Here is a 57,671-nt window from a genome sequence, read left to right on the forward strand (position 1 = left end):
AGGTGCAGCGCCATGCGGCCTGCCAGGGGTACCTGCGCGGCGACCTGGCCCTGCTTCATTCGGATCGGCTCCAATGGCCGGCGGAATCGGTGGCGATTCCCGAAATCGATGTGGACGCCCTGGTCAAGGCCGATGGCCCCACCCGACTGAGCGAGGTGCGGCCCTTCGTCCACGCCGTGGCCACCAGCCTGCTGGCTTGCGCGCCGGACAGCTTCGCCCCTACGACGCCGCTGCTGCACCAGGGCCTGGATTCCCTCACGGCGATCCACCTGCAACATCGGCTGCAATCCGATCTTCGTCTGCGGTTGCCGTTGGCGATGCTGCTCGGCGGGGCCTCGGCCGAAGCGCTGGCCGAGCACTGCGTTCGGGAGCTCGGTGCGCTCGCTCCTGTGGACGATCGACCCGAAGCCACCGACCAGCCCTCCCGCTTTCCGCTCACCGACAACCAGCGCGCGCTCTGGTTCCTCACCAAACTCGCGCCCCACAACAGGGCCTACCACCTGTGCTACGCCTTTTCGCTCACGGCCGAATACGACCTTGGCGCGTTGCGCGCCACCTTCCAGGCTCTGGCGGCGCGCCACCCCAGCTTGCGGACCCGAGTCACGGAAATCGATGACGCGCCCTGGGCGGAAGTTGTCCCTTGTGACGCGTTTGACGTGACCCTCGTGCCGGCGGGTCACCTGGGTGATGACTCGCTGCAAGCTGCAGTCGCGGAGGCCGCCCGGCGACCTTTCGATTTGACCGAGGAACTCCCGTTCCGCGTCACGCTCTTTACTTGTGCACAGCCCCACGACGTGTTGCTGGTGGGGTTCCATCACCTGGCCGCGGATTTCCAGTCCATGAGCGTGTTGCTCAAAGAGTTGCCCTTGATTTATGCCGCCAAGCGCCAGGGCCGTCGGTTACCCCAATCCCTGGAGACGGCCCACTACGCCGATTTCGTGGCGCATCGCCAAACCTGGCTGGCGAGCCCCGCGCACGGTGACACCCTCGAATTCTGGAGTCGACGCCTCGCCGGTGAGGTGCCGGTGCTCAAGCTGCCGGAGGATCGGCCGCGTCCCAGCCGAACCGGGCTGGTGGGCCGCGCCCAGACGTTTACGTTGACTCCGGCGCTGACCGCGCGGCTGCGTGCGCTCGCCCAGGCGCGGGAAACGACCATGAACACCACCCTCATGGCCGCCTTCCAGGCGCTGCTCCACCTCTATTCCGGCGAGTCGTCGATCTGGATCGGCACGCCCTGCGCCGATCGGCCGGAGCCGCGTTTTTTCGATTTGGTGGGCTACTGCGTCAATACCTTGGTCCTGCGCGCCCATTTCGGGCCGAACACGAGTTTTGGCGATCTGCTGGACGAAGCCCGCGTGGAGTTGCAATCGGCCCTGGCCCATCGCGACCTTCCCTTTCCGCGGTTGGTGGAGCATTTGGGTCAATCGCGCCACGCCGGCCGCTCGCCGCTGTTCCAGGCGCTCTTCCTCCTGCACAAGGCCGATCACCTGGGGCCTTTGGCGCCGGCGCTCTTCGGTCGGGCCGGCGAGGAGGCGGTACTCGGCGATCTGCGGCTGGCACCCCTGCCGCTGGATTTAGGGGGCGCGCAGTTCGATGTGTCGCTGATCATGGTCGACGACGGCGTCAGCCTCAGTGGGCAGTGGATCACCAACAGCGAAATCTACTCGGAAACGACGGCCGACCGCTTGCGCAACAGTTTCCTGCGCTTTTTGGAAGTGGTGCTCGACCAGCTCGACCGACCCCTGGCCGCATTGAATCTTGCCGAGCTGGAACCGCCCCCATCTGCGCCGGTCCGCTTCCTTCCAACGAGCGCCTGTCGGCGTTTCGAGGAACAGGTCGCGCGCACGCCCGACGCGGTGGCGATTACCTCGGGTGAGGAGTCGCGTACCTACGACGAGGTCAACCGCGCGGCCAATCGACTGGCGCGTTCGTTGCGCGCCGCGGGGGTGGGCCCCGAAGTGCCGGTCGGCCTGTTTTTCCCGCGGGGGATCGACCTCTGTATCGGCCTGATCGCGATTTGGAAAGCCGGCGGTGCCTATGTGCCGCTCGATCCGGCCTACCCGCGGGAACGCCTTGCCTACACATGGAATCACGCGCGATTGTCGATCATCCTCGCCCACGGCAGCCTGGCCGATGCCTTGGCCGACTTCCCGGGCTCCGCGCTCTATGCCGACGCGATGACCTGGGAGCCGGACGATACCGACCTCGGCCTGCCCTGCGACGGCGACCGGCTCGCCCACATCATCTATACCTCGGGCTCGACCGGGAACCCCAAGGGGGTGGCGATCCGCCAGGGCGCCGTGTCGCAATTGTTGGATTGGACCCATGCCACCTTTTCGCCGGCGGACTTGGCGGGGGTCTTGGCCTCCACCTCGATCTGCTTCGATCTGTCGGTCTTCGAACTGTTCGCGCCGCTGACGTGCGGTGGCCAGGTGATCGTGGTGCCCAACGCGCTGGCTCTGGACCAGGCGCCGGCCCGCGATCGCGTCACCACGATCAATACGGTGCCGTCGGCCATGGGCGTGCTCACCCAACTGGATGCGATCCCGTCCACCACGCGCGTGGTCAACCTGGCCGGTGAAGCCCTGCACGCTTCCCTGGTGCGCGAGGTCCACCAGCAATGGCACGGCGACGAGACGGCTCGCGTGTTCAACCTTTACGGGCCTTCCGAAGACACCACCTACTCCACCTGGAGCCTGATCGAACCAGATGGCACCACCCCGGATATCGGGGTACCCCTGCCCGGCACCCAGGCGCTGATCCTCAACGAGCACCTGAATCCGGTACCGCCGGGAGCGGTCGGCGAGCTGTACTTGGCGGGAAGCGGACTCGCGCGCGGCTATTACCGCCAGCCGGGTCTGACTGCCGCGCGTTTTCTGCCCAATCCCGCGCCGTGCGTCCCGGGCGAACTCATGTACCGCACCGGAGACCTGGTGCGCCTGCTGCCCGATGGCAAGCTGGCCTATCTGGGCCGGCGCGACCATCAGGTCAAATTGCGGGGTTTCCGCATCGAGCTGGGCGAGATCGAAATCGCACTGACGCGCAACCCGCAGGTGGATTTGGCCGCCGTGGTCGTTCAGGAACCACAATCCGGGAACCCTCGGTTGGTTGCGTTTGTCACTGTCCATGCGGAGGAAGCATCGGAGGGTGATGTCGCAACCCGCCTGCGGGATGAACTGAGTCGATCCCTGCCCGCCCATATGGTGCCGGCCCTGATTTCGGTGGTGTCCGAGATGCCGCTGACGCCCAACGGCAAGATCGATCGGCGCGCATTGCCGTCGCTCGACCCGGGGGAAGTGGGTGACCAGGGCAAGGTGGCGCCTCGCAACCCCTTGGAGCGGCACTTGGTGGAGATATGGCAAGCGTGTCTGGGTGTTTCCCGGCTCGGCATTCACGACAACTTCTTCGAATCGGGCGGTCACTCGCTTCTGGCGACGCGGGTCATGGCGCGGGTCAACCGAGAGCTGGCGATTCAGGCGACCGTGGCCGACCTGTTCCGCTTCCCCACGGTCGCCGCGTTCGCGGAGATCTTCACCCAGGCCGAACCGCCCCAAGCCGCACCCAAGGCGACCGTGCAACCCTTCGAGGGCCCGGCGGAGGCGGACCATCCCGTGACCTACCAGCAGCGCTACCTGTGGCTGTGGGAGCGGATGTCACGAGTGGGCACCACCTACAGCATGCCGTTCTGCCTGGAGATCGAGGGCCCTCTGGACGAGGCCGCGCTGACGTCGGCGCTTCGGGAGGTTCACGCCCGACACGACCTGTTGCGAACGGTCTTTTTCGAACGCGACGGCGAGCCGCGCCAGCGGGTGGATGCGGCGGCGAGCCTGTCCTGGGAAGTGCGCGATCTGCGCGAGCTGCCCCTGTCCGATCGCCGTGCCGCCGCCGAGCGAGCGGCCCTCGATTTCGCGGCCGTGCCCTTCGACCTCGAACGCGGCCCCCTGCTGCGGCTGCGCTTGTGCCGCATCGATGCGACGAATCATCTGTTGGTCGTCAATCTGCACCACCTGATCGCCGATGCCTGGTCGCTGAGCGTGTTGCTGGCAGAACTTCGCCGGCTCTATCCGCCGTACGCGGGTGGCGAGGCGGCGCCTTCGGTCAGGCCCTCGCTCCAATACAGCGACTATGCGCGCTGGCAAAGGGGCCGCACTTCCGAGTGGCAGGCTTCGGTGGCCTGGTGGGAAGCGCATCTGGCCGGCGTACCCGAGGTGTTGGAACTGCCTTCGGATCGGCCGCGTCCCGCCGAACGATCGAACCGGGGCGCGACGTTTTCGTTTGCCGTCGAGCCACCGCTGGCGCGCCGGATCCACGAACTGGGACGTGCTGCAGGTGCCACCGATTTCATGGTGCTCCAGGCGGCCTTCGCGGTGCTGCTGGCCCACTACAGCCGCCAGAGCGACGTGACCATCGGCTTTCCGGCCAGCCGACGCACCGCGCCCGAGCTGGAAGCGCTGATCGGGTTCTTTGTCAACACGCTGGTCCTGCGATTCGATCTGACCGACGCCCCTCGCTTTCGCGACCTCGTGGCGCGCACGCGAACCCGGGTGCTGGATGCCCTGGCCCATGGCGACGTGCCCTTCGGCCAGTTGGTGGAGCGGTTGGCGCCGGGACGCAACCTCAGCCATACGCCGCTCTTTCAGGTGATGTTCAGTTGGCATGACAAACCACTGGAAAAATTCGAGATGGATGCGCTGACCCTGACGCCGTCGGCCCTGGCGCGCGATACGGCCAAGTTCGACTTGCTTCTGGAGATGCGTGGCGACGCGGACGGTCTGGAAGGTGCCCTGGAGTACAGCACCGATCTGTTCGACGAGGCAACGGTCGCGCGCATGATGCACCATTTCGTGGTGCTGCTGGACCACCTGGTGCAGGAGCCCGACATCCCCGTCGATCGAGTTTCGCTGTTGACATCCCGTGAACGGGAGAAGTTGGCGCGCGGGTTGGCGAAGCCGTTGCCCGCGGCACCGTCCGCGTTGAACGCCGCCCAGTGGATTGCGGCCCAGGCGGCGCGTGACCCGGAGGCGCCGGCGCTGATCGTGGGAACGCGGTGCTGGTGTCGTCGCGAGCTGAACCAGGCCGTCAACCGCCTGGCGCATCGCCTGATCCGTCATGGCTTGGGACCCGAGAGCCGCGTGGCCGTGTTCCACGAACGCGATGAAGATCTGGTCATTGCGATGCTCGCCGTGCTGGCGGCGGGTGGCGCCTACGTGCCACTGGATCCCAATTACCCCGCGAACCGAATCGCCTTCTCACTGGAGGACGCCCAAGTCGACCTGGTGCTCAGCCAGCAAACGTTGCGGGACAGGCTCCCGCCTACCGACGCCGAGATCTGGTGCCTGGACGCCATGCGGGAGGAGCTATCCGATCAGCCGACCCATCCGCCCGCACGATGGGCCGACGGTGAAGCCTTGTCGCATCTGATCTACACGTCCGGGTCTACCGGGCGGCCCAAGGCCGTGGCGATTCGCAATGCGGCGGTGACGGCCCTGCTGAGCTGGATGGGCGAGGCCTACGACGAGGACGAGTTGCGGGTCGTGCTGGCCTCCACCTCGATTTGCTTCGATCTTTCCGTGTTCGAGCTGTTCGGGACCTTGGCTCACGGCGGCACCGTGGTGCTCGCCGAAAACGCGTTGCACCTGCCCGAACTGCCCGCCCGCGATCGCATCACCCTGATCAACACGGTGCCGTCGGCCATGCGCGAGCTGACGCGGTTGGCGGCGATCCCGGCTTCGGTCGTGACCGTCAATCTCGCCGGTGAACCGCTGAGCCGGTCGTTGGTGGATGCCATTTTCGCGGGATCGTCGGTCGGCCGCGTCCTGAACCTCTACGGTCCCAGCGAGGACACCACCTACTCCACCTGGTGCGCGGTGCCCTATCCAGCGGAGGCCTCGCCCACCATCGGCTCGCCGTTGCCCGGCACCCGAGCCCTGGTGCTCGATCGCCACATGAACCTGGTGCCCGTCGGCGTGCCCGGCGAGCTCTATCTCGGCGGTGCGGGTCTTTCGCGCGGCTATCTGGGCCGGCCGGCAGCCACCGCCGGGAGCTTCCTGCCCGATCCGTTCACCAGCCAGCCCGGGGCGCGCCTCTACCGCACCGGTGACCTGGTTCGGAGGTTGCCGAGCGGTGAGTTCGCCTTTCTTGGTCGGGCCGATCACCAGGTCAAGATTCGCGGGTTCCGCATCGAACCGAGTGAGGTTCAGGTGGTGCTCGACCGGCATGGTTCCGTTCGCGAGAGTCTGGTCCTGGTCAACAAGGACGACCCCGAGAACCCCCGGTTGGTGGCCTACGCGGTCGCCGAAGGGGATTCGTCCTCCGCGATGTCGGAACTCCAGTCCTACCTGAAGGCCGAATTGCCGGCGCACATGGTTCCCAGCGGATGGGTGATCCTGGATCGCTTCCCGCTCACGCCCAACGGAAAAATCGATCGATCGGCCCTGCCCAAGCCCCAATCCGCCGGGAGTGAGACTGTGGGGCGGGAACCCGCGACGCCCACCGAAGTGGCGCTGGCGCACATGTGGTGCGAGGTATTGCATCTCGAAACGATCGACGTGGACGCCGACTTCTTCGCGCTGGGCGGTCATTCGCTGCTGGCGACGCGCCTGGTGTCCCGCATTCGCGAGACGATGGGTCGCGAACTGGCCCTTCGGGTTCTGTTCCAGCACCCCACCATCGCGCGATTGGCCCGGGTCGTCGATGCCGCGGCGGCGTCCGCCCCCGTGGACGTGATCGTGCCGGTCCCGCGCGACGGCAGGCTCGGCCTCTCCCTGGCCGAAGAGCGCCTCTGGATTCTCGATCGCCTTTCGCCAGGAGATCCCACCTACAACATGGCCAGCGCGTTCCGCATGCGTGGCCCCCTCGATGTGGATCTGTTCCGCGACGCGATCGAGGCCACGGTCGCCCGGCACGAAACCCTGCGGACCAGCTATCACCAGGATGGCTCGGGCAAGCCTTATCGCCGCATCCATCCCGCCTTGACGATTCCCTTGACGCGGACCTTCGTGGACACTGTGGATGAAGGGCTCTTGCAAACCGAGCTGGCGGCCCTCGCCGCCGAGACTTTCGCCTCGTTCGACCTGGAGAAGGCGCCGCTGGTGCGCGTTCACCTGGTGCGCTTGGCGGAGGAGCACCACGTCCTGTTCTTCTGCATGCACCACATCGTCGGTGACGGCTGGTCCATCAGCGTGTTCATGCGCGAGGTCGGCGAGCACTACCGTGCAGCCTCCCGCAACCAGCGACCCGACCTGCCCGAATTGGCGGTGCAGTACGTGGATTATGCCCAATGGCAGCGCGACGTGCTCGGCGGCCCCCGGTCCGACGAACGCGAGGCCTTCTGGCGCAACCGGCTCGAGGGCGCGCCGCTGGAGCTTCCATTGCCGACGGACTACCGGCGACGGGAATTCGACAAGCACCGCGCGGCCAGGGTCACTTGGTCGTTGGACGAGGCGGAAACCGGTCGGGTCCACGACTTCGCCCAGCGCATCGGCGCCACGCCCTTCATGATCCTGTTGGGCGTCTACGGCGTCCTGCTCAGCCGCCTCAGCGGTCAGGACACGGTATTGGTAGGGACGCCGGTGGCGGGTCGCGGCCGGGCCGAGATCGAGCCGCTGATCGGGTTCTTCGTCAACTCGTGCGTGCTCCGCCTGGACGTGGATCGCACCCGGAGCTTCCTGGCACTGATGGAGCGCGTACGCACGGAAACGTTGGCGGCCTTCGAGCACAGCGACCTCACCTTCGAGCGACTCATCGAGCTGATCCAGCCCGATCGGGACCCGACGCGCACGCCCATCTTCCAGGCGTTCCTCAATGTGCTGGAGGCGCCGATGGCGGTGGACGGCATTCCCGGCATCGCCATCGAGGAGCTACCGGACTTCGTGCCGACCTACGCCAATTTCGACCTGACGCTCTACGTGCGCGAGCGGGAAGGGCGCATGACCTTCAAGCTGGTGTACAACAGCGGGTTGTTCGGCACCGATCGCATGGAGATCTTCGCCGAGCAGTTTCGTCGGTGGCTGGTCGACTCGGTCCGTCAGCCGGAGTGTCTCGTCGGCGACCTCCGAACGATCACCCCGTCGAGCGCGCTTCGTTTGCCGAATCCCGGTGACCCGATCGCCAAGTCGTGGCCCGGGCCGATCCACGAGCGCTTGACGCACATGGTGCGGAACCTGGGCGATGCGCCCCTGATCCGAGATCATCGTGGCGCCATCGGATATACCGTCTTCGAGGCGCGGTGCAACCAGTTGGCCCACCTGCTGCACGCCAGGGGCGTGGCGAAGGGTCGGGGCGTGGCGATCTACGCCTACCGCTCAGCGGCCTTGCCCTGGGCGATTCTGGCCACCTTCAAGAGCGGCGGACATTACTTCATCCTGGACCCGGCCTACCCCGAACCGCGCCTGCGCGAAATCGTGACGGCGGTCCGACCCGATTTCGTGCTTCATCTCGAGGAGGCGGGCCCCATGCCGGCTTCCCTGGCCGAGGACCTACGCGCGGTGCCCCGGCTCACCCTGCGGGATCCTCGCGAACCCGAGGCGAACCTGGACGATCTGCCGAGCGTGCCACCGGCCGTCGAGATCGACGCCGAGGACACCGCGTTGATCGGGTTCACCTCGGGGTCGACGGGCAAGCCCAAGGGGATCCGCGCCCTCCACGGCTGCCTGACCCCGTTCCTGGACGCTCAGGCCGAAACCTACGGTTGGGGGCCGTCCGATCGCTTCAGCATGCTTTCGGCCCTCGCGCACGATCCGTTGCAGCGCGACCTGTTCACGCCCCTGTGGGTGGGCGCCCAAATCAGTATCCCGCACCCGGACCGAATGGGCGAGCCGGGTCAGCCGGTGTCGTGGATGGCCGAGGAAGGCGTCACCGTGGCGAACCTGACGCCGGCGATGGTGCGTTTGCTGGTGCAACAGGCCCGGCAGGTGCGATTGCCCGACCTGCGCCAGTGCTTCACCATCGGCGAGACCCTGACTCGCCAGACGGTGAGCTCCCTGCGCGAGGTAGCGCCGGACGTGCGGGTCGTCAACCTGTACGGGACCACCGAAACGTCGCGGGCTTTCGCCTACTACGAGGTTCCCGAGGCGGCGACCGATGAGCTGCCCGAGGAGATCCCGTTGGGATGCGGCCGCGAGGGCGCCCAGGTCCTGGTGTTGGATGCGGACCTGCGACCGGTCGGCGTGGGCGAAGTGGGCGAAATCTACGTTCGCAGCCCGTTCTTGACCGCCGGTTACCTGGACGACCCGGCCGCGACGGCGGAGCGCTTCCTGGTGAACCCTTTCGGTTCGGATGAAGCGGATCGCATGTATCGCACCGGGGATTGGGGTTCATACGACGCCGCCGGCCAGATCCACTTTCGCGGGCGTCGTGATGGCCAAATCCAGGTGCGCGGCTTCCGGGTGGAGCTGGCGGAGATCGAGGCCAAGATCGCCGCGTTCGGTGTGGCGCAAGCGGTCGTTCGGCCGCGCCGGTCGGCGCCGGATCAACTGGTCGCCTACCTGGTGGGCGTGGACGATCCGCAGGCCCTGCGGGCGCATCTGTCGGCGCGGCTGCCGGGCTTCATGGTACCGGCGGCCTTCGTGGCGTTGGCGGCATTGCCGCTGACTCCGGCCGGCAAGTTGGACGAGCGCGCCTTGCCGGAGCCCGAGATGGTGGCCCAGCGTGCGTACGTCGCGCCGCGCAACGAGGTGGAACACGAGGTGTGCGAGATTTGGCGCGAGGTGCTGGACGTGGACCGGGTCGGCATTCACGACGACTTCTTCGAGCTGGGCGGCCATTCGTTGATGGCCAGCCAGGTCACGGCGCGGATCGAGGGGGCGATGGGCGTGCAGATTTCGCTGGCGCAGTTGTTCCAGCGGCGCACGGTCGAGGCCTTGGCCGAGCAGGTGCAGCGTCTCGTCTGGGCGCGCGACTTGGCGGCGGTACCGGCGGGCTCCGAACCCGGGGAGGAGGAGCGGGACAGCTTCGAGTTCTAGTCCACGAACCGGTCCACGAAATCTGTCCACTAAAAACACGAAAAAACACGAACAGGATACGCCAGGCATTGCCTGCCCAGTGAAGCGATCGCTTATTCGATGGGTGTCAGGAGACTGATCTGTTGTTTCTCAGTAGGTTACCTCTGAAAACCAGGAGATTACTCCCGTGTTCGCAGGGGAGATTTTTCGTGGCTTTTCGTGGAACTCGTGGATAAAAACACGAAATGGAAACTTCCGGCCTCGTTCACAAAGCCTTCCGGATCGTTCTTGGTTACCGGGAAAGAACCGCCCACGAATCACACGGATGACACGGATATGCACCCGCTCGACCATCGCCTCCCAGGACCTCTTGGGGTTAACATCAATTACTCCAGATTTTTAGATGTGACTGTCCTCCTGGCTCCGTAACCGGGTGGATACTTTTTCGTGGCTTTTCGTGTATTTGGTGGACAAAAACACGAACAGGATACTCCCGACATGTCCTTCCCAGTGATCTGATCGCTTCTACGATGGGTTTCCGGAACACATCCTGTTGTTTATCAGTCTGTTAGCTCCCTGAACAAAAACATTGCCCAAAAGGCCGACGGGTTTGATTTCTTTGTGGCGACGCGTCACACGCGGCATTTGATGACTCGTCCACGAATACGAATGCAGTCATTCCGTCCGAGGCCTATTGCGATGTTTTTCCCGGTACCGAACACAAATTCAGATACTTCAAAATAACAAATCATTCTGCATAAACAATTGATATTTTTGATCTTAAGCTCGGTCTCTTGTCAGCACATCTGTCGTGTGCCAACCATGGGTCCTGTCTATTCGTGTGGATTCGTGTGATTCGTGGACGATTTTTTTTGGTGCGGCAAGGGGTCTGAAAGCCAGAGATCGGGCGGTTTCAAGAGTCGTTAACTAAAGTTTTAGTTGATATTTAACTAAGGTTTTAGTTAGAATCGTCCGGTGCTCGACCAGTAGATTTTCTTTGGATATAACTTGCTTCCTATCAGCGGATTGTCTCGTTTTATCGCGGTGCCCCGGATCCAGGCTGGTCGGTTGAATTCCGCCTGGTTTGGGCTACCGTCACCATTTTATTATTTGATTTCACGAGGAGTACCCCATGCCGATTTGCGATTCGAGCCAGGACCTGAAAGCGCCACGAGCCGTACGCGGAACGAGAGGCGCGCGATCCCAAATCACGAAGGGTCGGATCATCGGTGCATGGTTCCTTTTACTGTGGTCGCTGCCGATCGCCAGTTACGGTCAAAGCGTCGCCTTGTCCTTTGACGACGGCCTCGACCCGCGCACCCATGCCCATGCAACCGCTACCAATCATGCCATCTTGAAAGCGCTGGCCGAAGCCCAAGTTTCATCGATCTTCTTCGTCGCTGGAGGACGGGTGGACAGCCCGGAGGGCCTGGCGTTGGTTCGAACCTGGGGCGAGTCCGGCCACGCGGTGGCCAACCATACCTACGCTCACGCGAATTACGGCTCGAAGCGCACGACCCTCGCCGCGTTCATGGCCGATATCGAGCGCAACGAGCGGTTGTTGGAGCGGTACCCCGGTTGGACCAAGCGCTTTCGGTTTCCCTACCTGAAGGAGGGGGAGACCGCGGAAAAGCGGGACGGCCTGCGCGTTTGGCTGAAGGAACGTGGGTACCGATCGGGTGCGGTGAGCATCGATGCAAGCGACTGGTACTACGATCGACGCTACGTGGCCTGGCGCGACACGCATCCTGGCGGCGATCCGTCCGCTTACCGAGCAGCCTACCTGGAGCACCTGTGGCAACGGGCGAACTACTACGACGACCTGTCCCAACGACTGTTCGGCCGCAGTGTCCCGCACGTGCTGCTGCTCCACGTCAACCAGATCAACGCGGCCTTTCTCGGGGACGTGGTGGCCATGTTCCGTGCCAAGGGCTGGACGTTGATCGATGCGGCGCAAGCGTTTCAGGACCCGGTTTACGCCATGGAGCCCAAGGTGCTGCCGGCCGGAGAAAGCCTGCTGTGGTCGTTGGCCAAGCAGCGGGGCATGGCGGACCTGCGCTACCCCGCCGAAGACGGCCGATACGAAAAACCCCTGCTCGACAAGCTCGGACTGTGACCCTGATCCCGAGCACCGGCAGCTCGAAGACCGTGACACCATATTGGCTACCTTGGGACCGCCAACAACGGGGGGACGCGAAGGGCGAACCAAGCCCGAAACGCGATTGGATTTGCGCGTGACTGCTTGATAGGGAAGCCCTTGAAAGGAACAAGTCACGGATAGAATCCGTCCTTTTCTTGAAAAAAGCGTAAAATGGAAGAAGACCCTAACAACGTGCATTCGCCAAAATCCCCCGACCCCCCTGGGGGCGGGCCGGACGAAAGGGAGCCATCCCCTCGGGGCTGCCGTCCCTACTGGCGCATCATCATGACTTCCGTTCCCGTAGGAAGTGCGACCCTGCGTACCGTTTTGGTTGCGGGTCTGCGTGACCGACGATTCGATTTCCGAAGGTTCCACAGAAACCAAGCTCGTTTCTCGTTCTGAGAGGTAGAACTGTCCCGGTCCAACAAGGAGCCGATATGGCGGACGCGCCCAGGAATCGCAAGGAGTCCAGTCCCCAAAAAGAAAACCTCTTTGAGATGCCGACAGGGAAAGCGTCTGATAAGCGGGGAGACAAGGTTCGCAAGACCCCTTTGCTCGACGAAGATCGGAATCACCACGTTTTCGGTGATGATGTTCCTACCAAGGTGGGTTCCGGTTCCACCGAAAACGACCTGGACCCCGAAACGATTGGATCCTATCGAATTGTCGAGGAGCTGGGCCGCGGCGGCATGGGCACCGTTTACCTGGCGGAGCAAACCGGAACCGTCACAAGGAAAGTCGCCCTGAAAGTGGTGCATGCCAGCCTGCACCACTCAACGGCCCTGGCGCGCTTCGCGGCGGAACGTCAGGCCATGGCACGGCTGTCTCATCCGCATGTGGCGCAACTCTTTGAAGCGGGCACCACGGCACAGGGTTTCCCGTTTTTTGCGATGGAGTACATCGAAGGCGAAACCCTGGCTCGGTATTGTGAACGACGAAAACTCTCCGTGACGGATCGCCTTCGCTTATTCACCAACATCTGCGAAGGGGTCCAGCATGCGCACCAAAAAGGCGTGCTGCATCGCGATCTGAAGCCCTCCAACATCATGGTTGTGGAGCACGAAGGCCAGGTCGTCCCCAAGATCATCGATTTTGGCATCGCGAAGGCGATCGACCACCCGCTCGTCGACCACACGTTGACACGGGGTGGCATTCTTGGGACGCCGGCCTACATGAGCCCCGAAGCCCTTCAATCTCCGGAACTGGTCGATACGCGCAGTGATGTGTATTCTCTGGGCCTGGTGCTCTACGAATTGTTGGCGGGGATCGGTCCGAAACGCGAATTTGTAGGTCCGATTCCGAAACCGATGCATTCCGGGGAGATCAAAGGCCCCAGCACGCGGGTTTCCGATTTGGAGAACGCGTCGCTTGAGAAAATTGCCGGCGAACGCGGACTCAGTCCCAGTGCTTTCGTGAACACCCTCAAAGGTGACCTGGATTGGATCACCTTGACGGCCATCGATCCGGACCCGGACCGTCGCTACGGGTCGGCCGCGGAACTTGCCGCCGACATCGAACGATATCTATCGCACTATCCGATCCAGGCGAGACCGCCCCGGCTCACCTATCAACTGGCCAAATACCTATATCGCTATCGAGTCGGCGTTGTCGCGGGAACCGTCGCCTTGCTGGCGCTGATTGCCGGGGTGATCGGCACTTCCGCCGGCATGATCAAAGCGCAGCGCGCCGAATTGGAGGCTCGTCTTCAGGCACGACGCGCGAACAGCGAAGCCGAGGCCGCAACGCAGATCTCGGATTTTCTGACGGAATTATTCACGCTCTCGGACCCTTCGGAAGCCCGCACCGAAGAATTGACCGTGCGAGAACTCCTCGACCGGAGCGCGGCCAACATGGCCACCAAGCTCGGGGACCAACCGGTCATCAAGGCCAGACTGTTGCAGGCCATGGGCGAGGTCTATTCCAACCTGTCTCTCTACAAAGAGGCCGAGGGCCAGTTCGAACAGGCGGTCGCCCTGCGGGAGGCCGAATTCGGCGAACACCCTGATCTGGCGGCAAGTCTCATTTGGCTTGGATCGACGAACAACAGCTTGAACCGGCTCGACAAAGCCCAATCCTTGTTTGAGCGTTCCATGGCCATGGCCGAATCGCTCGAAGGACCCGAGAGTTTGTTGGTCGTGAATTCCCTGGTGGGGCTCGCCAGCATTGCCGTCAATCGGGGCCAATACCGCGAGGGCGAGAAAATCCATCGAAAGGCCCTCTCCATCTGCGAAAGGGCCGTGGGTGATGATCATTGGGAGACGGCGACCGTCATGAGAAGTCTCGCACTGAACTTGGAAGTTCTGGGACGGACCGAAGAGGCGCTCGCGTACCGGAAAAAATATCTCCTGATCGTGGAAAAGAGCAAAGGAAAAGATAGTTACCACAGTATTCGCGGACATTATACGGTCGGCTATAGCCTTTTAAGATTAAACCGTTTAGAGGAAGCGGAGCAGTATCTCCAGAAAGCGCTCCGTCTCGCCGAAACCCAACTGGAGCCGGGACACGGTTACATCTTGCGGGCCTTGTGGAATTTTGGCGATCTTCGCTATGTGCAAAAGCGGTATCGCGAAGCCGAGGAATTCTACGGTCAGGCATTGAGGTCGGTGGAGATCAGCCTGCCGAGAGGCCATCCGGAACAGATCGTCTTGCTCGGCAGACAGGGGCATGCCATCCTGAATCAAGGCAGGATCAAGGATGCCGAGAAACCGTTCGAAACGGCGCTTCAGCTCGCCAAGGAAGCGGACGATACCCTGACGCTCGTTTGGAGCCATTACGACTTAAGCGCCACCGGCCGAATGAAAGGCGATTTCGACCAGGCCGAGACGCACCTTGCGAAGGCCCGAGAATTATGGATCGCACAGGTTGGCCCCGAGGCGTTGGAGATCGGATTTGCCGATTTCTATCTGGCCAATATTCGCCGGGACCAGGGCCGATATCGGGAGGCCGAAGCGCTCTACTTGCAAAGCTTCGCCCTGTACGAAAAAAACAAGGCCAACCCAGACGATCTGGCCGAATTGGCTGGCGAGTACGCGGATTTGTTACGCATGATGGATCGGGACGAGGAGGCGGAATCGCTGCTTGCCCGGTATCCGAACCCTTAGATGATCCTCGAACGCACGTAGGCGAGACGAAAAAAACCGTTCACAGGGAAGGGCATACCGGGGTCTTCACTTGTCCACGAAAAACACGAAAAAACACGAAGACAACGCCAAGAAAAGCTTGGCGCAAACTGACTGGGTTCAAGTCCCAGTGGAGTAAGGGGTTAACCACCCGCTCCTACCGAGTGTTGCGCACGGGAAGGAGACCGGAAAGAAAGGAGGAAACCAGACAACGAAAGGCTCCCCTTGGGAAACCAGGCCCACGTAATTGTCAGCGGGGGGTACCGAGGTAAACAGCGGGGAGCAAGTCGAACAACTCGTGCGAAGTGTACACAGGGAACCATTTGGGCCAGAGGGAGGCCGTACCTCCTGAAGCCAAATCAGCCTCGATAACATTGTGAATCTCGTCGGTGAGCGTGTTTTGTGGCGCGAAACCAACACAAGCAGTCCGCGTTGGTGAGGGCTGTGAGGGGCGAGCGGGGTCAAAGGGCCTGGCACGAATGGGGAGTTGCGAACCAGGAACTTGGGAGGCCTCACCCCCCCTGGAATAGAAACAGGTAAGGCGGCACCAACCATACGGGAGGCCCGCTGATGGGGAATGGGGAGTCGGACGACCTCATAGTACTCGGAGAGCGGGAGAGCCGCTCACAGGGGGAAGGGGGTCGCGATCAGATGGAGCTTTCAAGGGACCACACCACTGAGAAGGAGGTCGGCCGTGAGTGTGTCAACAGCATTGGAAGGAATAGCGAACAAGGCGAAGCGGGACGGGTCGCACCGATTTGTGAATCTGTATCGGTTGCTGAACGAAGAATCGCTCCACATGGCTTGGAAGGAACTGAACAAAAGGGCGGCAGCGGGCATCGACAAGGTGACGGCTGCGGAGTACGGCCGAGATCTGGACAAGAACATCGAGGAGCTGGTGAAGCGGCTGAAAGAGAAACGCTACAGGGCGACGCCGATTCGAAGGCAGTACATCCCGAAGAGTAACGGGAAGATGCGGCCTTTGGGAATCCCGGTACTTGAGGACCGATTGGTGCAGCGTGCCACGGTGATGATTCTGGAAGCGATCTACGAGCAGGATTTCCTGGCGGTGAGCCATGGCTACCGGCCAGGAAAGAGTGCGAAAGGTTGTGTGAAAGAACTGCGGGACGAACTGCAATTCGGTGGGTACCGGTACGTGGTAGAGGCGGACATCAAGGGATTCTTCGATCATCTGGATCACGATCTGCTGATGAAGATGCTGGCTCATCGGATCAACGACAAGAGCCTGCTGCGGCTGATCAAGAAATGGATGATCGTGGGGGTGCTGGAGCCGGAAGGCATGACGATTCACCCCAAAACGGGAACCCCGCAAGGGGGAATCATCTCACCGATCCTGGCGAACGTCTACCTGCACTACGTGCTGGACTTGTGGGCGATGAAGCCGTTTGGGAATCACTGTCACGAGCGGGTGAAGTACGTGCGGTATGCGGACGACTTCGTATGCGCATTCGTGTCCAAAATGGATGCGGAACGGTTTTACGAAGAACTGCCGGTGAGACTGGCGAAGTTCAACCTGTCGTTAGCCGAAGACAAGACGAGGATTCTGAAGAGTGGTTGGTGCTGGGGAAAGATGGCGCAAGCCTTCGACTTCCTGGGATTTACCCTAAGGTGGGATAAGGACCGTAAGGGCCGTCCCTACTTGCGACGGAAGACCTCGCGAAAGAAGCTGGAGCAGGGAGCCCGAGAGATGAAAGAGTTCATCAAAGCTCATCGCTCGCTGAAGCTGCCGAAGCTGATCGAGAGAGTGAATACGAAGCTGAGAGGTCACTACGAGTATTTCGGGGTGATCGGGAACAGCCGAGGCATTCAGGAATTTGCGAGAATCGTCACGAGACTCTTGTTCAAGTGGCTGAATCGCAGAAGTCAGAAACGGAGCTTCAACTGGGAAACCTTCGAAGGGATGATCAAACGGCTGGGCCTATTGAGGCCGAGGATCACCGAAGAGAGGGACAATCAGCTCAAGCTACCATTCCTCCGTTGAGCCGAGTACGGAAGCGAATCTGATCGAAGAGCCCGGTGCGGTAGTTCCGCACGCCGGGATCTGTGCGGGGGCTGTCGGGCAACCGGCAGTCCTACCGCGACTAGACAGGACCCATGTGTGACACACGAGGGATGCTCTGAGAAGAGCCCGAGCTTGACATTCAAAATATCAATCGCTTGTGAAGATCCATTTGTCATTTTGAATCATGTGGGTTTGTGTTCGGTTCCGGGAAAAGCGCAATAGCCTCGAATGGAATGGCTGTATTCGTATTCGTGTGGATCCGTGTGATTCGTGGACAAGTCATCAACTGCCGCGTGTAACGCGTCCCCACAAAGGAACCAAACCCGTCGGCCTTTTGGGCAACGGGTCCGTTCTGGGAACTAACAGACTGATAGACAACAGAATGTGTTCCGGAAACCCATCGGAGACGCAATTACCTCACTAAGCAGGCCATGCTAGAAGTTTCCATTTCGTGTTTTTGTCCACTAAATCCACGAAAAAACACGAAAAACGCTTCCCCGGTACTCGCGTTCGCGGGCTGGCAGTTCGGTTGGTGGGAGCTGATGAACAACTCTTGGTTTCCAGGTGTCACATTCTGATAAGTAACAAAAGGAAACCTGTCGACCGACATGCTCGGGTGGGTCCATATTCGTGTCAATCGGTGTGATTCGTGGACCTGACTTCCCGCTTCCCGAGAACCACCCTTGATGACCTGGCGATCGGGGATGGAAGTTTCCACTTCGTGTTTTTGTCCACTAAATCCACGAAAAAACACGAAAAACGCTTCCCCGGCACTCGCGTTCGCGGCCTGGTAGTTCGGTTGATGGGAGCTGATGAACAACTCTTGGTTTACAGGTGTCACATTCTGATAAGTAACAAAAGGAAACCTGTCGACCGACATGCTCGGGTGGGTCCATATTCGTGTCAATCCGTGTGATTCGTGGACCCTGACTTCCCGGTTCCCGAGAACCACCCTTGATGACCTGGAGATCGAGGCTGGAAGTTTCCATTTCGTGTTTTTGTCCACGAAATACACGAAAAGCCTGGCCAGCGAACTCGGGAGTAACCCATCGAAGACGCGATCACCTCACTGGGCAGGCCATGCTGGAAGTTTCCATTTCGTGTTTTTTCGTGTTTTTAGTGGACAGTTTTGGGCCCCGTTCGCGGATCAATTGAGCTTGATCACGCCTCCGGACACCGTGACGTCGGGACCGCCGGTAATCTTCACCGAGCCGCCGGCCTTCAAGTTGAGATTGGCCGAGGCCTCGATACTGACTTCGGTCCCCTTGATACTGACTTTGCCCGCGCGGTTCAGGGTGATCTTGGAGGCCCCGCAACTGATCGAAATCTGCATGCCCGCCTTGATCTTGCGCATCAACCCGGTCTCTTCCGCATACATCAACCCGACGGCCGTGTTCATCGCGCCGCCGACCTGAATGCCGTAGACGCCGCCGACGGTGGTCGACTTCGCGCCGAGCACCGTCTCCACCGACGCCTTGCCGATCGTTTGCGACCGCGCGCCGCCGACCTGCTCGACCAGGTTGTCGCCCACCGATTTGCTGTTGTTGCTGCCGATGATGGTCGACTTGTTCGCCCCGACACTTTCGGCCACGTTGGCGCCCACCACCGATGTCTCGTTGGCGGCAATCGTGGACATCTGGTTGTTGCCCACCAGGTTCACGGCATTGTTGCCCGTCACGCGGTGGGTGTCTTTGGCGACCCGCGTAATCTGGTCGTTGCCCACCACCGTCGCCTGGTTGTTGGCCACGGCAATGCTCTGGATGTTGTTGACCACCACCGTCTGGTTGGCGGCCACCGCTTCCATGTGGTTGTTGCCGACCGATACCGAGCGGTTGTTGGCGACCGAGGTCGATTGATCGTTGCCGACCCCGTGGGTCTGGTTGCGGTTGATGTTACTGGTCTGGTCGTTGCCGATGCTGACCTGGCGATTGTTGCCGACCGACATCGTCTGGTTGCAGCCGACGCTGATGGACTGGCAGTGCCCCACCGAGGTGCTCTGGTCGTGGCCGATGTTGCGGGTCTGGTCGTTGACGACCAGGATGTTCATGTCCTTTTCCGAACGCACGTCGAACAGTTCCTTGCCATCCGTGTCGTCGAACATGATGTGGTGATCCTTGATCGTCTTGATGATGTTCTGGTACTTCTCGGCCGGTCCCAGTGGCGCCGGGTTCATGTCGTTGTAGGCCCTGCCCACCACGATCGGGTGATCGGGATTGCCCTGGAGGAACTCGACCAGGACCTCTTGACCCACGCGCGGAATGAACTGGATGCCGAAATCGCGACCCGCGTAGTTGTTGCTGACCCGCACCCACATGGACGAGTGATCGCTCCACGGCCCTTCGCGATCCCAGTGGAACTGCAATTTACAGCGACCCATTTGGTCCAGGTACACCTCGGCGCCTCCGGGCCCGGTGACCTTGGCGGTCTGGAGACCGTAGACCTTGGGCACCGGCGTCTGCGGTACTTGGCGGTAGGGAATGTCCGTGCTGACGGCTTTCCACTTGCAGTGGAAATGGCCCTGCTCGGCCTGGATGTGGATGTCCGAGAGCAGCCAGCTCTTGTTGACCTCGGGCAGGTAGTGGCCCTTCAGTTTGAAGCGATAGCCGCAGCCGAAGGAGCGACAGTTCGATTCACCGGCCAAATCCACCATTTGCGAGGCCAGCCCCTGGCTGAGGACCGCGGCCATTTGCGCGCCGCGGCCGCCATCTTCGTAGAGCGAGTTGTGGCAGTAGAGTTCCGTACCGCCAGGCGCGCCGGCTCCCTGGACGGAGGAACCCGCCATCAGTTGGGTGCCGGACGTGGTGTAATTGTAATCGTGGCAGGCGACCGCACCGGTGCCCAGGTTGAGGCCGTACTGCACCGCGAACAGCGCTTCCCGATCTTTTTCCTTGAGCTGGCGTTCCTCGTCGTAGACCGCCACTTCGTCGGGCTTGCAGGCCGGATGGGCCCCGATGTGGTCGGCGAACACGATTTGGCGCTCGAAGTGATCGTAAAAGTAATAGGCGCCCTCGGCTTCCAACAGACGGTGAATGAAGTTCAAATCGGATTCGTTGTACTGCAGGGTGTACTCGCGCTCGGCGAACGAACCCCTGGTTTTCCAGGTATGGCTCACGCCCATGCCGCCCATGACCTCGGACACGATGTCCATGACCGACTTCTTCTGGAAGACCTTCGAGCGGTGTGCCTTGCTCAGGAGGAAGATTCTCGGTCGAATCACCACCTGGTAGTAATATTCGCGATCGTGACCTTGCGTTTCCGGAATCAACAGAAACGCCGTGCGCAAATGTCGAAACTGGGCCACGATGCCGTTGAGGGGGCGATCCTGGGTCTGCCTGGGCCCGGCTTTCAGGACGATTCCCGCATCTCTGTTGATGAATTTGGCCGGATCGAGCCCATTCGGAGACTTGAACGTGACTACCAACGTCGAGGGTTCCATGAACCGCTCGTCGAGTTCGAATTTGACGACCTGGATGTCGGCTCCCGGCCCACTCCAGAAAATGTCGTCCGCGTTGTGCCGGTGATGGGGGGCGGCGGGTCCGGGTTGCGAAATACCCTCAAGATGACGCTCTTCCAACAAGTTACACCTCTCTCCAACAGATCGACTTATTGACGGGAACAAGGCGGCCGGGAACGACGGTGTGCCTTTGAACGATATGAATAACCCGTGCAAAACGATTGTTGGTTACGTGATAAAAATGCTACGCTCGGGACTATTGTAGGTTGAAGAAATGGATCCTGGCAAGAAATGTACGTGCGACGTACCCTTCCAGTTCGCTACAAGTCGATATTTCCATCTCGATGCTCATTTTTTCGAGAATTGAGGAATACATTTTGACTTTGATCCGTAAACTTCATGTTACCCAACTGTTATTCCAAAATTATAAGTAATGTGAAATCTGCTTGTTTTCGCCTGCTATGCCCTGGAGAGTCACGAATGGTCCTCGAGAAGCGAGAATTTTTCGGAACCCAGCAATATTTCCAGAATGAAACGGACAAACGCCGCGCCGATTTGCGCCGCCACGAACGTGAACTGGCCGAAGTCGACAAGGACGACCACGCCGTCCGCGTGCGTCAACTCAGGAAATCGGTGATCCACGGGCTGCAGCTCACCGTCTGCAGCTATTCCGCCGGTGAATGCCTGGCCGATGTCGATGCCGAATACCTGAAGATACTCGATGCCGCCGAATCGCTCATCGCGACGCCCACCTACTATCCGTTCGACCTATCCGAGCGCGAGTACTACTTCTACGTGATCGCCCTGATCGCCCTCGGCCGCCTTTTGGATGCACCCACGGCGCGCATCGCCTCGCTCCAGGACCTGGGGCGTTCCAACCAGGACGACTTCTTGATGAGTTACCTGGTCGACGACGCGCAACCGTTGGAAAACCTGCCCCAGGCCCTGCTCCACGAGGAGCCGTTCGGCGCATTGCGTCGCCTGATTCTGGTCTCCGATTTCAACGAGAGAATGGACGCGGTGTTCGCGTACCTGGAAGGGTTTCGCGCGTTCATGGACGAAATGCCCTGGGCGGAAAGCCACCTGGCTCTGGATGGCCGCTTTTTCGGCTACTGGGCCTTTGAATTGGGCGCGCTGGCCAAATTGCTGCCGGTACCGGATGCCTTCTTCGAGCACCAAATGTACTATCCGCGCGATCTGGTCCCCAGCGTGCCGATCTTCGAACCGCCCGAACCACTCGAAGCGACCTACGGTCAAGATTTCGAGATCACCCTCCCGGAAGGATTTCCGGGAACCACCCCACCGGCCTGAGCCGGGTTTGGACCGAGGCCCGGCATCGTGTCGGCGCCCTGGTTCATGCTAGAGTGAACAGGAGCACGTGCCAACCGACAACTCAACTTTCGCGATTCACCTATGCCGAACCGTGAAATGAAGCGACGCCCGCGACCAATCGGCCGGTTCGATGACGAGCCGGACATCAGGTGGCCGAATATGGCCCGGCCCGGGCGGGAAAAGGAATGATATACGATGGGAGCACCAGCAGCACGCAAAACAGATTCGACGGTTTGCCCGATACCCCAACACGTGAAGGGCGCCCTTTCGGGGGGCTCGGCCGACGTCATCATCGGCGGCCAGGCGGCGGCGCGCGTGGGTGACCAGGCCGGCTGTCCCGGCGCGGCCGCCGGGGCCGGCGCCATGGGCGCGGCCAAGGCCGGCGGCAGTCCCTTCGCGGCCGCCGATTGCGACAGCGCCAAGGACCGCAAGGGCGGCGGCGGTGGCGGTGGAGGCGGCGGCGCCGATGTGGTCATGATGGGCAGCGGTTCGGTGCTGATCAACGGCATGCCGGCCGCGCGCCTGGGCGATCAGATGGCCCACGGTGGCAAGATCGTCACGGGATTTCCAGGCGTGATGATCGGAGGCTGAGCATGCTTTTCGAAAATCCGCTGCTCGAGAACCCGCTCGTCGAACTCGCCGCCGTAACCGACCTGGCCGAGGCCGGTCGTCTGTACGCCGTCCTGGACTGCTGCCAGGCGCCTCATGTCTACCAGTACATCCAACAGCGACGCGGCGAGAAACGGTGCCTGTTGGGCAACAAGAACGAAGTCGGCCTCTGGGCCCATTCCCCGTGGCTGGTCCCCGCCGACACCGACCTGGTGACCTGGGTCCGATCGAACCTGTGGCAGGAACCCTGGGGGATCTTCCTCGCTTCCGAACAACCGTTCGCCGTGGTCTTCAAGCAGCTTTTTTCCTCCGGGGTGGTGCGCTCCACGGAGGGTCGCAAAATGTACTTCCGCTACTGGGATCCGCGCGTGTTGCCGGCCTTCCTGCACGCGGCCGACATCCACGAGTTGAAATGGTTTTTGGCCGATCACATCGGCGTCGCCGTCGGCTACGCGAAGTGGGATCTGCGCCTCTATCAGCCGGTGGACCTGGTGCGCAACGCCAAGGGCACCGCCAAGCGCCTGTTCGGTTCCTTCACCATCCGGCAGCGGCACCACGACGCCTTTCACATGGCCGACGACGCCCTGTTCCTGGAAACGGTGATCCTGCACGTGCGCGAGAGTCACGAGGAAACCTCGCTGCTGTCGTCCGAAACCTTGGCCGACATGGTCGAGGAGGGCATCGAAAAAGCGCGTGAGGAGGGCTTCACGACCGTCGCCGACATCCTGACCTTCGTCGATTTTCAATTCGCCTTCGCCCCGAACTTCCACGAGCATCCGCGTGTTCGGCGCATTCTCGACGACCCTTCGATTCACCAAGAACACAAGCTCGACGAGGTATTGGATCTTCCTCGCGGCGTGTTCGCCGAAATCGACGAACGATACGACAACGACGCGTGGTTTCCCGACGCGGCACTGGTAAGGGAGTAGGCCCATGGGATTCGATATCGCAACCGGACAAGTGGACGACATCATCGATTCTCCGGCGTTGTCCAATGCCCGGAATTACATGCGACAACTGGACCAGGAAATCAAGGATCTGCTGATCGATGCCGGCCTCGATATCGCCGGTATCGCCGATCCGACCCCGATCTCCGATGCGATCTCGGCGTTCCGTTCCGCCATGCGCGGCGACTGGATCGGCGCTGGACTCTCGGCGATCTCGATGATTCCCTATGCCGGCGACGCCATCGGCAAGACCGCCAAGGGCGCCCGGCTGATGAAGCAGATCAACAAGCTCAAGAAACGGCTGGAGACCGCGCAAAGCCACTACAAGCAGGTCTATGAACGCACGCGCAAGGCCTTGGAGAAACGCATCGCCAAGGCCAAACGCCAGCGCAAAAAGGCCAAGAAGAAAGGCAACGACAACTGCACGGATTGTGATGGCAAGCCATCGAACCGTTTGCCGAAAACGAAGGGGAAGTGGGTCGAGGGCACGCCCGGCAACGGCAAGTGGATGCCCGACAAGAACACGCCCGAAGGCAAGAAGATTCTGGCGGTGACGGGCGGTGAACCGATTCCCTACAAGGACGGGTATCCCGATTTCTCCAAGTGGTCCAAGGAATCGGTGCCCATCGAGATGACCGGCGACAACACGCTGGATTTCGCCCAAGCCAACATGGCGGCCGACTTTCCGGATACGACCGGCCACACCTGGCACCACCACCAGGACGGCACCACCATGCAGTTGATCCCTTCCGACCTCCACAACAACATGCCCCATTCGGGCGGTGCGTCGGCCGTGAACGTGGCCGACTCATGAGCCGAGGAGATTCCATCGATGAGTGAGCCCACCCCGCTTCGCATGCTGAAAACCGCATCTCCCCTGAGCGAGGAAGAATTGGACCGGGCCGAAGCCAAGGTCGGTCACGAATTTCCCGCCGCCTATCGCGCCTTCCTGCTGGAACACAACGGCGGCCGACCCAGCCGCCAGGTGTTCCGCTTCACCGACGAGATCGACGAAAAAGACAATTCGGACATGGTCGAGTTCTTTCTTTACCTGCAACCGACCGGTCACGAAAACTTCTTCGAGTACAATCAAATCTTCCAAAGCCGCATCCCTCTGGATCTGCTGGTGATTGCCCGAACGCCCGGCAACGATCTGGTTTGCCTCGCCACCAAGGGTTCCCACAAGGGCAAGGTCTTCGTCTGGGTTCGCAAACACGAGAACGAGGACGATCCCTGGAGCCCGGCCTTCGAGCTGGCGGAGCGTTTCGATGCCTTTCTGGCGAGCCTGATCGACCTGCAGACCTACCTCAAGGAAGCGCGTGAGAAGCGAAAATGATGGCGCTCTGTCCACAACCGAAGGCGCGTGCATCGGCCGAGGCGCGCGAGGCGCGGCGCACGGTGCCCTGGTCCCGGCTGGACGAGCGGTTCCCGGCGGTGAAGCCGACCTTCTTGGAACATTGGCCGCCGGAATTGAGGCGATGGAGCATGCCCGCCGAGGCGGTGCCCCTGGGTTGGGCTGAAGTCCACGCCCTCGGCGCGCGGCTGCCCGGCATGGCCCAACACTTCGAAGGGCATTATCGCCGGGCGCTTCCGGAACTCGTCAAACGCCTCGATGCCGCGCTTGCCGGCTTTCCGGAGGGGGCCTTCGTTCGCCTGGGCTCCACGAGTCCCAAGGATTCGCCCCTGTTCCCCATGCTCGGGGGTCGGGTGCGACAAGGCGACCAGGTGATCCGGTTGTTGACTTCCAGCCAAGCGCGCATCGCGCCGGCCCTTCGGCAAGCCGTGCGCCTGACCTACCTGCCGACCCTGTTCCTGCGGCCCTGGCGCGAGATTCCGCGCGGATCGGAGCTGCGTTGTTTCATGCGCGGGCGCCGCTTGATCGGCGTCTCGCAGTACGACCTGGCCGGTCCCGCCCTGAGCGACCTGGGCCGCGACAAACTGGATGCCCTGGGTGCCGAGATTGTCTCCTTTTTCTCCTTTTTCCGTCGGGCGGTGCATCTCGAGGACGTGGTCTTCGATCTGATCTTCGCCTTCGCGGGCACGCAGGTCCAGCTCACGCTCCTGGAACTCAACCCTTTGGATTCCTTGACCGACGGCTGCCTGTTCTCCTGGCGGGAGGACGATTTCGACGGCGGATTTCGCTATCTTTGATCCCATGTGATCCCGCTCGCCCCGCGCCGGGAGAAAAGGGATGCCCGGCCGCGAGAACCGGTTTAAACTAACCCGAAAAAAGCCCCCCACGAAACGGAGTGACGACCGATGACACACGAGACGCAAAACCGCAAAGCCCTCGCGGCCAAAGACCTGGAGAACTTCAAACGACGGACGGGCGCTGCCCTGACGCGCATCTACGGTTCGGCGGGATTACGCCACGATGCCAGTGTCAACGCGGTGGCCTTCTCACCCGACGGCCGGCAGGCGGCCACGGGCGCCGACGACAAGCTGGTGTTGGTCTGGGATCTCGAGTCGGGCCAGGAGATCCACCGCCTGGTCGGCCACGACGACAAGATCACCGACCTGTTCTTCACCGGCGAGGGCACCATGCTGGTCACCGCCTCGCTGGACAAGACCCTGCGGTTGTGGGATTTGCGAACCGAGACGACGCTGGCGGTCTTCGAGGGTCACGACGCCGAGGTGATGGCCTGCGTCCCGGTGCCAGGTGGTCGCTACATGGTGAGTGGCTCCATCGACACCACCTTGAAATTGTGGGACTTGGAAGGCGCTTCCGAGGTTCGCACCTACGAGGGCCACCGCAAGGAGGTCTATTGTGTGGACGTGTCGCCCTGTGGTCGTTTCATCCTCTCGGGCTCCGAAGAGACCCAACCGCGCCTGTGGAACCTGGAAACCGGCAACGAGTTGGCCAAGTGGCGCGGTCATCGGTCGAGCATCCGAAGCTGTCGCTTTTCACCCGACGGCACCCATGCGCTCACCGGTTCCGAAGCCGGCAAGATCAAGCTGTGGACGGTGGACACCGGCAAGGTGAAGACGACCTACAAGGGTCACGAGGAGTGGGTGTTGGCGCTGGCCTTCGATCCGGACGGGACCCGCTTCGTCTCGGTCGGCTTCGAGGAAGCGCTGTTCTACTGGTCCCTTTCGGAGGAGAAGCCCACCCAGAGGTTCGCCAAGCAGGGCGGTGGCCTGTTCGCGTGCGCGGTCTCGGCGGACGGTAAACGCGCGCTGCACGGCGGGGAGGACGGCGCGGTGAACCTCACCGACCTGACCACCGGTGAAGCGGCGTTCCAGACTTGGGGCCACCACGGCCGCTTGCGCGATCACCGCACCACCGAGGACGGGAAGCGCATCGTTTCGGCGTCGGAGGACGGGAGCCTGATCGTTTGGGACACGGAGAACAGCACCGAATTCACGCAGTTGAAGGGTCACAAGAAACCGGTGCTGGCGTGCGATGTGACCCGCGATGGCCGGTTGGCGGCATCGGCGTCGAAGGATGGAACCATCAAGCTCTGGAACCTGGTGGACGAGACCCCGCCGCGCATCATCAAGGTGGGTGGCCGGGTGACGACCTGTCGCTTTTCACCGGATGGGAATTACTTGGTGACGGGCGATACCGTGCCGCACGCGACCTTGTGGCAGGTGGCCGACGGTGCCAAGCTGGAAACCTTCGATCACCACACCTTTATGGTTTGGGCCTGCTGCTTCGCGCCGGATGGGGCGAGTTTCGTTTCCTCGGGTTACGACAAGACGCTGGTGCGTTGGCACTTGGCCAGCGGGGACATCATCGTCAACTTCACCGAGGCCGATGCGTTGGTCAACGACATGGCGTTTAGCGCCGACGGCCAGCGCCTGCTGTGCGCCATGGCCGACGGCAGCCTGCGGCTCTTCGACGCCCAGACGGGTGAATTGAAGCAGCGCATGGATGGCCACGAGGGCTCCGTCAACGCCTGTGTGTTCACCGAATCGGGGGCGGCGAGCATCGCCCTGGATCGAACGGTCCGGTTGTGGAACCTGGAGCGCGGCGAGGAGACGGACAAGCTGGACCTCCCCTGGCATCCGCTGACCCTGACGGCGGCACCGGGCTCGCCGGCTACCTTGATCTTGGGCACGAGTAGCGGGGTCCTGGCTCAACTGGACCTGAACCGGTTCGACGAAAAGCCGGATGCGATCACGGCGCCGCCGCACCCGGCGACGCCCGACATGAGCACACCGGAGGTCCCGGCACCCGAGGGTTTCCAACCGAAGAACGACTGATCCACGAACCCTGCGGCTGGTCTGGATCCCTGTCCACTAAAAACACGAAAAAACACGAACAGGATACGCCAGGCATTCCCTGCCCAGTGAAGAGATTGCTCATTCGATGGGTGACAGGAACACATTCTGTTGTTTATCAGGATCTTAAATCTCAGAACTAGAAAGTTACCCTAAAGGCCAACCGGTTCGGGTCCTGTGGGGCGACGCGCTACGCGGGTCATTTAAGGACATGTCCACGGATCACACCGATCCACACGGATACGAACCCGACCATTCCGTTCGAGGCTTTTTGCGTTGCTCCTCCCGGAACGGAACACAAACCCAGATGATTCAAAATGGCCAAAAAATCTGCATAAGCGCTCGATATTTTTAACTTAAAGCTCGGATTCTTCTCAGCGTTCCTGCGGTGTGGCAGTCTGGGTCCTGTTAATTCGTGTCATCCGTGTGCATTCGTGGATAAGAAATGGTGGCCACCCGAGGAACCGTGCACCTTTCCTGGCTTTCTTGTTTCCGGGCTTCCTGATCCTCATTCCCGACGGCAAGAACCATCTCCACTCAAAAGCGATTGCGACGAATTCGCGAGGTCAATCCGCGATTCACGTCGAGGCATCGTTCGAAGACATCAACACAACAGGTTTATTTTCGATCTTGAACATCAGCCACCAACATCCAGCACCCTAGGAACTGCGAAGTGCGAAAGAGGTGCTATGTGTTTCGTGTGTTTTCGTGGTTTTCGTGGACCAGTTGGAGGTCCCCGCCCTGGACCTCCGATAGCTGGCCGAGCTGGTTTCCGGGAGCGTGGAGCGAGACCCAGCCGCCTTCCCCGGAACCGTCGCGTGCCTGGATCTTCTTGATCGCCGCATCCAACTCCTTGCGCAGCCCGAAACGGCTGGCATTGCGCAACTTTGCCAAAGGTTCGATGGTCGAGAAGTCGCCGAGATCTCCCAAGCGTTGGGCCGCTTGCAGGCAATCCGCGCGAGAACCTTCTGCCAGGACGTCCAGGAGAAAGCCCACCACGCGGGCGTCGTCGCGGCGGCCGATGTGCGCCAGAATCGGCGTGCGAAATCGTGACTGGGTCGACAGCGCGATCAGGTGCGGCACCGCCAGGGCATCGTCACTCGAGTTCAACAGATGTAGGGCCCCTTCGGTCATGCCCTCCCGCGTCACTGCCTGAAGAAGGGTGTGGGTACGCAATGGCTCGGGCAGGGTGGCGGCGACCGTCAAGAAGAGGTCGATGGCGTCGCCTTCGACTTTAGCGACCAGGAGATCGAGGAAGGGTGGCGCGATGGGGCGACCGGCGTACATCTGTAGCAGGGCCAGTTCCGGGTTCTCGAGGACCGGTGGATCTCCCTGAAGATCCTCGTCGAACCCCAACTGCGCGACCTGGCCGGGTTCGAAGTGGTCGACGATGGCGGCCAGGCAGCGTTGGCGGACGCCTTTCATGGCATCGCGCCGAACCATGTCCGCGAGTCTGGGAAGTGCGGGAGTTTGGTCCATGCAGGTGTTCAGGAACCGCATGGCGCGGTCGGCCTTTTTCCTGATTTGATCCCGCGAAAGATCGCGCACATCCAGGGGTTGGGAGGCGTCGCGAGGGATGGTGACCACCAGGCTTTTTTGGGTCAGGGTCACCTCGCCGTCCAACAGGAAACCGCGGTGCCGGCCCTTCATTCCGGCCAGGAATTCCACGGCGTTTCCCTGCAAGAGATACTGCTCGTCGAGCATGGGGTCGCCGGTCTGGATGCGTTGCCAGTTCTCGTCGTCGGCGATGTAGGGCCGCAATTTGAAGGGAATGTTCATGGGCGTGTCACTGCGAATCTCGAGCTGCAGCGACATATCCTTTGGATTCGTCCTGATTTTTCCCGTGAAGCCAGGCGCCAATGAGAACGTTCTCTCGGCATTCGGGAGGGCTTTGATTGGAGAATTTTTCTTTTTGGCCGTGAAATAGCCGATAACCCACCCGGTAAGAATGGCCACAATCATTTCAAGGTTATCAAATTCCAAACACGTCTCCAAAAGAACCGAGCGAATCGGTGTCGCTCACGCATTGTAACCCACACACTGTCCACTAAAAGCACGAAAAAACACGAACAAAGGATCGCTTCCCACACGGGAATACTTTGGCTGAGTGGATGGGTTTCCTTAGCTTAAATAATTGAAAATGAGTTGATTAAGTTGGTTTATTCGAGCAGTGCCTGAGTGTGAGCCGTGGGATGATGCCTATTCGTGTGGATCTGCGTGATTCGTGGACAAAAATCGTGAAATCGTCACGATCGCACCTCGACTTGGCGATCATTTCTTATCCACGAATACACACGGATGACACGAAAAACAAACCCAGCTCACGCGGCAGTTTTCGTGTTTTTTGTGGACGGTTAAGTGGAAGAGTCAGATGACCCGTGGATGGAATGTTCCACGGGTCACGAATACATTTTGGGGATCATCCGTGTCGAACTCGAACGGTCACCTTGGTTTCCATTGATAGTGTCGGTATCGTTTCCAGGAACGATCGCGATTTCTCGTGTTCGGAGCATCCAAGCAATCGCGATTGGAGCGCAAACAGAATGGACAGAGTCTCAAATGTGAATAGATTCGAGCGGCTCTGAATTTGAATGACTCCCTTTTCGGAAGCTCCATTTCGTCTTCGAAATCACCGTACAATTTGCGGGGTTTCACCACTAGGTACCTCCTTTTAAGGTCCTAGTGGAAACCCTCCTCGAACGACTTCCTCAGCATGGCGAGTCCTCCTGTTTCGTGCTCGTTTCACGAAAGTGTCAAGTGTAACATCATGAGTATTTCCGTTTCGAATACCTGATCATTCGTGTGGATCTGTGTGATTCGTGGACAAAAACCGTGAAATCGTCACGATCGCGTTTGACCCGAGATGATCCTTGCCGTCATCGAAGGGGAGCAGGAAACCCGGAAGCAAAAAAAGCCAGGAAGTCTGCGGCATCGTGGTTTTTTCTTATCCACGAATGCACACGGATGACACGAATAGCAAACCCAGCTCGCCCCAAGCAATTTCGTGTTTTTTCGTGTTTTTCGTGGACAGTGCCTTTCGCGGCTTTCGTGGACCGCCTGCTCGGCCCGGGCCGGGAAGCCCCCCTCCCAGACCGGGCCGGCATGCGCGACACCAGTCACTTAAGCAATGCGCGGGCGAAACCTCGCCCCGCCGGATCACAGCACGAAGCTGCGCGAGCTGAAGGTCGCGTCCTGGAAGAACGCGAAGAACAGCGACGGCGCCGTGCCCTCGGGACGCGCGATCCCTTCCGGCAGGCCGCGCTTCAGCTCGATCACCCGGAAAGAGGCCTTCTTGGTGGCCGGCAACGTCAAGGCGAACTCGAGACCCGCTTCGGGAACGCCGTAAAGGCGCAGCGGCGCGCTGATGCGGCCCCATCGCTCTTCGCCCAGCTCCAGGCCCGTGATGCGGCTCGCCCCGTCGAATTCCACCATCATGTTGCGGGCGTCGCGCTGGGAGGTTACCACCAGGCGCAGGTGACGGCGGGTTCCCTCGATTCGATCTTCCAACACCTCGACCGTCGGAGGCGTGAGGGCCATGTTGTCGGCTTTGGCGTGGAGGAACGGGTAGCCGATCCCGGGGATGAACTGGGACGGGCGGCGCTCGCCTTCGGCCAAATACGCGCGGGTCCACCCGTTGGGCCGCGGATCGGAGGAAAACCAGTAGGCCTCGCCCGAGTCGAGGTCCAGACCGTAACTCAAACTGGCGAACTTGGGCTGTTGCGCGGACACGGACAGGTTGAGCGAGAAGCCCACGCCCAGGCAGGTCAGGCCCAACAGCAGCGCCACGGGGGGCACGCGAAAGCGATCGGGAAGGTGCGCGGCCAGGATCGGCAGGAGCAGGGACAAGCCCAACGAGACGAGCAGGGCCACCACACCCGAATAGAGAACCGGCAAGGCCAGGTAGATGGCGTAGTCGACCGGGAGCTGCAACAGCAGCATCGGCAGGGCGCCCGCAAGCAGCATGACCGAGGCCGGGCCGTCCAGACCCTTGCCGCGCAGGATGCAGACCAACAGCGCCGGCGCGAAAAACAGGAGCGGCACCACGAACAGGTACATGGAACCCGGGGCCATGACCATGCAGGCCGCCGCCAGGGCCAGCCACCAAGGCAGGACCGCCACGGTCAGCGTCAACGCGTTCCACTTACGGACGAGGCGGCGCAGCAGCATGATCCCGATGGCCAGGGCCACCAGCAGGAAGCCCACGAAAAAAACGCCGGAGTGGTAGGGGTGACCCGTCAGCGTGAGGCCCGCCCGCGATTGAAAGGCGCTGATGATTTGCCACAGAACGGCACCCAGCAGGGGACCGGCCAGCAGCACCAGCGGCCACACCGCCAGGGCCGCCGCGAAACCGCCTTTCGGCGCCTGACCCTTCGCAAGGGCCAGGACCAGCGCGGCCAGGCTGAGGAGGCCCGCAAGGATGAGAAGCGGCAGGTTCATGCCGGCGGGGTACGAGAACATGCCCCACGGCAAGTGGAAAAACACCGCGTTGGTGCCGTCGGGCGCCGCCGGAGCATGGTGGGCGAAATAGCGGGCAAGTGCCACCGCGTTCCGCCCGTGTTGATCCAGCACCGCCGGATCCAGTGCATCGATGCGGTCGGAACTGGAGTGATAGTGGCTCGGGCCGTCGATGTGGGCGAAGCCGATGCCCTGCACGCCTGGCAGTTTGACGAACTCGCGGAAATCCGTCGTGTTGGGCATGATGCGGTAGATGTCGCCGGCCAGCGAGGTGCCGTCGAGCCAAGGCGCCGCCTCATTCAACTGCGCCACCAGGTTCTTGTTGGCGGCCGTCGTTTCGAACGCGTAGACGCTGCCCGCGTTGCCGCGACCTTCGAAGTTGACGAACAAATCCACGTCCTTCGCCCAGGGATGACGCTCCACGAAGGCCTTCGAGCCCAGTAGCTGCAATTCCTCGGCGTCGGCGAACAGGAAAATCAAGTGGTTGCGGCGCGTTTCCCGCGAAACCAGGTGCACCGTTTCCAACAACGCCGCCACCGCCGCGCCGTTGTCGCCCGCGCCGGGCGAATTGGCCACCGAGTCGTAGTGCGCCGAGAACAGGATCGTGTGGGCGCCCTCCGTGCCCGGCAAGCGCACGGCCACGTTTTGGACCCAGGCGCCGAGCACGCTCTCGCCCACGCTCCGTGACATGAACGTGCGCTGCACCTCGTAGGGCACCTGCATCGCCGTCAATTGCTGTTCGAGGTAACCGCGCACACGGTCATGGGCTTCGGAGCCCACCGGATGCGGCTCCGCGGCGATGTGTTGCAGGTGCGCCATGGCGCGTTCCCGCGAGAAATCGGCATCGGCGGCCGTGAGGGAAAGGATCGAAGTCAGGTAAACCAAAACAAATGAAAGGGCATATTTTCGAAATTTTAAAATTTTCATAACCATTCCTGGAGAAAAATCACTTCATAAATAGGTGGCATGGTGAATTGCCGACGTTTTGTGAGTTGCCTTACGCTTTCCCGCTCGAGGTGACGAAAGGGTCCCTCGGTACATTCGCTCGACTCGAAGGTCGGCCTCCGTCGTGCCACTGTCCCGAGCCTGGCCTGGCGGGAATCGACAACCCGAATGCGTCTCAACTTCCAAAAAGACTGCAGGACCAGTTGGTTACTCGGGGAAAAATGGTCTGGCCGCTGAATGCTCGGTCGATTTTACCAATTTCCGCGTATTACCGTTCCTTTCTAGCAAAAATGGATTGGCATTTGTAGAATTTTTTCTGATTTTCTTTGGCAGGAGGTTAACCGAAGCCGTCTTTCAAACCAAAATTGGTCGAATTTTGCCACGGTTTGCATTGTTCTTTACGTTTTTCTTTACTTCAATCTTGCGATCTAAGGCGGATCCATGTAACATCCCAATCTTGTTAGTTAGTTATTTTTCGAAACGCGCCATATTGACGCGAACATTTGGTTATCCATAACTCTATTCATCGACATCGTGTAGCTATTGTTTTCCTTTGTTGAATTTTTCAAGGCACCGTCACGCGTTCGGTTTTTTGCCGTGCTGCGTCACGGATTCGACCGTATTGTGTCGGCTTTGCCTTAAATTGAATAAAACGAGATATTTACCCATGAATTCCAATGACCTGCTCTCCCTCCTCGTGAAAGCCGGGATCCGTCTATGGATCGATGGCGATAAATTGCGTGTCGATGCGCCGAAAGGGGCGCTCACCCCCGAACTCAAGCGCCAGTTGATGGCGCACAAGGCCGAACTCACCGCGATTCTCGAACAGGCTCGCGCTCAGGAAGCCCGAACCAGCGAGCCGATTCCCGCGCGCGATGCCGCCAAGCCTCCGGTTATGTCGTTGGCACAACAGCGGTTATGGCTGCTCGACCAACTGGAGGGAGCAAACAGCGCCTACAATCTGGTGTTTGCACTGCGGCTCGAGGGAAAGACCGACGAGCGTGCGCTTGCGCGGGCACTGACCCGGGTCGTCGATCGCCACGAATCGCTGCGCCAGCGTTTTGCGGGAGATGCCGACGAGCGAGGTGCTTGTTTTCGCGATGTGTCGACTTTTCGCCTGGAGGTCCGTGACCTGCGCGAGGAGGCGTCGCCCGAGGAGGGGTTGGATGCCCTTATCCAAGAGGAGACGGGTCATCGGTTCGACCTGAACCGGGATTGGTTGGTGCGCACGACTATGGTGCGTTTGCAGGTCCAGACCGGTGTGTTGGTGGTCAATCTCCACCACATCGTCGCCGACGGCTGGTCCATCGGTGTGTTCATTCGGGAACTGGCCGATCTGTACGAGGCCGAGTTACGTGGGACTTCCTCTCGACTGGCTGAGATAAACACGACGTATACCGATTTCTCGGCCTGGCAGCGGGATGTTTTGGAGCAACCGGAGGCCAAAGAGAAACTGGCGGCGTGGGTCCGCCAACTGGAAGGTGGCCCCGCCTGCCTGCAATTGCCCGTCGCCAAGGAGCGGCCCCTGGTTCCGTCCTACCGCGGCCGTCGCGAGCCGTTCCGATTCGAGCCCGACGCGGCCAAAGCCCTGGCGCGCCTGTGCGAATCCAGCGGGGCGACCCCGTTCATGGTGCTCGAGGCCCTGTTCGGATTGCTGTTGCATCGCTATGGCGGTCAGGATCGCGTTCACGTCGGCGTGCCGGTCGCCAATCGGGTACGACCGGAGCTGGAACCGCTGATCGGCATGTTCGTCAACACGCTGGTGTTGCGCCACGATTTTGCGGACGGGCTCAACTTTCGCGAGTACCTGGATCGGGCTCGCCACGCGAGTCTCGAGGCCTTCGATCGCGCCGAAATTCCGTTCGAGCAGGTGGTCGCGGCGCTCAACCCCGAGCGGAACACCAGCCACAGCCCGATTTTCCAGGCGATGTTCATTCTCCAGAACCAGCCGCGCGTCCACCACAGCGTCGAAGGGCTGACGATTTCGCAAATGGCGTTGGCGCGTACTTCGGCCAAGTTCGATCTGACCATGTCGATTACCGAAACCGAGGACGTCATTGCCGGCTCGCTGGAGTACAACAGCGACCTGTTCGACCTGGACACCGTACAGACCCTGATTCGCCACTTCGGCAACCTGTTGACTTCCGCGGCGGCCGACCCGAACCGTTCGATTACGCGGTTGGACATGGTGGATGCCGAAGAGCGCCTGGCCCTGTTGCACGGCGACAACCCGGAGCCCTCAGCGGTGGCGCCGGTCGCGATTCACCAACTGTTCGAGCGGCGGGCCGCGGAGACGCCCGATGCGATCGCGCTCGCGTTCGGCAGTGGCGAAACCGGTGTCGCGCTGAGCTACGCCACGCTGAATCGGCGGGCCAACGCGGTGGCTCGCAACCTGATGGCACGAGGCGCGGGCCCGGGAACGCGGACGGCGATTTTCCTCGATCGATCCGTGGATCTGGTCGTGGCCATGTTGGCCACGTTGAAGGCGGGCAGTGCCTACATTCCGATGGACCCCGAGTTTCCCGAGAAGCGCCTGGCCCTGATGCTGGAGGACGCCGAGCCCCACGCGATCTTGACGCGTGCCGACATGGAAGCGAGCCTGCCGGATGGTCCGGCGATTCGCCTGCATGTGGAAGGCGAGGCCGAGTCCGACGAGAACCCGGACGTGCCACTGGGAGAAAATCCCACGGCATACGTGATCTACACCTCCGGTTCCACCGGTCGGCCCAAGGGCGTGGTAATCGGCCATCGCGCCGTGGTGAATTTCCTGGAGAGCATGGGCCGGCGCCCGGGACTGGGCGCCGAAGACGTGTTGCTCGCCGTAACCACCGTTTCCTTCGACATCGCGGGCCTGGAAATCTTCCTGCCCCTGACTCGCGGCGCACGGGTCGTGCTGGCCAGCCGGGAGGAAGCCGGCGACGGCACCGCCCTGGCCGCCATGATCGAGCACCATCAAGTCAGCGTGATGCAGGCGACGCCCGCGACCTGGCGCCTGTTGCTGGCGCATGACTGGACGGGCAGCCAAAACCTCAAGATTCTCTGTGGCGGCGAGGCCCTGCCTCCGCAACTGGCCGAAGCGCTCCTGCCCAAGTGCGGCAGCCTTTGGAACATGTATGGCCCCACCGAGGCGACGATCTGGTCGACCTGTGCCGAGATCCGTGGCGAAACCTTGACGCGGGGCTCGATCCCGTTGGGTCAACCGATCGCCAACACCCAATGCCACATTTTGGACGCCCATCTGCAGCCGGTCCCGCATGGGGTGGCCGGTCAGTTGTACCTCGGCGGCGCCGGCCTGGCCGAAGGCTATTTCAAGCGACCCGAACTCACCGCGGAAAAATTCGTGGCCCATCCCCACGCCGAAACGCTCGGCCTCCCGGCGGATGCGCGCCTGTACGCCACCGGCGACGTGGTTCGCCGCCTTCCCGACGGCAGCCTGGCATTCCTGGGCCGTGTCGACCACCAGGTCAAGTTGAACGGCTTCCGCATCGAACTGGGCGACATCGAAGCGGCCCTGAGCCGCCATCCCGGCGTGGCCCAGGCGGTGGTCCTGTTGAACCGGGACCAGACCCCCGCCCGGCTGGTGGCCTACCTGGTCGCGGAAGCCGGAACCGAACTGCCGCAGGGCAGCGGGCCCTGGCGCGACTTCCTGCGCGACGAAATCCAGGCCTACATGATTCCTTCGGTCTACATGATTCTGGACGCTTTCCCCTTGACTCCCAACCGCAAGGTCGACCGCAAGGCCCTGCCGGCACCCGAAGCGGAAGTCGTCAAGACGCCTTACGTGGCCCCGCGAAACGAGCGCGAACGCGAATTGGCGCGCATTTGGGGCGAGTTCCTCGGGCGCGACGAAATTGGTGTGCACGACAACTTTTTCGAACTGGGCGGCCATTCGCTGATCGCCGCCAAGTTGGTTCACGCCATGAACCGCGCATTCGAGACGGCACTGCCCATGCGCATTCTGTTCAGCCATCCCACGATTGCCGCCTGTGCCGCCGAGATCGGTGCGTCGCCCGAAGGCGTCGTGACGGATGCCGAGCGGGACGGCTTCACCCCGACCCCGCTCGAGCCGCGGCCCGAGGCCCGTTTCGAACCCTTCCCGCTGACCGATGTCCAGCACGCCTACTGGATCGGCCGCAGTGGATTGATGACGCTGGGCAAGGTCGCCACCCACATCTACACCGAGCTCGACTCCGAAATCCTCGATCCCGAGCGCTGCGAGCACGCGATCCAAACGCTGGTCCAACGGCACGACATGTTGCGTGCGATCGTGTTGGAAACCGGGGAGCAACAGGTACTGCAAAAGGTGCCCGACTACCGCATCGCGGTGGAGGACCTGCGCGACCTCGACGAGGAAACCGCCCGAGCGCGGCTGGACGCCAAGCGCGACCGCCTTTCACACCAGGTATTGCCGGCCGATCGCTGGCCGTTGTTCCACATCGAGGCGACGCGCCACGGATCCGGCAAGATCCGCTTCCACGTCAGTATGGATGCGCTGGTCACCGACGGTTGGAGCATGCGGTTGCTGTCCAAGCAGTTTCTCGAGCTCTACGCCGATCCCGGCCACGAGATCGAGCCCCTGCCGTTGACCTTCCGCGACTACGTGCTCGCCGAACACGAATTGGAGAAGTCCGACCTGTTCGCCAAATCGTTGCAGTACTGGCGCGAGCGGGGCCCGCAACTTCCCGCCGGACCGGATCTGGTCCTGGCCGTCAGCCCCGACGAACTGGACGAGCAACGCTTCGAGCGACGCTCCGGCAGCCTCGAGCCCGAGCGTTGGCAACGCCTCCAGGCGCGGGCCCAGACCTTGGGTGTCACGCCTTCCGCCTTGTTGCTGTCGGCCTACGCCGCGATTCTCGGCACCTGGAGCCGCGCACCGCGATTCACACTAAACCTGACCGTGTTCAACCGGCTGCCGTTCCATCCCGATGTGGACCGACTGGTTGGCGATTTCACCTCGGTCCTGCTGCTGGAGGTCGACCAAAGCCAACCGGCGACCTTCGCCGAGCGAGCACGGGCGCTCCAGGAGCGGCTGTGGCTGGATTGGGAGCACCGCTTCGTCAGCGGCGTTCGCGTGCTGCGCGAAATCGCCAGGCAGAACCGCGAGACCACCAAGAACATGCCGGTCGTGTTCACCAGCATGTTGGGCATGGAATCCAAGCGGGAGGCGACCGATCTGGAAGCCGATCTCGATCGCGTCTTCACGCTGACCCAGACGCCCCAGGTCTGGTTGGATCACCAGGTGGCCGAACAGGACGGCACCCTGGTGTATTCGTGGGATGCGGTCAGCGGCCTGTTCCCGCCGGGTTACCTGGAAGACATGTTCGCCGCCTACCAGACCTTGCTGGATCACCTGACCGACAACGACGCGATCTGGTCGCAAAAACACCTGAACCTGTTGCCGGCCCACCAGCGCCTGGTGCGCGAGCGGGTGAACGCGACCGAGGTGGCGCTGCCCGGCGGCCTGCTGCACCAGGGTTTCCTGGACCAGGTGGCGCGCCGCGGAGACGCGCCGGCCGTCATCGCGCCCGGTCGGACCCTCAGTTACCGCGAACTGTACCGCGAGGCCTGCCAGGTGGCGCGGGTGCTCCACGATCACGGTGCCCAGCCCAACCAGTTGGTGGCGATCGTGATGGAAAAGGGTTGGGAGCAGGCCGTCGCCGCGATAGGCGTGCTTCTGGCCGGTGCGGCCTACATGCCGGTCGACGCCCATTGGCCGGAAAAACGCCGGCTCGACCTGCTGGAAACGGGTGAGGTTTCCCTCGTCGTCACCCAGGAGAAATGTGCCGAGGCGACCGCCTGGCCGGCGCTGGTCAAGACCCTGGTGATCGGCAGCGAGGAACACCGCGCCGCATCGGAAACCCCGCCGGCCGTGTCCAACCAGCACGCCGATCTGGCCTACGTCATTTTCACCTCGGGCTCCACCGGCAAACCCAAGGGTGTGGCCATCGACCATCGCGGTGCGGTCAATACCAACCAGGACATCGCCCGACGCTTCGGCGTCGGCGCGGATGACCGCGTACTGGCGCTCTCCGCGCTTCATTTCGACTTATCCGTATTCGATCTGTTCGGCATGCTGGCGGTCGGCGGCGCGGTCGTGATGCCCGAAGCCGAGCTGGCCAAGGACCCCAGCCACTGGGTCCAGCTCATGACGCACCACGATGTGACGCTGTGGAACACCGTACCGGCCCTGATGGCCATGTTGGCGCACCACCTGGAAGCGCATCCCGAGTCGGTGCCTCAGACGCTGCGACTCGCCATGATGAGCGGCGATTGGATTCCGATGGACCTGCCGCCGTCGATGCAGCGGTTGTGGTCGGAACTCACCATCTACAGCCTGGGCGGCGCCACCGAGGCCAGCATTTGGTCCAATTTCTTCAAAGTCACCGAGATCGATCCCCAGTGGAAATCGATCCCCTACGGCGTGCCCCTGGCCAACCAGTCGTTCACCGTGCTGGACCACAACCTCGAGCCCTGTCCCGACTGGACACCCGGGGATCTCTACATCGGCGGGATCGGTTTGGCCCAGTGTTACTGGGGCGATCCCGCGAAAACCGCGGCCTCCTTCATCACCCATCCGGTCACGGGCCAGCGCCTCTACCGCACCGGTGACCTGGGTCGCTATTTTCCCGACGGGAACCTGGAGTTCCTGGGCCGCGAGGATTCACAGGTCAAGGTCAACGGCTACCGCGTCGAGTTGGGCGAAATCGAAACCGCCCTGCGGGCCCATCCGGCCATCGGTCAGGCGGTCGTGGCCGCCCATGGGAAGAACCGCGACAACAAGCGCCTGGTCGCCTACTACACCCGTCAGGACGGTGGTGTCGCCGCGAGCGGGGAAGTCATCGAGGATCCCGTGCAGCGTCTGGCCTTCAAGCTGGCGCACCACAACTTCAAGCGCGACTTCGAGGCACTGGAAGAGCTGTCGTTGGGGGCCCCGGATCCCGAAACCCGGCACCACTATCTGGAACGCCAGAGCTTCCGCACCTATCTCGGGGATCGGGTGACCCGCGAGGACTTGGCCGGCCTGCTGCGGACCCTGAGCCCGATGACCTTCGGCGAGGGCGGGCGAAGCAAGTATCGATATCCCTCCGCGGGCAGCCTGTTTCCGGTTCAAACCTATATATATGTAAAAGAAGGTCGGGTGACCGACGTGGAAGCCGGATTCTACTACTTCCACCCGGAAACCGCTTCGCTGATCCGCACTTCCGAAACGCGCCACATGGACACCGCCCTGTTCGGTCCGGCCAACCTCGCCGCCAGTCGCGACGCCGCTTTCGGGGTGTTCCTGGTGGGCAAGCTGAACGCGATCGCACCGCTCTACGGCGACAAGGCACGCGACTTCTGCATTTTGGAAGCCGGCCACATGGGTCAATTGCTGATGGAGCAGGCGCCGCGGTTCCAGTTGGGACTCTGCCCCATCGGGCACCTCGCCTTCGACGCCATCGCCGATCACCTACAGGTGGACGGCAACCACTTTTGTGCCTATTCCTTCGTCGGCGGCGCCATCAGCGAAGCGCAGTTGGGCCAGGTGGCGGGCGATGACGACCTGACCAGGCTCCAGGCCATGGCGGCCGAGGCCGGCATCGATCTCGATACGCCGGCAGCGGCACCTTCCGTCGCAACGACGGCCGCCTCGTCGCTGCCTTCGGTCGACGACGCCGAACTCGAACGCGCCCTGATCACCTTCCTCCAAGAGCGGCTGCCGGAATACATGGTGCCCGCGCTTTTCCAGCGGATCGACACGATCCCGTTGACCCCGACCGGCAAACTCGATCGCAAGGCCCTGCCCGATCCCGGCACGTCCTCGGCCCGCAATTCGGTCCAGCCGACCACCGCCGCGGCGCCCGTGCCGCGCGCCGAAACCGCCGCTGCACCGACCACGGCCGTGACCGAGGCCGCCAGCGCGGTCGCCCTGAACGAGGTCGAGCGAAAGCTGGCCGAGATCTGGAAAACCCACCTGGAGTTGGACCACATCACCGCCGCCGAGAACTTCTTCGAGATCGGCGGCAACTCCGTCATGATCGTCAAGGTCCAGAACGACATCAACAAGGCGTTCGACGTCGACATTCGCATGGTCGACATGTTCCGCATGCCGACGCTCGGCGCGTTGGCCGAGCACGTCGCGAGCCTGATGAAGGGCGAAGTGGTGGAGACCTCCGCCGCGCCCATCATCCCGACGGTCACGTCCAGTCAGGTCCGCCGCCAGGACATCGCCATCATCGGATTCGACGTGCGCTTCCCCGGCGCGCCGGATGCGGAGGCCTTTTGGCAGAACCTGGTCGATGGCGTGGAAAGCGTGGGGCCCTTCACCGAAGACGAACTGCTGGCTTCGGGCACCACCAAGGCGGCGATGAGCCATCCGCGTTTCGTCAACGCGGGTTCGGCGATCGAGGAGTCCGACCTGTTCGACGCCAACTTCTTCGGCATCACGCCGCGCGAGGCCGAGCAGATCGATCCCCAACAGCGCCTGCTGCTGGAGTGCAGCTACAAGGCGCTGGAACACGCGGGTTACGCCGCCGAAGAGAATCGCGGCCCGGTGGGGATCTTCGCCGGGATGAGCATGAACACCTACTTCATCCGCAACCTGCTCACCAACCCCAAGTATTTCAAGACGATGAACTACTTCCAGGCCCTGCTGAACAACGACAAGGACTACCTTGCCACGCGCATCGCCTACCGGTTGAACCTGCGCGGACCCAGCCTGACCGTGCAGACGGCCTGCTCGACGTCACTGGTGGCGATCCACCTGGCCTGTCAGGCCTTGATGCGTGACGAGTGCGACCTGGCCCTGGCGGGCGCGGTCAACGTCTACAACCCGCCCAAAACCGGATACATGTACAGCGAGGGCCTGTTCCTCTCGGCCGACGGTCACTGTCGCGCCTTCGACCACCGCGCCACCGGCACCGTCTTCGGCAGTGGCCTGGGTTCGGTCGTGCTGAAGCCGCTGGAAAAGGCGCAGCGCGACGGCGACACCGTCCACGCCGTGATCAAGGGCTCGGCCATCAACAACGACGGCGCCCAGAAGGTGGGCTACACCGCACCCAGCATCCAGGGCCAGATCGACGTGGTTCGTCGAGCCCTCGAGAATTCCGGCGTGCATGGCGAGCAGATCGGCTACGTGGAGGCCCATGGCACGGGCACCATCCTGGGCGATCCCATCGAAGTGGAAGCGCTGCACCAGGCCTACGGCACCGATCGCAACGCACAGTGCGGCCTGGGTTCGGTCAAAACGAACCTCGGACACCTGGAAACCGCGGCGGGCGTCGCCGGCCTGATCAAGACCGTGCTGATGTTGAAACACCGGAAACTGGTGCCGACCCTGAATTTCGAAAAGCCCAACCCCAAGATCGATTTCGACAGCTCGCCGTTCTTCGTGAGCACCGAGTTGCGCGACTGGGAAGCGAAGGGTTCGCGCTACGCCGGCGTGAGTTCGTTCGGCATCGGCGGTACCAACGCCCACCTGATTCTCGCCGAAGCGCCGACCCGCGAAGAAGCGGCGGCCCCGCCGTCCCACCAATTGTTGACCTTCTCGGCCAAGACCGAAGGCGCCTTGGACCGAATCGGGACCGACCTGGCCGATTACCTGGAAGCCCACCCCGAGACCGATTTGGCCGATGCGGCCTACACCCTCCATCGGGGTCGGGGCCGGTTCAACCACCTGGGCTACGCCGTGGTGGCCGATCGGGACCAGGCGATCGCCGCCCTGCGCGGTGACGGTAGCGCGCCGGCCAGCGGTCGCAACGCGAACAAAAACCTGGCTGCCGACATCGTCTTCATGTTCCCGGGCCAAGGCGCCCAGTACCTGCAGATGGCCGCCGACCTCTATCGCGACCTGCCCGTCTTTCGCCAGATCCTTTCGTTCAACTGTTCCCGTATGGCCCCGCACATGGACCGCGATCCCCGCGAAATCCTGTTCCCCCAGGCCGGCAAGGAAGACGAAGCGCGCGAGCTGTTGAACCAAACCACCTACACCCAGCCGCTGCTCTTCCTGGTGGAGTATAGCCTGGCCGAGGTCTGGAAGAAGTGGGGTCTCCGACCCAAGGCGTTCATCGGCCACAGCGTGGGCGAGCTCACCGCCGCCTGCCAGGCCGGCGTGCTCGGCTTCGAGGATGCCGTCTTGATGGTGCTCGAACGCGGCCGCCTGATGCAGGCCATGGAGCCGGGCGACATGGTGGGCGTGGCGGCTTCCGAGGCCGAGATATTGCCGTTGCTCGACGGCAAGCTGGCGCTGGCCGCGGTCAATGGACCCGCGCGGTGCACCGTTTCGGGTCCCGCCGACGAGATCGAGGCGTTCGTGGCGCGTTGCGCGGAACGGAACCTGGCTGCACGGTCCCTGCACACGTCGCACGCCTTCCACGGCCCGATGATGGACCCGATGCTGGATGCCTTCACCGACCTGGTGCGCACGCTCGACCTGCATCCCCCGTTGACACCCTTCGTTTCCAACCTCAGCGGCACCTGGATCACCGACGAGCAGGCCACGGATCCCGCATACTGGGCCGCCCAATTGCGCGGGACGGTGCGATTCCACGAGGGCCTGTCCACCCTGATGGAAACCAACAAGCGAACCCTGCTGGAAGTGGGTCCGGGCCGAACCCTGGCGACCCTGGCAAACCGACACCCTTCCAAAACGGCCGACCACGAAGTGCTGGCCAGCATGCGCGCCATCAAGTCCGACGATGGCGATGTGGCCGTGCTCCTCGGCACGCTCGGCCGGCTCTGGACGCTGGGTGCAACCGTCGACTGGGCCGAGTTCCATTTCGAACAGGGCCGGGTGCGCACGCCGCTGCCTCACTATCCCTTCGAACGCGAGCGCTTCTGGGTCGAACACGATCCGAGCGATCCGGGCTCCGTCGAGGCCTTGCTGCAAGGCCTGACCGAGGGCGGCACCAAGACCTATGTCCCGGTCTGGAAGCGGGAACCGCTGATCGGCGCGAGCGCGGGGGAGGCCGCCGGGCACCACCTGATCCTGGGCGATGGCGCCGGTTTGGGTGCCGAGCTGGCCCAGCGCCTGAGCGAGCGTGGCTTCCAAGTGAGCACAGTCGCGGCGGGGGACGGCTTCAGCCGCCTCGAGGATCGCCGCTTCACCATCGATATGGACGACCGCGCCAATTACGGCGAATTGTTCAAGAGCCTGAAGGAAGGGGAGGGGATCGCTGCCGTTCACGTGCTCACCGCGCTGGATGAAGAGCCCGACACTTCCGGAGATATCACGGTACGCTTCACCCGTCTGCTTCACCTGGCTCAGGCCATAGGCGAGCACGCGGCCGATGCGCCGCTCGAACTCAACCTGATCACCCAAGGTCTGTGGGACGTCACCGGCGTCGAAGACCTGGAGCCGGCCAACGCGCTGCTGCTGGGACCGGCGCGGGTCATGCGCTTCGAGGTTCCCAACGTGCGGTGTCGCGTGATCGACGTGGTGGCGCCCAACGGCCATCGCGGGGCGCGCCAGCGCCTGGTCGCCCAGTTGTGCGGCGAACTCGCCAAACCGATCGCCGAAGAACGCGCCGAACTGGCGTTGCGTGGCAACCACCTCTGGTTGCGCGGCCTGGAGTATCGCGAGATTCCGGAGACGACGAGCGATCCCGTGCACCTGGTGCGCGGCGGCGTCTACCTGATCACCGGTGGCCTGCGCGGCATCGGCCTGGCCCTGGCCGGCCACCTGGCCCAACGCTATCAGGCCCGTTTGGTCCTGCTGACCCGCTCGGCCTTCCCCGCCGAGGATACCTGGGATCGCTGGCATGCCGGTTCGCCCACCGGCGACACGGTCGGCGCGCTGCGCCACATGATCGCCGCCGGCGGCTCGGTGCGCGTGATGCGGGCCGACGTCACCGACGAGACCCGCATGCGCGAAGTGATCGTGGCCGTTCGCGAGGCGTTCGGCGACCTGAACGGCGTCATCCACGCGGCCGGGCTTCCGGGCCAGGGCACCATCCAGTTGAAGGAACCGACGCAATCGGCCCGGGTGCTGGCGCCCAAGGTGATGGGTGCGCGCGTGCTCGAAAAGGTCACCTGGGACTGCAACCTGGACTTCACGATCTACTACGGATCGGTCATCGGCGAGATGGGTGGACCGGGGCAGGTCGACTACTGCGCCGCGAACGCCTACCTCGACGCCCTGGCCCATCGCCGCACCAACCAGGATCAACCGACCTTCGCCATCGACTGGGACGGCTGGTCCGAAACCGGCATGGCCGCCAACGCCCGGTTGGGCGAGCGCCAGCCCGCGTGGGACGCCGTCGAGCCGGTGACCTTGCCGCTGTTCTCGGCGCGTTGGGACGACGGCGATCAGGTGACCTACTACGGCTCCGTCGATGCCGAGCGCGATTGGATCGTTCGGGAACACCGCGTCGCCGGAAAGCCCACGATCCCCGGTACCGCCTACGTGGAAATGGCCGCCTCGGCCTTCCGTCACCACAGCGGCCTGGAGCGACTCGAAATTCGCGATCTGCTGTTCCTGCAACCGCTGAGCGTCGCCGATACAGGCCATGCCAATACAGGCCGTGCCGACTATCGCCTGGTGCTCCAGCCCAACGACTCCGGCTACCGCTTCGAAGTGCTCAGCACCGACGCGACCGGTAATCGGCACCAGCACGCCCAAGGGCTCGTGGTCCCGTTGGAAACGTCGTCTCGGGTTCGATTCGACCTCGATTCCCACCGCGGCGCCGGTGCCTACGAGACGCTGGACGTGGCCGATGCCAAGCGTGCGGGCGAGGGCCGTGCCCTGGTGGACGTGGGTCCCCGTTGGGAGAACGTCCGTTGGATGGGCTTCGGCGAGCGCGATGCGCTGGTGCGACAACAATTGCCCGAGGCGTTTGGCGAAGATTTGGAAGCCTACACCGTGCACCCGGCCATGTTGGATGTGGCCACCGGTTTCGCCGGTCTGCGGTTGGTCAACCAGCACCTGCCGTTCACCTACAAATCGATCAAGATCTCCGGGCGTCTGCCGGGCGAACTCCAGACTCGGGCCGTTCGACGTTCCGGTGAGGGCGAACTCAAGGAATTCGACCTGGTCCTGTGCTCCGCTTCCGGCCAGTGCCTGGTGGAAATCGAGGGCTACGGCCTGTTGGAAGTGCGCGATCGCGCGGGGCTCCAGACCTCGGGTGGCGAACGACCCGCGGCCCTGCCGCCCGGCCTGACCAACGCGGCCGGTCTCGAGGCGTTCGACCGCATCGTCAATCAGGGCCTGACCCAGGTCGTGGTCTCCAGCCGCGACATCCACCGCGTGCGCGCCACCGAGGCGGAACGGGCCGATCGGCGCGCCGGTCGTGGCGGCGCCGAAGATCGCCACAAACGCCCCGAGTTGGCCACCGAATTCACCGCGCCACGCAACGAAACCGAGCGGGTGCTCGCCGAGATCTGGCAGGAACTGCTGGGCTTGGAGCGAGTGGGTATCGAGGACGACTTCCTCGAGCTGGGCGGTGATTCCCTGGTCGCGACGCAAATGGGGAACAAGGTTCGCGCGGCGTTCGGTGAGGACATTCCGCTGTCGACCGTGTTCGAGGCCTCCACCATCGCGGTTCTTGCCGAACACATCGACGCCATCGCGCTGGCTTCCCAGCCGACTGCACCGGGCGTCGCCGCCGACGAAGATCAGGAGGAAGGCGAGCTATGAGTCACATCGCCGGTTTGTTGGCGCGCATGCAGCGCGCGGGTGTGCAGCTCTGGTTGGAAGGGGAGCGGTTGAAGTTCCGGGCCCCCAAGGGTGCCCTCGACGCCGAAACCAAGGCGGAACTCAGCGCCCACAAGGCCGAAATCATCGCCTTCCTCGCCAGTCACCGCCGCCGCGAGGAGGACCGGATTCCGTCGCTCGTGCCCGCGCCGCGCGATGTGCCGCGCCCGCTTTCCTTGGCACAACAACGCCTGTGGTTTCTGTTCCAGATGGAGCCGGAAAGCGCCGTGTACAACCTGCCCTCCGCGATTCGCATCGTCGGTCCGGTCGATGTGGCGCTGCTGAACGGCGCCTTCAACCGATTGATCGCGCGCCACGAGGTGTTGCGCACCAACTTCCGGGACACCGACCAGGGACCGGTTCAGGTGGCGCGTCCCCATGTGGAGATCGCGATCCCGGTGGAGGACCTGAGCGAGCTCGACCCCGAGCGCCGCGACGCGGAGGCGCGCGACCGCATCGAGGCCGAGGGCCGCAAGCCGTTCGACATTCTCGAAGAGCCGCTGATTCGGGTTCGCCTCTACAAGTGCGACGATCGGGACCACATCCTGTTCTTCAACCTGCACCACATCGTGTCCGATTTCTGGTCGATCAAGTTGCTGTTCCAGGAGTTGGCCGACGCCTACCGTTCCCTCGAAAAGGGAACCCCGATGCTGACCCCCGAGCCGGAGGTCCAGTACGGAGATTTCGCGCTGTGGCAGCGCGGCTGGCTGGACGAGGCCAGGCTCGCGCGGCTCGTGTCGTTCTGGCGCGAGGCGTTGGAGGGGGCGCCGCTGTTCCTCGAGCTGCCCTACGACCGTCCCCGCCCGCCGGTGCAAAGCATTCGCGGCGACCACAAGCGCATGGTGATCTCGCCGGCCCAGACCGAGCGTCTGGCGGCGCTGGCCAAGGCCCGCAACGCGTCGCTCTACATGGCCAACCTGGCCTTGTTCCAGGTGCTGTTGCGCTGGTTCTCCGGGACGCGCGACTTCCTGGTGGGCAGCGACGTTGCCAACCGCAACCATCCCGGCATGGAGCGGCTCCAAGGATTCTTTGTCAACCAGTTGGTTCTGCGCGCCCAAATCGAAGACGAACTGCCCTTCGCGCAGTATCTCGAACGGGTTCGGGCCTTCACCCTGGCCGCCAACCAACACCAAGACCTGCCCTTCGACAAACTCGTGGAGGCGCTCAATCCCAAGCGCGCCAACTATGCTCCCGTGTTCCAAACCAAATTCATTTTTCAGAACGTGCCCGACCACCAGGTCGCGGATCCCGGCGAAACCCGCTTCGAGGTCTTCGAACCCGACCGCGGCACCGCCCAGGTCGACCTGCTCCTGGTGCTCTCCCAGACCGGGGAAGGGCTGCAGGGCATGCTGGAATACTGCACGGACTTGTTTTTGGACAGCACGGCGACCCGTCTCGCCGCGCATTACCTGAGCCTCGTCGAGGCGGTGGGCGATCGACCGGATACGCCCATCGAGACCTTGCTGGCTCGGCTTACCGAAAGGGACAAGGACCTGCGCAAGCAACGGCGACCCAGTTTCAAGAAACCCGGATTCAAGTCGGGTGGTGGTCGCTTCGGCAAGAAGCCGGCGGTCGTTCGCCAGGGCTGAGCCGCGCGCTTCCCATTCATCGATCCCGAGGTCCGTCCCCGCCTTCACCCATCCATCGAAGAATGCCGTCTCATGACCTTGGATGGCAAAGAGGGCTATCAGGAAAAAAATCGGAGGATATCATGAGCACCACGACAACCGTCGACCGATCCAGAAAAATGCGCAGCTTCAAACATAAAAAACCGCGTCCCGTCAAAGTTTCCAGCCTCGATCTGGTTCACATGGACACTCTGCTTCCCGACCACGAATTGCCCCTGGTGGTCACGCCCAAGGAGCCGGGTCTCAAGCTCGCCGGTTGGCTCGCCGAGAATCGCGATTTCATCGAACAAAAATTGATGCACCACGGAGGCGTGCTGTTCCGCGGCTTCGACATCCACACCGATGCCGATTTCGCCGCCTTCGTCGAAGACCAGCCCTACGAATTGATGAGCTACTTCGAAGGGTCCACCCCGCGCAAGGAAGTCGGCAAGACCATCTACACCTCCACGCTGTTCCCTTCGAACGAAACGATCGCCCTTCACAACGAATATTCCTCGTCCATGCGCTTTCCGCTCAAGGTTTGGTTTTGCAGTATGTTGCCGCCGGAGCCCGGGACCGGCCAGACGCCGGTCTGCTCGGCGCGGCGCATGATCGATCGCATCGACGCTTCGGTGATCGATGAATTCCGCGCCAAGGGCTGGGCGCTGGTGCGCAACTTCCGCTTCGGGCTCGGCCTGCCCTGGCAGCGCGCCTACGCCATCGACGACAAGGATCGGTTGGCCGCCTACCTGAAGGAGAACCTGATCGATTTCGAGTGGGTCGACGACGAGCACCTGCGCACCCATCAGGTCCGCTCCGCCGTGCTGACCCACCCCGTCACCCAGCAGGAGGTGTGGTTCAACCACATGAGCTTCTGGCACGCCGCCAACCTGCGCGACGGGGTCCGCGAGGAATTGATCGGCCAGTTGGGCCGCGACGGCCTGCCCTACCACACCACCTTCGGCGATCGCACCCCGATCCCCGACGACGTGGCGCGCCACATCGCCCAGAGCTACCTCGACGAGAAGCTGATGTTCGATTGGCAGCAAGGCGACGTTCTGCTCGCCGACAACATGCTCATTTCGCACGGGCGCCAGCCCTTCTCGGGCCCCCGCGAGATCCGGGTCGCCATGGGTCAACCCTATTACCGACCCGTGTTCACGCCGCTCGTGCACGCTTGAAGCTTCCTTTCGACGGGCGATGTCCTGGCCGACTCCCGCGGCCGTGAAAGGGACATCGCCCCCTTTTCGCCCAGCTCGGCGCTTCGCGCCCCGATTTTCAATGACAAAGGTTCTATCGACATGATCGAAGGTTACAATCTCTCCCCGCTCCAGCGCGAACAGTGGCAGTACATGATCGCCGGAGGCAAGGACGGCTTTTGGGCCAAGGCCGTCATTCAGGTGGACGGTCCGCTGGATCGAGCGCGTTTTCGCCAGGTCGTCGCCGAGGTGGTGTCCTGCCACGATATGCTCACGATGCGGTTCCACCATTCGCCCAGCATGATTTTTCCGCTCCAGGTGCCCGAGTCGCCTGCCATTCAGTGGCTCGATCTGCCCGATCCGGGCGCCAATCCCTCCACGTCGGAACTCCTGGACCGGCTCGCGACCGAGCCGTTCGACTTCGAAAAGGATCCGCCCGTGCGTGCGGCCTGGCTGGATCTGCACCAAAACCGCCACGTCCTGTTGCTGGCGATGCCCGCGGTTCTCGCCGATGCCGCCACCATCGACCTCCTGGTCGGCGACCTGGCGCGTGCCTGGGCCGAGGCCAACGGCGGACCCGAAAACGAATTCGATCCGCCCCATTACCTGGCTTTCGCCGAGTGGTTGGAACAACTGCACGAGTCCGAAGACGCGGACGAGGGCAAGGCCTACTGGCTGAAGAAGGACATCGGCTTCCAGCCGCCGTTCGTTTGGGAGAAGCCCCACGAAGCCAATGCCCGGTTTCGGCCCAAGTCGGTGGGCATCGCGCCCATGGCCATTCCCTACAACGACGTGAACCAGTTGGCGGCGCGCTTGGACACGCGGGTCGAGGCCGTTTGCCTGGCCGCCTGGTTCGTCCTGTTGCACCGCCATCTCGAGTGTACCTCGCTGACGGTCGGCGTCATGACGGACGGGCGCAGCGACGAGGAAATGGCCGACATGATCGGTCCACTCAGCCGTTGCCTGCCGGTGCAACTGGCCTTCGATCGCGAGCTCGGTTTCCCCGAATTGGTGGGCGCCGTCGCCGAGCACCTGGAGGAAAATCAGGACTGGCAGGATTGTTTCGTCAACGCCAATTTCGATTTTCACAGCTTCGCGTTCGAATTCAGCCCCGAGTCCCAGGCCGAATCCGCCGCCGGCGTGTCTCTTCGCGCCGCGCACAAACGGGTCTACGACCATCGCTTTGCGCTCAAACTCGAGTGTCGGGCCCAGGACGGCTACCTCCACCCCACCTTCCACTTCGACCAGAACCGCTTTCACGAAATCGACGTGGCGGTGCTGCAGCGCCGTTTTTCGGTCTTGCTGGCCGACATCCTGAAGGACCACGATCGCGCCGTCGATGCCTTTTCGATGCTCAGCAAGGAAGAGATCTACCGCCTGATGGTGTCCTTCAACGATACCCATCGCGACTACCCGGCCGAAGCGGATCTGATCCAGCTTTTCGAGCGGCAGGTGCGGGTTCGACCCGAGGCACCCGCACTGGAGTGCGACCTGCGCGTGCTGAGCTACGCCGAGCTGAACGCCCGGGCCAATCAGTTGGCCCACGCCCTGCGCGCCCACGGTGTGGGGCCGGACGTCTTCGTCGCGCTCTTCGTCGAGCGATCCTTGGAATCGGTTGTCGGGATGCTGGCGATTCTCAAGGCCGGCGGCACCTACCTGCCGCTGGATCCCGAATACCCGCGCGACATGTTGGCCTACATGCTGGCGGAAACCGATGCCCGCCTGGTGCTGACCCGCTCCGAAACGGCCTCGCGCCTGCCCGACCACGACGGCGAAGTGTTGTTGCTGGACGCCGATCGACCCTGGGCCGCCGACGATGCGGCCCGTGCGGATCTGGCGCCCATCCACCAGCCCGACCACGCGGCCTACGTGATCTTCACCTCGGGTTCGACCGGCAGGCCCAAGGGCGTCTTGGTGCCCTACCGCAACCTGACCCACCAGTCACTCACGATGCGCGATTTCCACGAGCTGACCGAGCGCGACCGCTTCCTCCAGTTTTCGTCGTTCAATTTCGACGCTTCGCTGGAGCAGGTCTTTCCACCGCTCATCGCTGGGGCCACGGTGGTCCTGCGCGGCAAAGAGTCGTGGGGCATCGTCGATATCGACAGCAAAATCAGGGACCTGGGCACGACGGTGGTGAACTTTCCCACCGCATTCTGGCACCTCGTGGCCAAGGAATGGGCGCAACGGGACGAGCCCGTGGCACTACCGAACCTGCGCCTGGCCATCGCCGGTGGCGAGCTGATGCTGAGCGAACACCTTCAGCATTGGCAGCGCTCGGCCTGCCATGCGATCCCGATGGTCAACGCCTACGGACCTACCGAGACCACCATCACGGCCACCATGTACGCGGTACCCGAGCACTACGCCGAGACGTTGCCCTATCATCGCGTACCCATCGGTCGGCCGCTCTACAACCGCCGTTGTTACGTGTTGGACGACCGCCTGCAGCCCTGCGCCATCGGCCACAGCGGCATGCTCTACGTGGCCGGGGCCGGTATCGCACGCGGCTATCTGCGGCGTCCCGCGCTGACGGCCGCCGTTTTCGTTCCCGATCCGTTCGGGGTCGAGCCCGGCGCGCGCATGTACTGCACCGGTGACCAGGCCCGGGTGCTGCCGGACGGCAACATCCAGTTCCTCGGCCGCAAGGACAACCAGGTCAAGATTCGCGGTTTCCGCATCGAGCTGGGCGAAATCGAACACGCGCTGTGCGCCTACGAGGGCGTCGACCAGGGCGTGGTGGTCGCCCACCGTCATCAGGAATCCGACGACACCCGTCTGGTGGCCTACTATCTGCCCAAGGCGGATCAGGTCTTCTCGGGTCAGGAACTGCGCGAATTCTTGAGTGCCGGCTTGCCCGATCACATGGTGCCCGGCCACTACGTGGAGTTGCAGGAACTGCCCTTGAAACCCAACGGCAAGGTCGATCGCCAGGCCTTACCGGAGCCCGAGACGGCCGCCGATGCGGTGCACGGCGGGGACCAAGTGGCCGCGCGTACCCAAGAGGAAGAGATCCTCGCCGGCATTTGGTGCGAATTGCTCGACCTGTCCAGTGTGGGCATTCACACCAACTTCTTCGATCTGGGCGGCCACTCGCTGCTCGCCACCCGCATGGTGTCCAAAGTGCGCAAATTGTTCGGGGTGGATCTGACCCTCAAGACGATTTTCGCCATGCCCCATATCGCCGGGCTCGCCAAACACATTTCGACGGCGGTGGTGCAGAACCAGCACGATCGGGCGCCGGCCATCGAGCCCGCGCCGCCCGCGGCCAACTACCCGTTGTCGTTCAGCCAGCGTCGCGTCTGGTTCATGTACACCACCGAGCGGAACCCCGCCTACCACGTGCCGCTGCCGATTCGCGTCTACGGCAAGTTGAACGTAGCCGCGCTGGAGCGCGCCATCGCCACGGTGGTGGCCCGCCACGACATCTTTCGCACCGTCTACCGAACCCACGACGGCGTGCCCCACCAGGTGGTGCGGCCCGCCGAGGACTGGCGCCTGGCACAACTGGACCTGCGCGATCTGGACGATGCCACCCGTCAACGGGAAGTGACCGAACTGGTCGGCAAGAACGCCTTGGAGCCCTTCGACCTGGAAGAGGGTCCCGTGCTGCGGGCTCGGTTGGTCCTGCTTTCCGAGCGCGAGTTCCTGTTGTTGTTCTGCATCCACCACATCGCCTCCGACGGTTGGTCGCTGGGCGTTCTGGTGCAGGAACTGAAGATCGCCTACGAGGCCTTCGCCCAGGGCCAGGAATCGCCACTGCCGCCGTTGGCGCTGCAGTTCACCGATTTCGCCGTCTGGCAACGCGAGTGGCTGCAGGGCGAGGTGCTGGCTCGCGAGGTGGATTTCTGGCGCAACCGGCTCGAGGACGCACCGGCGACGACCCCGCTGCCCTACGACCGCGAGCCCGGCGAGTCCGGTTCCCACCGCGGGTCGCTGGAACGGTTCCACCTGACACCCGAGCGTCAGGATGCGCTGCGCCGGTTCTGCCGCCGCGAGGACATCACGCTGTTCATGCTGTTGACCGCGGCGTTCAAGGTGGTGCTGCACCACATGACCGGCGCCGGCGACATCCTGATCGGCACCGATGTGGCCAATCGCAACCGCGACGAAACCGAGAACCTGATCGGCTTTTTCATCAACCAGTTGGTGTTGCGTACGCGTTTCGACGGCAACCCCACGTTGCGCGACCTGTTGACCGCGACCATGCGCGACACGATGGAGGCCTACGCCCACCAGGACCTGCCGTTCGACAAATTGGTCGAGGAACTCAATCCGCCGCGCGGACCCCACCAGCCGCCGTTCTTCAACGCCAAGCTGGTGCTTCAGAACGCGCCGGAAACCAAGCTCCAGGTCCACGGGCTGGTATTGGTACCCGAGCCCTCGCCCGGCGACGTCACCAAACTGGACTTGCAGTTCAACATCCAAGAGTCCGACGAAGGGCTGCTGGGCGATCTGCACTACAAGGTCGATCGCTTCGACCAGACCACGATCGAGCGGCTGCTGCGGCTGTTTGACGCGGTGCTGGCCCAGGCGATCGCCCAACCGGAACAACCGCTCGACGAGCTGCGCGCCCATTTGGAGGAGACCGAGCGGGCGCGGCGCGACCAGGCCAAACGCCGGCACGCCGATCTCGCCCGCAGCATGTTCGCCAAACCGAGTCGCTGAGGCCGCACGGAGCCCCGTGTGGCGCCCGCTCGCGCGTCGGGTTCGTCCCGGCGACCCGCGCCACACCGCGCTCCAGCCCGTTTAGGAGGATGCCATGAGGCCAGCCAGGCCCGCTTTTTCACTGAAGAAACCCATTGCGCCGCGAACCTTCGGCGGCGATGCCGAGACCCTGGTCACCCGTGAATCGTTGGCGCCGGATCGGGCCTTCCCGCTCGTGTACCGCCCGCGGGTGGACGACCTGGACCTGGACCGCTGGTTGGAGACCAACCGCACGCGCCTGATGGAAGAACTGCATCGGGTGGGTGCGATCCTGTTCCGCGGTTTCTCGATTCCCACCCCCGAGGATTTTCAGGACTTCGCCGCGAAGGTCTGCCCGGATCTGTACCGCAACTACGGCGACCTGCCGCGCGAGAACGACACCATCTACAAGGTCACGCCCTATCCCCACGACGACACCATCCTGTTCCACAACGAGAGCTCGCACATGGGGAGCTGGCCGCTGAAGCAGCTCTTCTACTGTCACGAGCCGGCCGCCGCGGGCGGTGAGACGCCGATCGTCGACTGCCGCGTCATCTACCGCGAGATGGATCCGGCCCTGCTGGAAAAGTTCGAGCGACTTCAGTTGAAGTACACCCGCAATTTCATTCCCAAGCTGGACGTGCGCTGGCAGGACTTCTTCCGAACCGAGGATCCCGCCGTCGTGGAGGAGAAGTGCCGCGCCAATGACTGGCATTTCGAATGGAAGCCGGGCGGGCAACTCACCCTGCACCAACACTCGCCGGCCGTGACGACCCACCCGGTGACCGGTGAAAAGATCTTCTTCAACCAAATCCAACTGCACCACATCGCCTTCCTCAAACCGCACATCCGCCAGTCGTTGCTGGAAATGGTGCCCGAGGCCGACTTGCCGCGCAACGTGTACTTCGGCGACGGCAGTGTCCTCGAGGACCAGGTGGTGCGCGACATCGAGGCCCTGTATTGGAAACACGCGGCCGAGTTTACCTGGCAGGCGGGCGACGTGCTGATCGTCGACAACATGCTGGTCAGCCATGCACGCAAGCCCTACCAACCGCCGCGCAAGATGAACGTGGCCATGGGCGACATGCAGACCGCCGTCGACCGCGTCGCGGCCGGTTGAGGCGAGGGATGGAGCGAAGCATGGAACAGATCGTAGGATATTCGAGTTCACCCCAACAGCGGCGCCTTTGGTCCCAAGCGACCCGACCCGAACGGGCGTGTGCCCTGCGGATTTGGGAAGTTCGGGGCGCGCTGGATCCCGAGCGCCTGAAAGCGGCCTGGGCGGATGTTCTGGCCGCCCACGAAAGCCTGCGCACCCGGTTGCAGGTCCCGCCGGGACAGAAGCGACCGGTTCAGGTGATCCTCGAGCGTGCCGAGTACCGCTGGCACGCCTGGCATCTGGGCGGGGAGCATGAACACCCCGAAGTGTATTTGACCGAGCGGCTTATGGCCGTGGAGGAGACGGAGCCGGTTCAGTTGGTGCTGGCGACCCTGAGCGAAACGCGGCACCTGGTGGCCGTACGCGTCGCCGCCACCTACTGTGATCGCCAGAGCCTGGATGTGCTGGGCCGCGATTGGACGCGCTGCTACACGACGTCGCTGTCGGGCGCGGCCGAGCGGCCCGAACCGGTGCAGTTCAGCCAGTACGCCGAATGGCTGCAACAGGTGGCCGAGCAGGACCAGGACGGCGCCCGTTTCTGGGCCGAATCGACCGTCGTGGGCGATGCCGCCGCGGTCGAGGGTGCGCTCGATGCCTGTCGTCCCGCGTCCTTGGCTCCGGTCTTCCTGGATGCGGCCGCGTGCGACGAAGCCGTCGCCCGAATGGGTCGCTCGTTTCGCGGATTTTGGTGTGCGTCGCTGGCGCTGCTGGCGGGGCGCCTGGCCCAGGGTGAACGGACCGGGCTGGCCGTGCACCTCGACGGTCGTTCCTTCCCCGAGTTGGAGGCCACGGTCGGGCCGTTCGAACGCTTCGTCCCGCTGATGTTGGACGGCGAGGGCGATCTCTCCTTCGCCGATTGGGTCGAACACACCGACGGTCGATTGGAGGCGATCCAGGATTGGCAGGACTACTTCGATTTGACCGCCGATCGGCCGAGCCGGCTGCCCGAATGGTCGATTCTGTTCGAAGCGACGCCCGAGTCGTTGCCGGCAGGGGAGGCGACGGTCAAGGCCCTTCGCACCCTTCGCACCAGTGAGGCCGCACCGATCGGCCTGACGGTCGGCCGCGATCGCGACCGGATCCGCCTGACCCTGGACTACGATGCCGCCCGCGTGACGGAATCGGAAGCCGACACGCTTCTGCGGCGCTTGTTGGTGGTGGTCGAGGCGGCCTCTGGGACCGAGGCGCCGTCGCGCGCGATCGGGTGCCTGCCGATCCTGACTCCCGGTGAAGCGGATCGGGTACTTGGCGAATTCAATCGGACCTCCAGGCCCGACCGCTTTCCCAATACCTTCGACCGGCTCTTCGGCGAGCGGATCTCGGCCTACGGCGCGCGCGTCGCGCTTACCGACGGCACCCGCCAATCGACCTACGCCGAGCTGGAGGCCCGCGCCAACCGCATCGCCCACGAACTGATCGCCGCCGGCATCGAGCCGGACCAGGTGGTCGGCGTCTGTTACCGCGAGCCGTTCGACGCCATCCCGGCCATGCTGGGCGTGATGAAGAGCGGTGCGGCCTACTGTTTCCTGGACGCCAAGCTGCCGCTGGAACGGCTGCGCTACATGGTCGAAGTCAGCGGTGCACGACGCGTGCTGACCGAATCGGAACAGGAGCCGCTTTGGCGCGAAACGAACGTGCCCACTTGGGTTACCGACCGCGATTGGGACCGTGCCGCGCGGCATGCAGGCGAAGCGCCGGCGCCCCGTTCGTCCGACGCGACGTTGGCCTACGTGGTCTTCACCTCGGGTTCGACCGGCCGCCCCAAGGGCGTCATGGTCGCCCACCGCAACCTGCGCAACTACCTGAACGGCCTGCTGCACGCCATCCCCGAACTGGCGGAATCCGGTACCTTCGCGCTGGTCAGTTCGCTGAGTGCCGATCTGGGCCTGACCATGCTCTACCCGTCGCTGTTGCTCGGCGGCACCCTGCACCTGCTCTCGCAGGACAAGTTGTTCAACGCCCTCAGCTTCGGCGACTACTGCGCCGACCACGGCATCGAGGCACTCAAGATCACGCCGTCGCACCTGAACGCGCTGATGGATCGGCCCCAGCCGGAGGCCTCCCTGCCGCGCAAGGTGCTGATCGTCGGCGGCGAGGCCACGGGTTGGGAGATGGCGGAACGTCTTCACCGCCTGGCGCCCGCCATGAAGATCTACAACCAC

At 62.7% G+C, this 57,671-nt stretch carries 20 protein-coding genes (2 of these 20 cut by a window edge); 17 read left to right on the top strand and 3 right to left on the bottom strand.

The window, feature by feature from the left end:
• The 4 genes from J3U87_RS22445 to ltrA form a co-directional block, all read left to right on the top strand.
• Positions 1-9,962 carry the 3' portion of a non-ribosomal peptide synthetase gene (locus J3U87_RS22445; protein ID WP_237378010.1) on the top strand. 1,660 nt of this gene lie to the left of the window's left edge, so only the last 9,962 of its 11,622 coding nucleotides appear in the window; its start codon lies beyond the left edge, outside the window; its stop codon occupies positions 9,960-9,962.
• Positions 9,963-11,073: 1,111 nt separating this feature from the next.
• Positions 11,074-12,057, top strand: a complete 984-nt coding sequence (locus tag J3U87_RS22450; RefSeq protein ID WP_237378011.1) for a polysaccharide deacetylase family protein — start codon at positions 11,074-11,076, stop codon at positions 12,055-12,057.
• A gap of 461 nt (positions 12,058-12,518) precedes the next feature.
• Positions 12,519-15,182 (top strand): serine/threonine-protein kinase, encoded by a 2,664-nt coding sequence (locus J3U87_RS22455; protein WP_237378012.1) that lies wholly within the window; start codon positions 12,519-12,521, stop codon positions 15,180-15,182.
• Between the two features lie 712 nt (positions 15,183-15,894).
• Positions 15,895-17,202: a group II intron reverse transcriptase/maturase gene (gene ltrA, locus J3U87_RS22460; RefSeq protein WP_237378013.1), complete on the top strand. Its 1,308-nt coding sequence runs from the start codon at positions 15,895-15,897 to the stop codon at positions 17,200-17,202.
• Positions 17,203-18,370: 1,168 nt separating this feature from the next.
• Here ltrA and J3U87_RS22465 read toward each other — a convergent pair.
• A complete protein-coding gene (locus J3U87_RS22465) occupies positions 18,371-20,800 on the bottom strand; it encodes a type VI secretion system Vgr family protein (protein WP_237378014.1) in 2,430 nt (809 codons plus the stop codon).
• A 357-nt stretch (positions 20,801-21,157) separates the two neighbouring features.
• Here J3U87_RS22465 and J3U87_RS22470 point away from each other — a divergent pair, with 357 nt between their 5' ends.
• From J3U87_RS22470 to J3U87_RS22500, 7 genes are all read left to right on the top strand, one after another.
• Positions 21,158-21,988: a PoNe immunity protein domain-containing protein gene (locus J3U87_RS22470; protein ID WP_237378015.1), complete on the top strand. Its 831-nt coding sequence runs from the start codon at positions 21,158-21,160 to the stop codon at positions 21,986-21,988.
• A gap of 216 nt (positions 21,989-22,204) precedes the next feature.
• Positions 22,205-22,600: a PAAR domain-containing protein gene (locus J3U87_RS22475; protein WP_237378016.1), complete on the top strand. Its 396-nt coding sequence runs from the start codon at positions 22,205-22,207 to the stop codon at positions 22,598-22,600.
• A 2-nt stretch (positions 22,601-22,602) separates the two neighbouring features.
• Positions 22,603-23,547 (top strand): DUF4123 domain-containing protein, encoded by a 945-nt coding sequence (locus J3U87_RS22480; RefSeq protein ID WP_237378017.1) that lies wholly within the window; start codon positions 22,603-22,605, stop codon positions 23,545-23,547.
• Between the two features lie 4 nt (positions 23,548-23,551).
• Positions 23,552-24,379, top strand: a complete 828-nt coding sequence (locus J3U87_RS22485) for an HNH endonuclease (RefSeq protein WP_237378018.1) — start codon at positions 23,552-23,554, stop codon at positions 24,377-24,379.
• An 18-nt stretch (positions 24,380-24,397) separates the two neighbouring features.
• Positions 24,398-24,901 carry an SMI1/KNR4 family protein gene (locus J3U87_RS22490; RefSeq protein ID WP_237378019.1) on the top strand — a complete coding sequence of 168 codons (504 nt, stop codon included), beginning with the start codon at positions 24,398-24,400 and terminating at the stop codon, positions 24,899-24,901.
• Complete coding sequence (locus J3U87_RS22495) at positions 24,898-25,716, top strand: cell division cycle 123 family protein (protein ID WP_237378020.1); 819 nt, start codon at positions 24,898-24,900, stop codon at positions 25,714-25,716. The genes J3U87_RS22490 and J3U87_RS22495 overlap by 4 nt, the downstream gene beginning before the upstream one ends.
• Positions 25,717-25,824: 108 nt before the next feature.
• Positions 25,825-27,771: a WD40 repeat domain-containing protein gene (locus tag J3U87_RS22500; RefSeq protein WP_237378021.1), complete on the top strand. Its 1,947-nt coding sequence runs from the start codon at positions 25,825-25,827 to the stop codon at positions 27,769-27,771.
• 705 nt (positions 27,772-28,476) lie between these two features.
• Here the strand turns inward: J3U87_RS22500 and J3U87_RS22505 are convergent.
• Together J3U87_RS22505 and J3U87_RS22510 are read right to left on the bottom strand one after the other, a co-directional pair.
• The gene (locus J3U87_RS22505; RefSeq protein WP_237378022.1) at positions 28,477-29,604 is read right to left on the bottom strand and encodes a hypothetical protein; all 1,128 of its coding nucleotides are present in this window, start codon (positions 29,602-29,604) and stop codon (positions 28,477-28,479) included.
• A 1,341-nt stretch (positions 29,605-30,945) separates the two neighbouring features.
• Positions 30,946-33,171, bottom strand: coding sequence for a M20/M25/M40 family metallo-hydrolase (locus J3U87_RS22510; RefSeq protein ID WP_237378023.1), 2,226 nt, complete (start codon positions 33,169-33,171; stop codon positions 30,946-30,948).
• Positions 33,172-33,856: 685 nt separating this feature from the next.
• On the opposite strand from J3U87_RS22510, the gene J3U87_RS22515 reads away from it, so the two are divergent.
• From J3U87_RS22515 to J3U87_RS22540, 6 genes are all read left to right on the top strand, one after another.
• Complete coding sequence (locus J3U87_RS22515; RefSeq protein WP_237378024.1) at positions 33,857-46,801, top strand: non-ribosomal peptide synthetase/type I polyketide synthase; 12,945 nt, start codon at positions 33,857-33,859, stop codon at positions 46,799-46,801.
• Complete coding sequence (locus J3U87_RS22520; RefSeq protein WP_237378025.1) at positions 46,798-48,447, top strand: condensation domain-containing protein; 1,650 nt, start codon at positions 46,798-46,800, stop codon at positions 48,445-48,447. The genes J3U87_RS22515 and J3U87_RS22520 overlap by 4 nt, the downstream gene beginning before the upstream one ends.
• A 122-nt stretch (positions 48,448-48,569) precedes the next feature.
• The gene (locus tag J3U87_RS22525; RefSeq protein WP_237378026.1) at positions 48,570-49,646 is read left to right on the top strand and encodes a TauD/TfdA family dioxygenase; all 1,077 of its coding nucleotides are present in this window, start codon (positions 48,570-48,572) and stop codon (positions 49,644-49,646) included.
• Between the two features lie 120 nt (positions 49,647-49,766).
• Positions 49,767-54,332 (top strand): non-ribosomal peptide synthetase, encoded by a 4,566-nt coding sequence (locus J3U87_RS22530; RefSeq protein WP_237378027.1) that lies wholly within the window; start codon positions 49,767-49,769, stop codon positions 54,330-54,332.
• Between the two features lie 94 nt (positions 54,333-54,426).
• Positions 54,427-55,470, top strand: a complete 1,044-nt coding sequence (locus tag J3U87_RS22535) for a TauD/TfdA family dioxygenase (RefSeq protein ID WP_237378028.1) — start codon at positions 54,427-54,429, stop codon at positions 55,468-55,470.
• A 20-nt stretch (positions 55,471-55,490) separates the two neighbouring features.
• Positions 55,491-57,671 carry the start of a non-ribosomal peptide synthetase gene (locus tag J3U87_RS22540; protein WP_237378029.1) on the top strand. Its footprint extends 3,555 nt past the window's final position, so the window shows 2,181 of its 5,736 coding nt (coding positions 1-2,181); its start codon is at positions 55,491-55,493; the stop codon falls past the right edge of the window.

This window comes from Sulfidibacter corallicola, assembly GCF_017498545.1.
Classification (GTDB): domain Bacteria; phylum Acidobacteriota; class Holophagae; order Acanthopleuribacterales; family Acanthopleuribacteraceae; genus Sulfidibacter; species Sulfidibacter corallicola.

Bases quoted from the DNA above. Each gene is read 5' to 3' on its own strand.
- J3U87_RS22480 (WP_237378017.1), top strand. From the start codon at position 22,603: ATGCTTTTCGAAAATCCGCTGCTCGAGAACCCGCTCGTCGAACTCGCC.
- J3U87_RS22490 (WP_237378019.1), top strand. From the start codon at position 24,398: ATGAGTGAGCCCACCCCGCTTCGCATGCTGAAAACCGCATCTCCCCTG.
- J3U87_RS22475 (WP_237378016.1), top strand. From the start codon at position 22,205: ATGGGAGCACCAGCAGCACGCAAAACAGATTCGACGGTTTGCCCGATA.
- J3U87_RS22485 (WP_237378018.1), top strand. From the start codon at position 23,552: ATGGGATTCGATATCGCAACCGGACAAGTGGACGACATCATCGATTCT.
- J3U87_RS22515 (WP_237378024.1), top strand. From the start codon at position 33,857: ATGAATTCCAATGACCTGCTCTCCCTCCTCGTGAAAGCCGGGATCCGT.
- J3U87_RS22470 (WP_237378015.1), top strand. From the start codon at position 21,158: ATGGTCCTCGAGAAGCGAGAATTTTTCGGAACCCAGCAATATTTCCAG.
- J3U87_RS22505 (WP_237378022.1), bottom strand. From the start codon at position 29,604: ATGTCGCTGCAGCTCGAGATTCGCAGTGACACGCCCATGAACATTCCC.
- J3U87_RS22520 (WP_237378025.1), top strand. From the start codon at position 46,798: ATGAGTCACATCGCCGGTTTGTTGGCGCGCATGCAGCGCGCGGGTGTG.
- J3U87_RS22535 (WP_237378028.1), top strand. From the start codon at position 54,427: ATGAGGCCAGCCAGGCCCGCTTTTTCACTGAAGAAACCCATTGCGCCG.
- J3U87_RS22530 (WP_237378027.1), top strand. From the start codon at position 49,767: ATGATCGAAGGTTACAATCTCTCCCCGCTCCAGCGCGAACAGTGGCAG.
- J3U87_RS22500 (WP_237378021.1), top strand. From the start codon at position 25,825: ATGACACACGAGACGCAAAACCGCAAAGCCCTCGCGGCCAAAGACCTG.
- J3U87_RS22495 (WP_237378020.1), top strand. From the start codon at position 24,898: ATGATGGCGCTCTGTCCACAACCGAAGGCGCGTGCATCGGCCGAGGCG.
- J3U87_RS22455 (WP_237378012.1), top strand. From the start codon at position 12,519: ATGGCGGACGCGCCCAGGAATCGCAAGGAGTCCAGTCCCCAAAAAGAA.
- J3U87_RS22450 (WP_237378011.1), top strand. From the start codon at position 11,074: ATGCCGATTTGCGATTCGAGCCAGGACCTGAAAGCGCCACGAGCCGTA.
- J3U87_RS22510 (WP_237378023.1), bottom strand. From the start codon at position 33,171: ATGAAAATTTTAAAATTTCGAAAATATGCCCTTTCATTTGTTTTGGTT.
- J3U87_RS22525 (WP_237378026.1), top strand. From the start codon at position 48,570: ATGAGCACCACGACAACCGTCGACCGATCCAGAAAAATGCGCAGCTTC.